Annotated in this window: 55 protein-coding genes (1 of these 55 cut by a window edge); 29 read left to right on the top strand and 26 right to left on the bottom strand. The window is 73.8% G+C overall.

The window, feature by feature from the left end; all coding sequences use genetic code 11:
* Positions 1-347: 347 nt before the first annotated feature.
* Together PYR91_RS32380 and PYR91_RS32385 are read left to right on the top strand one after the other, a co-directional pair.
* Positions 348-1,202 (top strand): PAC2 family protein, encoded by an 855-nt coding sequence (locus PYR91_RS32380; RefSeq protein ID WP_279786068.1) that lies wholly within the window; start codon positions 348-350, stop codon positions 1,200-1,202.
* Positions 1,203-1,437: 235 nt separating this feature from the next.
* Positions 1,438-2,049 carry a hypothetical protein gene (locus PYR91_RS32385; protein WP_279786070.1) on the top strand — a complete coding sequence of 204 codons (612 nt, stop codon included), beginning with the start codon at positions 1,438-1,440 and terminating at the stop codon, positions 2,047-2,049.
* On the opposite strand, the gene PYR91_RS32390 is transcribed toward PYR91_RS32385, so the two are convergent.
* From PYR91_RS32390 to PYR91_RS32420, 7 genes are all read right to left on the bottom strand, one after another.
* The gene (locus PYR91_RS32390) at positions 2,021-2,779 is read right to left on the bottom strand and encodes a CbiX/SirB N-terminal domain-containing protein (RefSeq protein ID WP_279786071.1); all 759 of its coding nucleotides are present in this window, start codon (positions 2,777-2,779) and stop codon (positions 2,021-2,023) included. The two genes, PYR91_RS32385 and PYR91_RS32390, sit on opposite strands and share 29 nt — an antisense overlap.
* A complete protein-coding gene (locus PYR91_RS32395; protein ID WP_279786073.1) occupies positions 2,776-3,945 on the bottom strand; it encodes a uroporphyrinogen-III synthase in 1,170 nt (389 codons plus the stop codon). The genes PYR91_RS32390 and PYR91_RS32395 overlap by 4 nt, the downstream gene beginning before the upstream one ends.
* Complete coding sequence (nirD, locus tag PYR91_RS32400) at positions 3,942-4,298, bottom strand: nitrite reductase small subunit NirD (RefSeq protein WP_279786075.1); 357 nt, start codon at positions 4,296-4,298, stop codon at positions 3,942-3,944. Before nirD ends, PYR91_RS32395 begins: the two co-directional genes overlap by 4 nt.
* Positions 4,295-6,709, bottom strand: coding sequence for a nitrite reductase large subunit NirB (nirB, locus tag PYR91_RS32405; RefSeq protein ID WP_279786077.1), 2,415 nt, complete (start codon positions 6,707-6,709; stop codon positions 4,295-4,297). Before nirB ends, nirD begins: the two co-directional genes overlap by 4 nt.
* Entirely contained in the window at positions 6,706-8,112 is a 1,407-nt protein-coding gene (locus tag PYR91_RS32410; protein ID WP_279786079.1) for an FAD-dependent oxidoreductase, read from the bottom strand. The genes nirB and PYR91_RS32410 overlap by 4 nt, the downstream gene beginning before the upstream one ends.
* The gene (locus PYR91_RS32415; RefSeq protein ID WP_279786081.1) at positions 8,109-10,244 is read right to left on the bottom strand and encodes a molybdopterin oxidoreductase family protein; all 2,136 of its coding nucleotides are present in this window, start codon (positions 10,242-10,244) and stop codon (positions 8,109-8,111) included. The genes PYR91_RS32410 and PYR91_RS32415 overlap by 4 nt, the downstream gene beginning before the upstream one ends.
* Positions 10,245-10,516: 272 nt before the next feature.
* Positions 10,517-11,881, bottom strand: coding sequence for an MFS transporter (locus PYR91_RS32420; RefSeq protein WP_279786083.1), 1,365 nt, complete (start codon positions 11,879-11,881; stop codon positions 10,517-10,519).
* Between the two features lie 225 nt (positions 11,882-12,106).
* Between PYR91_RS32420 and PYR91_RS32425 the strand changes: the two genes are divergently transcribed.
* The 11 genes from PYR91_RS32425 (at position 12,107) to PYR91_RS32475 (ending at position 19,212) form a co-directional block, all read left to right on the top strand.
* On the top strand, positions 12,107-12,586 hold the full coding sequence (locus PYR91_RS32425) for a peptide deformylase (RefSeq protein WP_279786085.1): 480 nt from the start codon (positions 12,107-12,109) through the stop codon (positions 12,584-12,586).
* Positions 12,587-12,859: 273 nt separating this feature from the next.
* The gene (locus PYR91_RS32430; RefSeq protein WP_279786087.1) at positions 12,860-13,567 is read left to right on the top strand and encodes a hypothetical protein; all 708 of its coding nucleotides are present in this window, start codon (positions 12,860-12,862) and stop codon (positions 13,565-13,567) included.
* 4 nt (positions 13,568-13,571) lie between these two features.
* Entirely contained in the window at positions 13,572-14,921 is a 1,350-nt protein-coding gene (locus PYR91_RS32435) for an SRPBCC family protein (RefSeq protein ID WP_279786089.1), read from the top strand.
* Positions 14,922-14,981: 60 nt separating this feature from the next.
* Positions 14,982-15,395, top strand: a complete 414-nt coding sequence (gene gvpJ, locus PYR91_RS32440; protein ID WP_279786091.1) for a gas vesicle protein GvpJ — start codon at positions 14,982-14,984, stop codon at positions 15,393-15,395.
* 1 nt (position 15,396) lies between these two features.
* The gene (locus PYR91_RS32445) at positions 15,397-16,383 is read left to right on the top strand and encodes a GvpL/GvpF family gas vesicle protein (protein ID WP_279786093.1); all 987 of its coding nucleotides are present in this window, start codon (positions 15,397-15,399) and stop codon (positions 16,381-16,383) included.
* 15 nt (positions 16,384-16,398) lie between these two features.
* Entirely contained in the window at positions 16,399-16,620 is a 222-nt protein-coding gene (locus PYR91_RS32450) for a gas vesicle protein GvpG (protein WP_279786095.1), read from the top strand.
* 49 nt (positions 16,621-16,669) lie between these two features.
* Positions 16,670-17,164, top strand: coding sequence for a gas vesicle protein GvpO (gene gvpO, locus PYR91_RS32455; protein WP_279786097.1), 495 nt, complete (start codon positions 16,670-16,672; stop codon positions 17,162-17,164).
* Entirely contained in the window at positions 17,164-17,613 is a 450-nt protein-coding gene (gene gvpJ / locus PYR91_RS32460) for a gas vesicle protein GvpJ (RefSeq protein ID WP_279786098.1), read from the top strand. Before gvpO ends, gvpJ (PYR91_RS32460) begins: the two co-directional genes overlap by 1 nt.
* Positions 17,606-18,547, top strand: coding sequence for a GvpL/GvpF family gas vesicle protein (locus PYR91_RS32465; RefSeq protein ID WP_279786100.1), 942 nt, complete (start codon positions 17,606-17,608; stop codon positions 18,545-18,547). The genes gvpJ (PYR91_RS32460) and PYR91_RS32465 overlap by 8 nt, the downstream gene beginning before the upstream one ends.
* Positions 18,537-18,782, top strand: coding sequence for a gas vesicle protein (locus PYR91_RS32470; protein ID WP_279786102.1), 246 nt, complete (start codon positions 18,537-18,539; stop codon positions 18,780-18,782). Before PYR91_RS32465 ends, PYR91_RS32470 begins: the two co-directional genes overlap by 11 nt.
* On the top strand, positions 18,763-19,212 hold the full coding sequence (locus tag PYR91_RS32475) for a gas vesicle protein K (RefSeq protein ID WP_279786104.1): 450 nt from the start codon (positions 18,763-18,765) through the stop codon (positions 19,210-19,212). The genes PYR91_RS32470 and PYR91_RS32475 overlap by 20 nt, the downstream gene beginning before the upstream one ends.
* A 140-nt stretch (positions 19,213-19,352) precedes the next feature.
* Here PYR91_RS32475 and mshC read toward each other — a convergent pair whose 3' ends face one another.
* A complete protein-coding gene (gene mshC, locus PYR91_RS32480; protein WP_279786106.1) occupies positions 19,353-20,576 on the bottom strand; it encodes a cysteine--1-D-myo-inosityl 2-amino-2-deoxy-alpha-D-glucopyranoside ligase in 1,224 nt (407 codons plus the stop codon).
* Positions 20,577-20,816: 240 nt separating this feature from the next.
* On the opposite strand from mshC, the gene PYR91_RS32485 reads away from it, so the two are divergent.
* Entirely contained in the window at positions 20,817-22,592 is a 1,776-nt protein-coding gene (locus PYR91_RS32485; RefSeq protein WP_279786107.1) for a serine/threonine-protein kinase, read from the top strand.
* Positions 22,593-22,595: 3 nt separating this feature from the next.
* On the opposite strand, the gene PYR91_RS32490 is transcribed toward PYR91_RS32485, so the two are convergent.
* The 5 genes from PYR91_RS32490 to PYR91_RS32510 form a co-directional block, all read right to left on the bottom strand.
* Entirely contained in the window at positions 22,596-23,333 is a 738-nt protein-coding gene (locus PYR91_RS32490; RefSeq protein WP_279786109.1) for an NRDE family protein, read from the bottom strand.
* Positions 23,334-23,534: 201 nt separating this feature from the next.
* The gene (locus PYR91_RS32495; RefSeq protein ID WP_279786110.1) at positions 23,535-24,299 is read right to left on the bottom strand and encodes an SCO1664 family protein; all 765 of its coding nucleotides are present in this window, start codon (positions 24,297-24,299) and stop codon (positions 23,535-23,537) included.
* Positions 24,296-24,862, bottom strand: a complete 567-nt coding sequence (locus PYR91_RS32500; protein WP_279786112.1) for a DUF3090 domain-containing protein — start codon at positions 24,860-24,862, stop codon at positions 24,296-24,298. The genes PYR91_RS32495 and PYR91_RS32500 overlap by 4 nt, the downstream gene beginning before the upstream one ends.
* A 9-nt stretch (positions 24,863-24,871) precedes the next feature.
* Positions 24,872-25,585, bottom strand: coding sequence for an MSMEG_4193 family putative phosphomutase (locus PYR91_RS32505; RefSeq protein ID WP_279786113.1), 714 nt, complete (start codon positions 25,583-25,585; stop codon positions 24,872-24,874).
* Between the two features lie 9 nt (positions 25,586-25,594).
* Positions 25,595-26,416 carry an undecaprenyl-diphosphate phosphatase gene (locus PYR91_RS32510; RefSeq protein ID WP_279786115.1) on the bottom strand — a complete coding sequence of 274 codons (822 nt, stop codon included), beginning with the start codon at positions 26,414-26,416 and terminating at the stop codon, positions 25,595-25,597.
* Between the two features lie 216 nt (positions 26,417-26,632).
* Between PYR91_RS32510 and PYR91_RS32515 the strand changes: the two genes are divergently transcribed.
* Together PYR91_RS32515 and PYR91_RS32520 are read left to right on the top strand one after the other, a co-directional pair.
* Positions 26,633-27,580 carry an aldo/keto reductase gene (locus PYR91_RS32515; protein WP_279786117.1) on the top strand — a complete coding sequence of 316 codons (948 nt, stop codon included), beginning with the start codon at positions 26,633-26,635 and terminating at the stop codon, positions 27,578-27,580.
* A gap of 248 nt (positions 27,581-27,828) precedes the next feature.
* Positions 27,829-28,977: a hypothetical protein gene (locus tag PYR91_RS32520; protein ID WP_279786119.1), complete on the top strand. Its 1,149-nt coding sequence runs from the start codon at positions 27,829-27,831 to the stop codon at positions 28,975-28,977.
* Between the two features lie 51 nt (positions 28,978-29,028).
* Here the strand turns inward: PYR91_RS32520 and fabI are convergent, their stop codons facing one another.
* On the bottom strand, positions 29,029-29,793 hold the full coding sequence (gene fabI / locus PYR91_RS32525) for an enoyl-ACP reductase FabI (RefSeq protein WP_279786121.1): 765 nt from the start codon (positions 29,791-29,793) through the stop codon (positions 29,029-29,031).
* A 1-nt stretch (position 29,794) separates the two neighbouring features.
* Entirely contained in the window at positions 29,795-30,499 is a 705-nt protein-coding gene (gene fabG / locus PYR91_RS32530) for a 3-oxoacyl-ACP reductase FabG (RefSeq protein ID WP_279786123.1), read from the bottom strand.
* 75 nt (positions 30,500-30,574) lie between these two features.
* Between fabG and PYR91_RS32535 the strand changes: the two genes are divergently transcribed.
* Positions 30,575-32,074 carry a TldD/PmbA family protein gene (locus tag PYR91_RS32535; RefSeq protein ID WP_279786125.1) on the top strand — a complete coding sequence of 500 codons (1,500 nt, stop codon included), beginning with the start codon at positions 30,575-30,577 and terminating at the stop codon, positions 32,072-32,074.
* Complete coding sequence (locus PYR91_RS32540) at positions 32,071-33,438, top strand: metallopeptidase TldD-related protein (RefSeq protein ID WP_279786127.1); 1,368 nt, start codon at positions 32,071-32,073, stop codon at positions 33,436-33,438. Before PYR91_RS32535 ends, PYR91_RS32540 begins: the two co-directional genes overlap by 4 nt.
* A 106-nt stretch (positions 33,439-33,544) precedes the next feature.
* Here the strand turns inward: PYR91_RS32540 and PYR91_RS32545 are convergent, their stop codons facing one another.
* On the bottom strand, positions 33,545-33,757 hold the full coding sequence (locus PYR91_RS32545) for a dodecin (protein ID WP_279786129.1): 213 nt from the start codon (positions 33,755-33,757) through the stop codon (positions 33,545-33,547).
* A gap of 92 nt (positions 33,758-33,849) precedes the next feature.
* On the opposite strand from PYR91_RS32545, the gene PYR91_RS32550 reads away from it, so the two are divergent.
* Entirely contained in the window at positions 33,850-34,161 is a 312-nt protein-coding gene (locus PYR91_RS32550) for a DUF3099 domain-containing protein (RefSeq protein WP_279786131.1), read from the top strand.
* A gap of 194 nt (positions 34,162-34,355) precedes the next feature.
* Here PYR91_RS32550 and PYR91_RS32555 read toward each other — a convergent pair whose 3' ends face one another.
* The 3 genes from PYR91_RS32555 to moaA are packed head-to-tail and all read right to left on the bottom strand — an operon-like array spanning position 34,356 to position 36,302.
* Positions 34,356-34,613, bottom strand: coding sequence for a DUF6457 domain-containing protein (locus PYR91_RS32555; protein ID WP_279786132.1), 258 nt, complete (start codon positions 34,611-34,613; stop codon positions 34,356-34,358).
* Between the two features lie 53 nt (positions 34,614-34,666).
* Entirely contained in the window at positions 34,667-35,311 is a 645-nt protein-coding gene (locus PYR91_RS32560) for an NTP transferase domain-containing protein (RefSeq protein WP_279786134.1), read from the bottom strand.
* A 1-nt stretch (position 35,312) separates the two neighbouring features.
* Entirely contained in the window at positions 35,313-36,302 is a 990-nt protein-coding gene (gene moaA / locus PYR91_RS32565) for a GTP 3',8-cyclase MoaA (protein ID WP_279786136.1), read from the bottom strand.
* A 615-nt stretch (positions 36,303-36,917) separates the two neighbouring features.
* Here moaA and PYR91_RS32570 point away from each other — a divergent pair.
* Positions 36,918-37,949, top strand: a complete 1,032-nt coding sequence (locus PYR91_RS32570; RefSeq protein ID WP_279786138.1) for a GNAT family N-acetyltransferase — start codon at positions 36,918-36,920, stop codon at positions 37,947-37,949.
* A gap of 50 nt (positions 37,950-37,999) precedes the next feature.
* On the opposite strand, the gene PYR91_RS32575 is transcribed toward PYR91_RS32570, so the two are convergent.
* Complete coding sequence (locus PYR91_RS32575) at positions 38,000-39,187, bottom strand: RtcB family protein (RefSeq protein WP_279786140.1); 1,188 nt, start codon at positions 39,185-39,187, stop codon at positions 38,000-38,002.
* Between the two features lie 340 nt (positions 39,188-39,527).
* On the opposite strand from PYR91_RS32575, the gene PYR91_RS32580 reads away from it, so the two are divergent.
* Positions 39,528-40,913, top strand: coding sequence for a hypothetical protein (locus tag PYR91_RS32580; protein ID WP_279786142.1), 1,386 nt, complete (start codon positions 39,528-39,530; stop codon positions 40,911-40,913).
* A gap of 254 nt (positions 40,914-41,167) precedes the next feature.
* Positions 41,168-42,307, top strand: a complete 1,140-nt coding sequence (locus PYR91_RS32585; RefSeq protein WP_347943852.1) for a glycosyltransferase family 4 protein — start codon at positions 41,168-41,170, stop codon at positions 42,305-42,307.
* Here the strand turns inward: PYR91_RS32585 and PYR91_RS32590 are convergent.
* A complete protein-coding gene (locus tag PYR91_RS32590) occupies positions 42,249-43,013 on the bottom strand; it encodes a TetR/AcrR family transcriptional regulator (protein ID WP_279786146.1) in 765 nt (254 codons plus the stop codon). The genes PYR91_RS32585 and PYR91_RS32590 overlap by 59 nt on opposite strands.
* 60 nt (positions 43,014-43,073) lie before the next feature.
* On the opposite strand from PYR91_RS32590, the gene PYR91_RS32595 reads away from it, so the two are divergent.
* The 5 genes from PYR91_RS32595 to PYR91_RS32615 all read left to right on the top strand — a co-directional run bounded on the left by PYR91_RS32595 (position 43,074) and on the right by PYR91_RS32615 (position 48,618).
* Positions 43,074-43,898 (top strand): thioesterase family protein, encoded by an 825-nt coding sequence (locus tag PYR91_RS32595; protein WP_279786148.1) that lies wholly within the window; start codon positions 43,074-43,076, stop codon positions 43,896-43,898.
* A 201-nt stretch (positions 43,899-44,099) separates the two neighbouring features.
* Positions 44,100-45,671: an alpha/beta hydrolase gene (locus PYR91_RS32600; RefSeq protein WP_279786150.1), complete on the top strand. Its 1,572-nt coding sequence runs from the start codon at positions 44,100-44,102 to the stop codon at positions 45,669-45,671.
* A 168-nt stretch (positions 45,672-45,839) separates the two neighbouring features.
* A complete protein-coding gene (locus tag PYR91_RS32605; protein WP_279786152.1) occupies positions 45,840-46,898 on the top strand; it encodes a 3-oxoacyl-[acyl-carrier-protein] synthase III C-terminal domain-containing protein in 1,059 nt (352 codons plus the stop codon).
* A 62-nt stretch (positions 46,899-46,960) separates the two neighbouring features.
* Complete coding sequence (locus PYR91_RS32610) at positions 46,961-47,608, top strand: isoprenylcysteine carboxyl methyltransferase family protein (RefSeq protein WP_279786153.1); 648 nt, start codon at positions 46,961-46,963, stop codon at positions 47,606-47,608.
* A complete protein-coding gene (locus PYR91_RS32615; protein WP_279786155.1) occupies positions 47,605-48,618 on the top strand; it encodes an NAD(P)/FAD-dependent oxidoreductase in 1,014 nt (337 codons plus the stop codon). Before PYR91_RS32610 ends, PYR91_RS32615 begins: the two co-directional genes overlap by 4 nt.
* Positions 48,619-48,861: 243 nt before the next feature.
* Here PYR91_RS32615 and PYR91_RS32620 read toward each other — a convergent pair whose 3' ends face one another.
* The 3 genes from PYR91_RS32620 to PYR91_RS32630 all read right to left on the bottom strand — a co-directional run bounded on the left by PYR91_RS32620 (position 48,862) and on the right by PYR91_RS32630 (position 53,398).
* Positions 48,862-50,547 (bottom strand): DEAD/DEAH box helicase, encoded by a 1,686-nt coding sequence (locus PYR91_RS32620; protein ID WP_279786156.1) that lies wholly within the window; start codon positions 50,545-50,547, stop codon positions 48,862-48,864.
* Positions 50,548-50,826: 279 nt separating this feature from the next.
* Positions 50,827-51,816, bottom strand: coding sequence for an aldo/keto reductase (locus PYR91_RS32625; protein ID WP_279786158.1), 990 nt, complete (start codon positions 51,814-51,816; stop codon positions 50,827-50,829).
* A gap of 307 nt (positions 51,817-52,123) precedes the next feature.
* Positions 52,124-53,398, bottom strand: coding sequence for a M14 family metallopeptidase (locus PYR91_RS32630; protein ID WP_279786160.1), 1,275 nt, complete (start codon positions 53,396-53,398; stop codon positions 52,124-52,126).
* 250 nt (positions 53,399-53,648) lie between these two features.
* Between PYR91_RS32630 and mihF the strand changes: the two genes are divergently transcribed.
* Entirely contained in the window at positions 53,649-53,954 is a 306-nt protein-coding gene (mihF, locus tag PYR91_RS32635; RefSeq protein WP_279786162.1) for an integration host factor, actinobacterial type, read from the top strand.
* A gap of 113 nt (positions 53,955-54,067) precedes the next feature.
* On the top strand, positions 54,068-54,358 hold the full coding sequence (locus PYR91_RS32640; protein ID WP_279786164.1) for a hypothetical protein: 291 nt from the start codon (positions 54,068-54,070) through the stop codon (positions 54,356-54,358).
* Between the two features lie 127 nt (positions 54,359-54,485).
* On the opposite strand, the gene PYR91_RS32645 is transcribed toward PYR91_RS32640, so the two are convergent.
* On the bottom strand, positions 54,486-55,331 hold the full coding sequence (locus PYR91_RS32645) for a hypothetical protein (RefSeq protein WP_279786165.1): 846 nt from the start codon (positions 55,329-55,331) through the stop codon (positions 54,486-54,488).
* Positions 55,332-55,470: 139 nt separating this feature from the next.
* Positions 55,471-55,972: the 3' portion of a hypothetical protein gene (locus PYR91_RS32650; RefSeq protein ID WP_279786167.1), read on the bottom strand. The gene runs 389 nt beyond the window's last position; only the last 502 of its 891 coding nucleotides appear in the window; its start codon lies beyond the right edge, outside the window; the stop codon is at positions 55,471-55,473.

A 55,972-nucleotide genomic window follows, 5' to 3' on the forward strand; every position in this document is an offset into this window, starting at 1 on the left:
TGACCCTCAAAGTCATCCAACGACGGGTCATACGCCTGCAACATCGTGCCCATGGCCCCATCCGCGACCAGGACACGCTGGGCCATAGCTGTTCTGAAGGAGGGCGCGCTGTTCATGGGCTTAAGACTAGCGGGGCCCCCTCCGTCGTCGCCCTCGCCCGCGGGCGTGGACCACCCGCGCCGGGGCCGGTACGGGGCCCGGCCGGTCGGCCGCATCCGGCTCCCCCCGTCCGTGACACTGAACGCCTGTCAACGAATAGTCTTAGTTGGGCACAAGGGCCGCCGCCGGCGGCCGAGAGGACGTTCCGGTCACCGGGCGCCCTCAGCCGGGCAAGGAGGAGGCGGCGCGTGATCGAGCTCGAAGGACTTCCCGAGCTCGTCGACCCGGTGTTGATCGCCGCGTTCGAAGGCTGGAACGACGCGGGTGAGGCATCGAGCGGCGCGCTCGCGCACCTGGAGACGGAGTGGAAGGCCACCCCGCTGGTCGAGCTCGACCCCGAGGACTACTACGACTTCCAGGTGACCCGCCCGATGGTCGAGCTGGGCGACGGGCTGACCCGGTCCATCGTGTGGCCGACGACCCGCCTGCTGGTCGCGCGTCCCCCGGGCAGCGAGCGCGACGTCGTGCTGCTGCGCGGCATCGAGCCCAACATGCGCTGGCGCACCTTCTGCTCCGAGATCGTCGGCATCTGCCTGGAGCTGGGCGTGGAGACCGCCGTGCTGCTGGGGGCGCTGCTCAACGACTCCCCCCACACGCGGCCGGTGCCCATCGTCGGCACCGTCAGCGACCCCGGCCTGGCGCGCTCGCTCAACCTGGAGATGACCCGTTACGAGGGTCCCACCGGCATCGTCGGGGTGCTCGGCCATTCTCTGGGGGCCGCGGGCACCAAGACGGTGTCGCTGTGGGCCTCGGTGCCGCACTACGTCGCCCAGCCGCCCAACCCCAAGGCCACGCTGGCGCTGCTGCGCCGCATGGAGGATCTGCTCGACATCCCGATGCCGCTGGGCGAGCTGCCCGACGAGGCCCGGGCGTGGGAGCACGGGGTCGACGAGCTCGCCGCCCAGGACTCCGAGGTGGCCGAGTACGTGCGCGAGCTGGAGGAGCGCAAGGACGCCGCCGACCTCCCCGAGGCCAGCGGAGACGCCATCGCCGCGGAGTTCGAGCGCTACCTGCGCCGCCGCGACCACGACACCGACGGCTGAGCGGAACGTTCCGCGGCTTACCGTCGCGTTTCGCATAGTTGGTGATATGGGCGGCGCGACCGCCGTCCCCCGGGTAATAATTGGCCGCTGCGCCGATCCGTAATCCTCACGCCTGGGCGCCATCGTCACGCGGGGCAACGATCCGATAACGGAGCGGAAGACGCTCACGAACATCGTAAACCAACGCCCCCCGTGCGCCGACTCTGTACATGTGACCGCGCACCTTGGGACTCCCATGGCGACTGCATATTCCGATCCGCACAAGAGAGCACAGGAGACGCGGCGACGCGTCCTGGAGATGGCCGACCTCATCAGGCACGACGGCGGCGACGCGGCCGTCTACCCGCAGATGCGCGGCACGACGCCGGCGCAGGCGATCGAGATGTTCCTGGCCCTGCTCCAAGACCGCCTGCCGGTCTGGCTGCGCACCCTGGACCACCTCGTCTACTCGGCCGGGAAGGGCCGGGTCAACGACAACCTGCTGCCGGTGGCACGCGCCGGCATCGACTACTACGCCGAGGTGCAGGCCGTGGCGATGCCCGCGTTCATCTCGCCGTCGATCACCGTGCGCTACCGCGAGGCGTTGCGCGCGACCAAGCTCGGGCCCGCCTCCGAGATCGGCCCGCTGGCCGAGTACCTCGCCCTGGAGTTGCGGCTCGGGCGCGTGTCCCCCGACGTGACGCCGGAGGCCAGCGCCCGGCTGCTGCTGGCGGGGTGCTTCCGGCACGCCTACTACGAGATGTTCATCGGCCCCGGCATGGGCCTGTCCCGCGACGACGGCGCCCGCGAGATCGTCCGGGAGCTGCGACTGGAGGTGGTCACGCCCCGCGCGCCGGCACTGTCGTGAGGGCTCCCCCGGCGCGCCGCCAGGCGGCGGGAGCGGCGGCCGCGGCCTCGTCGGCGCGGTGCCAGACCAGCGCGGCCAGGTCGTCGTCGACGCCCAGCGGCGGGCTGACCAGGTCGGCGCCGCACCTCTCCAGCCGGTCGTGGAAGAAGCCGGGGGCGAGCAGGTAGGAGGCGATCGCCACCCGGGGCGCCGGGCCCGATCGCACCCGCTCCATGACCTGCGCGACGGACGGGCTGCCCGCCGAGGCGAAGGCCGCCCTGGCCGGGCGGGCCAGCCGCACCGACAGCAGACGGGCGGCGGCGCGCACGTCGGCGAGGGCCGCGGGGTCGGAGGATCCGGCGGCGCCGAGCACGACGGTGTCGGTGGCCCGCAGCCCGCTGGACGCCAGCCTGCGGGCCAGCACCGAGGTGAGCAGCGGGTGCGGCCCGAGCGGGCCGGCGAGCACGGCGTCGGGCCGCGCCGCCGCCACGATGGTCGGCAGGTCGATGTGCACGTGGTAGCCGCCCGCCAGCAGCAGCGGGACCACGACGACCGGGCCCGGCACGCGGGCCAGCACCTCTGCCAGCGGCGGCGAGCTGATCTCCAGGAACCCGAGCTCCACCCGGCGGCCCGGCCGCGTCCTGCGGACCCGGGCGGCGAGTGCGGCCAGCGTGGCCTCGCCCGGGGCGCTGCGCGTGCCGTGGGCGGCCAGGACGACGGTCCCGGCCCACGCCGGGCGGGGAGCGGTCAACGAACCTCTCCCCGCTGGCAGGCCAGCCGGTAACCGCGTTTGACGACGGTCTCGACGATGCCGGCCGGGCCCAGGGCGCGGCGGAGCCGGGTGATCGCCATCTCGACCGCGTGCTCGGCTGAGTCCCTGGTAGGCCCGCCGGGCAGCACCACGCGCAGCTCGGAGCGGGCGACGACGTGGCCGGGCCGCTCGGCGAGCCGCTTGAGCACGGCCATGGGCGCGGGCGGCAGCGGCTTGAGCTCGCCGTCGACGGCGACGGCGTGCCCGCGGATCTCCAGCTCGTGGGCGCCGGCCGTCACCCGGGTGACGCTGTGCTCGGGCAGGTGCCGGGCGAGGGCGCGGGCCAGCGCGCCGAGGCGGGCACGCTCCGGCTGGATCACCTGGATGCCCTTGGCCAGCAGCGGGGAGGCGGTCACCGGGCCCACGCAGGCGGCGACCAGCGGGCCCTTGAACGCCTCGACCAGCGTGTCCTCCAGGCCCTCGGCGCGGGCGGCGTTCAGCATCGCGTGCACGGCGGGCGCGCTGGTGAAGGCCACGGCGTCCACCGACCCGGAGATCGACTGGGTGATGAGGCGGCGCAGCGGCGAGGTGTCGCGGTAGGGCAGCCAGCGGTAGACCGGCACCTCGATCACGGTCGCGCCGGCGCCGCGCAGCGCGGCCACGAAGCCGGTGAGCGGCTCGCCGTGCAGCTGGACCACGATGCGCCGCCCGCGCAGGTCCTGGTCGAGCAGGTACTTCTTGATCTCGTCGCAGGACTCGGTGAGCGGCGTCCAGTGGTCGGTGAGCCCGGCCGCGCGCACCGCCCCGCGCGCCTTGGGGCCGCGCGTCAGCAGCCGCGCCCCCGCCAGGTGCCCGGCCAGGTCTGCGGACAGCCCCCACCCTTCGGCGGCGGCCATCCACCCCCGGAAGCCGACGCCGGTGGTGACGACGACGTCGTCGACCCGCACCTCCAGGCTCTCGCGGGTGGCCGCCAGCAGGTCGGCGTCCTCGGCGAGCGGCACGAGCCGGATGGCCGGGGCGCGCACGACCCGGGCGCCCCGCCGCTCCAGCAGGGCGGCGAACTCCTCGCGCCGGCGGGTCGCGGTCACTCCGATCGTGAAGCCCGCCAGCGCGTCGGGCGCCGTTTCGAGGGACGTCAGGGGATTGTCCATAAGCGCGGCTGTCATTCCACGCTCACCTCCACGGTGCCGTTGGTGACGCGGGTTGGATATGTCGGCAATGCTGTCGTGGGGTCGTCCAGGCAGACCCCGGTGATCAGGGAGAACGTCTGCTTGTGCATCGGGGCGGCCACCACGGGCTCCTCGCCGCGGGTGCCGGCGATCCCGCGGGACATCACGTGCGCCCCGCTGAACGGGTCGCGGTTGCCGACGGCGAACAGGCGGTCGTCGTGGGTGCGGAACACCGCCACCTGCCGCCCGCGCACCAGCGCGGCGGCCCCGCGCTCGGGGATGAGGTCGGTGTAGGGGCAGATCGGGATCCAGGTGCGCGTCCCGGCGGCGATTCCCTGTACGGCGGTCATGACCTTCCCACCTCCACGAGCACCGGCTTGATCTGGCCGCGCTCGGTCTCGAAGACGATCGACGGATCGGGGATCCCCGGGGCGTTGACGAAGCTGACGAACCGGCGCAGCTTCTCGGGGTCGTCCAGGGTGGCGCGCCACTCGTCGAAGTAGGTGGCCACGTGCCGCGCCATGGCGGCGTCGAGGTCGGCGCAGATGCCGAGCGAGTCCCGCAGGATCACCTCGCGCAGGTAGTCGAGCCCGATGGACTCCACCCAGGCGGAGGTGCGCTGCAGCCGGTCGGCGGTGCGGATGTAGAACATGAGGAAACGGTCGATCGCGCGCACCAGCTCCTCGTCGGACAGGTCGTTGGCCAGCAGGTCGGCGTGGCGCGGGGTGAAGCCGCCGTTGCCGCCGACGTAAAGGTTCCAGCCGGTCTCGGTGGCGATGATCCCGAAGTCCTTGCTCCGGGCCTCGGCGCACTCGCGCGCGCAGCCGGAGACCGCGGACTTGAGCTTGTGCGGCGAGCGCAGCCCCCGGTAGCGCATCTCCAGGGCGATGGCCATGCCGACCGAGTCCTGCACACCGTAGCGGCACCAGGCCGACCCGACGCACGACTTCACGGTGCGCAGCGCCTTGCCGTAGGCGTGGCCGGACTCGAACCCGGCCTCGACCAGCCGCTTCCAGATGTCGGGGAGCTGCTCGACGCGGGCGCCGAACAGGTCGATCCGCTGACCACCGGTGATCTTGGTGTAGAGGCCGAAGTCGCGGGCGACCTCGCCGATCACGATGAGCTTCTCGGGGGTGATCTCGCCGCCGGGGATGCGCGGCACCACCGAGTAGGTGCCGTTCTTCTGGATGTTGGCCAGGAAGTGGTCGTTGGTGTCCTGCAGCGCCGCCCGCTCCCCCTCCAGCACGTGCCCGTTGTTGAGCGACGCCAGGATGGAGGCGACGACCGGCTTGCAGATGTCGCAGCCGCGCCCCCTGCCGTGCTCGGCGATGAGCCGGGAGAAGGTGCTGATGCCGCGCACGCGGGCGATGTCGAACAGCTCCGGCCTGCTGTGGTCGAAGTGCTCGCACAGCGCCTTGCTCTGGACCACGCCCTCCGAGGCGAGGATGGACGCCAGCGCCGGCACGCAGCTGCCGCAGGTGGTGCCCGCGCGGGTGCACTTCTTGACGGCGGCGACGTCGGTGCAGCCGTGCTCGGCGACCGCGGCGCGCACCTGCCCCCGGGTGACGTTGTTGCAGGTGCACACGGGCGCGTCGTCGGGCAGCTCCACCGTCACGGAGGTGCCGGCGAACAGCAGGTCGCCGGGCGCGGCCGGCAGCTCGCGGCCGACCAGGGGGCGCAGCGTGGCGTAGGGGGTGGCGTCGCCGACGCAGATGCCGCCGAGCAGCGTGCGGGCGTCGTCGCTGACGAACAGCTTCTTGTAGACGCCGCTCACCGGGTCCATGTAGGTGACGTCCAGCGCGCCGGACAGCTCGCCGAAGCTGGCGACGTCGACGCCGAGCAGCTTCAGCTTGGCCGACTGGTCGGCGCCGGCGAACACCGCCCGGCCCCCGAGGATGCGGTCGGCGGCCACCTCGGCCATCGCGTTGCACGGCGCCACCAGCCCGTAGACCACGCCGCCGGCCAGGGCGCACTCCCCCACGGCGTAGATCGACGGGTCGCTGGTGCGCATGCCCTCGTCGACGGCGACGCCGCCGCGTGCCCCCACCTCCAGGCCGGCCTGCCGGGCCAGCTCGTCGCGGGGCCGGACGCCGGCGGAGAACACCACGACTCCGGCCTCGATCGCCGTGCCGTCGGCGAGCAGCACCCGGCCGTCCTCCAGCCGGTCGAGCCCGACGCCGGTGTGCACGGTGATGCCGAGCCCCTCGACGTGCTTGCGCAGCACCGCGCCGCCGCCCTCGTCGACCTGGCGCGGCATGAGCCGGCCGGCCATCTCGACGACGTGGGTGGCCAGGCCGAGGCCGCGCAGGGCGTCCGCGGCCTCCAGGCCGAGCAGCCCGCCGCCGACGACCACGCCGGCTTCGGCCTCCCGGGAGGCGTCGCGGATGGCGTCAAGGTCCTCGATGGTGCGGTAGACGAACGCGCCCTCGGCGCCGGGGACGGGTGGCACGAAGGGGGCCGACCCGGTGGCCAGCACCAGGACGTCGTACGGCTGGACGTGGCCGGACCGGGTGGTCACCGTGCGGCCCTCGCGGTCGACCGCGGTCACGCGGTCGGCGAGCCGGGTGGCGATCCCGCCGGGGACGGGGTAGGTGAGGGCCTCGGCGCCGGTGCCCGACAGATAGGACGTCAGGGCGACCCGGTCGTAGGCCGGCCTCGGCTCCTCGCCGATGACCGTGATCGACCCGGTGAAGCCCTTGGCGGCCAGTGTCTCGACAAGACGATGGGCCGTGGGCCCGTACCCTACGACGACGACGTTCACGCGCGCACCTCCTCTTGCTGGGACAGCCATTCCACGAGCCCCTCGACGGCGTCGCGGCAGGTGCCGCACCCCGTCGTGGCCCTGGTGGCCGCCACCACGGCGGCCGCGTCGCGGGCTCCCTTCTCCCAGCAGGCGCGGATGCGCCCCTTGGTCACGTTGTTGCACTCGCACACGCGCGCGGAGTCGGGCATGCGCAGCGGGCTGTCGGCCGGCGTGGCGGCGTCCAGGCCGTTGAACAGCAGGCCCGCCGGGTCGCCGGGAAGGTGGGCGCCGCGGTCGTAGAGCTGGGTGAGCGTGCCGACGGTGGGCGCCTCGCCGAGCAGGATCGCGCCGACCAGGCGGTCGTTCCTGATCACGAGCTTGCGGTAGATGCCCCGGGCGCGGTGGCTGAAGCAGACGACCTCCACGGCGCCGCCGGCGTCCCCGGGGTCGTCGGTCAGGTGGGTCTCGCCCATCGCGGCGAGCTCGATGCTCCTGGCCTTCAGGCGGGTGACCAGGCGTGACCCGCGGTAGCGGGCCTCCGGGACGGCCCCGGTGACCAGGTCGGCCACCACGGCGGCCTGCTCCCAGGCGGGGGCCACCAGGCCGTACACCGTGCCGTCGTGCTGCGCGCACTCGCCGATCGCGTAGATCGCCGGGTCGGCGGTGCGCATGTGGTCGTCCACGATGATGCCCCGGTCGACCGGCAGGCCGGCGTCCCTGGCCAGCCCGACCACCGGCCGCACGCCGCAGGCCAGCACCACCAGGCCGGACTCCAGCAGCTCCCCGGTAGAGAGCTCGGCCCCGTGGGGGTGGATCGCGCTGACGCGGACTCCGGTGCGCACGGTCACGCCGAGGGCGGTCAGCGCCTCTTCGAGCACCAGGCCCGCCTCGGCGTCGAGCTGGCGTTCCATCAGGTGCGCGCCGTGGTGCAGCAGGGTGACGTGCAGCCCTCGCCCGGCCAGGCCGCGGGCGGCCTCGACGCCGAGCAGGCCGCCGCCGACGACCACCGCGCCGGGCGTGTTCGCCGCGGCGGCGATGATGCGGTCGCAGTCGTCCATGGTGCGGAACGCGATGGCCCGCGCGGCGCCGGGGATCGGCGGCACGACGGGCTCGCTTCCGGTGGCCAGCACCAGGACGTCGTACGGTTCGACGTCGCCGGCGGAGGTGCGGACCGTGCGGGAGGCGCGGTCGACGGCGGTGACCGTGACGCCGAGACGGGCGGTCACCCCGCCGCCGGGCGCGGGCAGGCACACCTGGTCGGCGCTGGCGGTGCCGGCCAGGACGTTGGACAGCAGGACCCGGTTGTAGGGCCTGCGGGTCTCGGTGCCGAACACCGTGACGGCGACGTCGGCGTCCCTCTGGCGGATCTCGGCGGCCAGGCGCGTGCCCGCCATGCCGCCCCCCGCGATGACGACCCTCACGCTTCCCGCCCCCGTCCGGCGCGGGCGCCCGGCGCCGGCGCGACGCGCGGCTCTCCCGGCGGCGCCCCGGGTGGCCCGCCGGCGCGCTCCAGGCGGACGGCGCAGACCTTGAACTCCGGCATCCGCGACACCGGGTCGAGTGCCGGGTTGGTGAGGCGGTTGGCGCCCTCCCAGTGGAAGGGCATGAAGACGGTGTCGGCGCGGATCGCGCGGCTGAGCCGGGCGGCGACCTCTGCGTGGCCGCGCCTGCTGGTGACCCTGACCAGGTCGCCCTGGGCGACGCGCAGGCGCTCGGCGAGGTCGGGGTGCACCTCGACGAACGGCTCGGGGGCGGCGTCGTTGAGCGCGGCGACCCGCCGGGTCTGCGCGCCGCTCTGGTACTGGGCGAGCACGCGGCCGGTGGTCAGGTAGTAGGGGTACTCCTCGTCGACGTCCTCGGCGGGCGGCCGGTGGTCGACCGGGAGGAACCGGGCGCGCCCGTCGGGTGTGGCGAACCGGTCGAGGAACGGCCGCGGGGTGCCCGGGTGGTCCTCGGCGGGGACGGGCCAGTACATGGCGCCGGCGGCGACGCGCTCGTAGGTGATGCCGGAGTAGTCGGCGACGCCTCCGGCGCTGGCCCGGCGCAGCTCGTCGAAGACCTCGCGCGCCTCGCCGGGGAAGCCCTCGCCCCGGCCGAGCAGCGCGGCCAGGGCGGAGATGATCGCCAGGTCGCTCCGCACCCCCGAGGGCGGAGCGACGGCCTGGCGGCGCAGGAGCACCCTGCCTTCCAGGTTGGTCATCGTGCCGTGCTCCTCGGCCCACTGGGTGGTGGGCAGCACGATGTCGGCCATCGCGGCGGTCTCCGACAGGACGATGTCGGAGACGACCAGCAGGTCGAGCGCGGCCAGCCGTTCGGCGACCCGCCCGGTGCGCGGCGCCGACACCACCGGGTTGGAGCCGAACACCAGAAGCGCCCGGGGGCCGCCGTCGGTGCCCAGCGCGTCCAGCAGCTCGTACGCCGAGCGGCCGGGGCCGGGGAGGTCGCGGGGGTCGACGCCCCACACCGCGGCGACGTGCGCGCGGGCGGCGGGGTCGTCGATCCTGCGGTTGCCGGGGAGCTGGTCGGCCTTCTGCCCGTGCTCGCGCCCGCCCTGGCCGTTGCCCTGGCCGGTCAGGCAGCCGTAGCCGGAGCCGGCGCGCCCGGGCAGGCCGAGCGCCAGGGCCAGGTTGATGAACGCGGTCACGGTGTCGGTGCCCTTGGCGTGCTGCTCGGCGCCCCGCCCGGTGATGATCATGGCGCGGCCGGCCGTGCCGAGCAGGCGCACGGCCTCGCGCATCTGGGCCACCGGTACCCCGGTGACGCGTTCGGCGCGTTCGGGCCACCAGGACGCCACCGACGCCCGCACCTCCTGGAAGCCGGTGGTCCGGGCCTCGATGTAGGCGGGGTCGGCGTAGCCCTCGGTGATGGCGATGTGCAGCAGGCCGAGTGCGAGGGCGAGGTCGGTGCCGGGGGTGACCCGCAGGTGCAGGCGGGCCCGGGCGGCGGTGCGGGTCTCGCGGGGGTCGGCGACGATGAGGCCGGCGGGCAGGTGCCGCATGAAGGGCGGCATCGTCTCGGCGACGTTGCAGCCGGCCAGCAGGACGACGTCGGCCTCGGCGATGTCGGTCACCGGGAACGGCAGGCCGCGGTCCATGCCGAAGGCGCGGGTGGAGGCCGCGGCGGCCGAGGACATGCAGAACCGGCCGTTGTAGTCGATCTGGCTGGTGGCCAGCGCGACCCGGGCGAACTTGCCGAGCAGGTAGGCCTTCTCGTTGGTCAGCCCGCCGCCGCCGAACACCGCGACGCCGTCCGGGCCGTGCGCGGCCTGGACGGCGCGGACGGCGCCGGCGACGCGTGCCAGCGCCTCCTCCCAGCTCACCGGTTCGAGCGGGCTCGCGCGGTCGGCGCGGGCGAGCGGCGAGGTGAGGCGCGCGCCGTTGGTCAGCAGCTCACCCGCCGTCCAGCCCTTCTGGCAGAGCGCTCCGGCGTTGGCCGGGATGTCGTGCCGCGGGGTGACGACCGGGCCGCCTTCGTGCGCCGGCGTCACGTACATGCCGCACTGCAGCGCGCAGTACGGGCAGTGCGTGGCCGCTCCCAGATGGACCTGTGACATCACAGGCGCCGGTAGGGAAAGTGAGAGCGGCATGGGTTCGATAGTGCTTTCGGGCCGTTTCACCGGGGGGTCCCTCCTGTTACCTCTGTGCTACAAGCCACTAACGGCGTTCACTTCGGCGCCCGGTCCGCTGTGCGCACTTCGTGCCCGCCCCGGCGGTGCGGGGGACGGGCGCGCGCCGCCCCGGGCCGGGCCGGCGCGGGCCGGAGCGCGCCCGTCGTGGCGGCCCGTGGTCGCCGGGCCGCCACGACGGGCGTGGTGGGGTCGGTCGGCTAGATGCGCACCGCCGCGAGGCTGGGCGCGCGTCCGACGCCGGCCGTGCGCAGGTAGCAGAACCAGGTCAGCGCGGCGCACGCGACGTAGAAGGCGGCGAAGGCGGTCAGCGCGGCGCCCGCGCCGCCGGTGGCGCCGATCGAGGTGCCGAACCCGCGGTTGATGAAGAAGCCGCCGAAGGCGCCGACCGCCGAGATGAGCCCGACGGCGGCCGCGCTGTCGCGCCTGCCCCTCGCCACGGCCTCGGCGTGCGCCACGTCGTCTCCCGGAGCCACGCCCTGGACGGCCTTCGCCTTGAAGATCGCCGGGATCATGCGGTACGTCGAGCCGTTGCCCACGCCGGTCAGGCCGACGAGCAGCAGGTAGGCGCAGAAGAACAGGACGAACGAGCGGGTGGCCAGCCCGGCGCCGACCAGCGCGACGGCCCCTCCCATGACCGCGAAGTTCCACAGCGTCACCCGGGCCCCGCCCAGGCGGTCCGACAGGCGCCCGCCGAGCGGCCGGGTCGCCGAGCCGATCAGGGCGCCGAGGAAGGCCCAGGTGACCATCGCGGTCTGGTCGGGGAACTGGCTCTTGATGAGCAGGGGGAACGCGGTGGTGTATCCGATGAAGGAGCCGAAGGTGCCGATGTAGAGGAAGGACATGATCCAGGTCTGGGCCCTGCCCGCGATCTTGAGCTGCTGGCGGGGGCTGGCCTTGGCGGTGGCCAGGTTGTCCATGAAGAAGTACGCGCAGGCCGCGGCGGCGACGATGAGCGGCACCCAGAACAGGCCCGCCGCCGCCAGCCCGAAGGCGCCGATCACCAGGGGCATGAGGAGCTGCACCGAGCTGACGCCGATGTTGCCGCCCGCGGCGTTGAGGCCGAGCGCCCAGCCCTGCTTCCGCTCGGGGTAGAAGTAGGTGATGTTGGCCATGCTGGAGGCGAAGTTGCCGCCGCCCAGCCCCGCGGTGGCGGCGATCAGGAGGAAGATCCAGTAGGGCGTGCCGGGGTCGCTGACCGCCACGGCCAGCAGCCCCGCCGGGATCAGCAGCAGCAGCGCGCTGACCACGGTCCAGTTCCTGCCGCCGAACCGCGCGGGCGCGAAGGTGTAGGGCAGCCGCAGGGCCGATCCGACGAGGTTCGGCAGCGACACCAGCCAGAAGAGCTGGTCGGTGGAGAAGCGGTAGGCGCCGAGCTTGACGGCGACGATGCTCCAGACCGTCCACAGGGTGAAACCGAGGTGCTCGGCGAGGATCGAGAAGACCAGGTTCCGTCGGGCGACGCCCTTGCCCCCGCCTTCCCAGAATGCGGAGTCGTCCGGGTTCCAGTGGGTTATCCAGCGGCCTTTCCGTGGCGCGGCCTGTGGGGCTTCGGTCACCGTCACGGTTCCTCCTGCTCTGCGGTCGATCAAGAGGTTCCGACGCTACGTGGGCCCATCACACATTCCGGAGACAGTTGTTAGATATGCCCGTTACGAGGCCCGCACCTGGGAAACGCGTCATCTATAGGCCTCACGAAAGCAACATGGATTTAACAACGGTTGCCTTCGCGGGCGGCTGGGAACCTCATTCCAGGAACCGCCCGCCGAGCCGTCACCCTGGGAGCGCGCATGACCAGCGTCCAGCCGATCAGGCTGTACTCCGATCCCGTGCTCCGCGCCGTCGCCGCCCCGGTGACGGAGTTCGACCGCTCTTTGCGCGACCTGGTCAAGGCCCTGCAGGCCACCACACGCGCCGGGGCCGGGCGCGCCGGGCTGGCCGCGCCGCAGATCGGCGTGCCGCTGCGCGTGATCGTCTTCGACGTGGAGGGCAGGTCGGGGCACCTGGTCAACCCGCGCGTCGAGCCGTCCGGGCGCAGGCTCGTCGCCGACGAGGCGTGCCTTTCGGCACCCGGGCTGTGGTGGCCCCTGGAGCGTTCCTACGCGGCCCTGGCCCGCGGGCGCGACGTGTCGGGAAAGCCCGTCACCATCAGGGCGCTGGGCACGCTGGCCCGCGTCCTGCAGCACGAGGCCGACCACCTGGACGGGGTCCTGTTCAGCGACCGGCTCCCCGCCGACGAGCAGGAGCGGTTCCTGGCCGCCCTCGGCTGACCTCGGCCGGCACCCGGCGGCCGTCGCGCCGGCCGGTCACACGTTCGACGACGTGGTGAATTTCGCCGCCCGGGCAAACGAATAGCCCACTGCTCCCTCTGTCGCTTTTTTCCTGTAGTGGGCGTTGTGTAGCCCGATGGGCGGGTAAGGCAACCGTGGGTAGAAAACCATGATTTTCGGCACATGCCTGAGCCTCGGCTCCCGACCCTCTCCGCTTCCCGGCAGAGCCGGCGGACGCGGCGGTCGCGAGCGACGCCGGACAAGGAGGCATCCGTGAAAGGTGGACTGCAGGTAGCCCTGGCCATGGCCGTCGGCTACCTTCTCGGCCGCCACCGCAAGTTCAAGCTGCTGATCGGTCTGGCGGTGGCCGGCGCGACCGGCAAGCTGGGCGGGGCGCGGGGCAACATCCTGGAACAGGGGTTCAAGCTGCTCGGCTCCTCCCCCGACCTGGAGAAGATCGTCGACAGCGTGCGCGGCGACCTGTTCCAGGCCGGCAAGGCGGCCGCCAAGGCGACCGCGAGCCGGCAGGTCAGCTCGCTGAGCGGCCGGTTGCAGGAGCGGGCGGAGGCGCTCCAGCACGCGGCCAACGTCGCCGCCGGGCTGGAGGAGGCCACCACGGACGCCGCCGCCGGCGCCGCGGGTGCGGCGAAGGGCGGCGCCTCCGGACTGCGGGACACCGCGACCGGGCGGCTGCGCGCGGCCCGCGGGCGGATGCGCCGGCGGCCCGCGGCCGAAGAGGAAGAGGAGCCCTACGAGGCCGGCGAGTACGACGAGTTCGAGGACGACGACGAGGAGTACGAGGAGGAGCCGCGGCCTTCGCGCAGGCCCGCCGCCCAGGAGGGCCGGGCGCGCGCCGCGCGCGAGCCGCTGGACGAGCCTGACGACGACGAGGACGAGGACGAGGAGTCCGCGCCCCGTGGCCGCGTCCAGCGCGAGGAGCCTTCGCGGCGCTCGCGCCCGATCCGCCGGAACCGGGGGTGAGTCCATGGCCGACGACGGAAAGCAGGCGGGGAACCCGCTGAAGCACCAGATAGCGGGGCTCGCGAAGATGGCGGGCAAGCTGGCGCTCTCCGCGCTGCGGCACCGGGTGGAGGGCGTGACCAAGCAGCTCACCGGCGTCGCCGAGGGCGGCGGCCTGAAGACGATGGGCCAGCTCGCGGGCGCCGAGGGCGGCACCGGCCGGATCAAGGGCCTGGCCAAGATGGCGTGGGGCGGGATCAAGAAGAAGCTGGGGTTCGGCGGCGGCAAGGGCAAGAAGTTCAAGTTCCTCAACATCATCGAGTCCCTGGACATCGGCGCCCCCAGGCGCCTGGTCTACGACCAGTGGACCCAGTTCCAGGACTTCCCGAGCTTCATGAAGAAGGTCGAGAAGGTCGTCCAGGAGAGCGACGAGAAGCTGACCTGGCAGGCGAAGATCTTCTGGTCGCGCCGCACCTGGCAGTCCACGATCAGCGAGCAGGAGCCGGACGAGAAGATCATCTGGCGCTCGCAGGGCGCCAAGGGCTACGTCGACGGCGCCGTGACCTTCCACGAGCAGACACCGGACATGACCCGGGTGCTGATGTCGCTGGAGTACTACCCCAAGGGCCTGATGGAGCACATCGGCATCATCTGGCGGGCACAGGGCCGCCGGGCGCGGCTGGAGTTCAAGCACTTCCGGCGCCACGTCATGACCGTGTGCCTGCTCAACCCCGACGAGGTCGAGGGCTGGCGCGGCGTCATCCACGAGGGCGAGGTGGTCAAGGACCACGAGACCGCCGTGCGTGAGGAGGAGGAGCGCGAGGAGCAGGAGGAGCGGGAGCGCCGCGAACGTGAGGGCGAGCCCGAGGACGCCGAGCGCGATGAGGAAGAGGACCTGGAAGAGGGCGAGGAGCCCGAGGAAGGCGAGGAGCCCGAGGAGGGTGAGGAGGCCGCGTCCGAGGCCGAGGACCAGGAGGCCGAGGAGGGCGCCGAGCCTGAGGACGAGGAGGACGGCGAGCAGGCCGCCGACGAGCCGCGCCGCCGCCGCCGTCCCTGGCCCGTCGGGCGCCGTGGCCGGTCGCGCGAGGCCGGGGTGTCCGAGCGGATCGACGCCGACGGCGAGGAGCCCGAACAGGACGAGGAGCCGGAGGAGGAACGGCCCGCGCGCCGGCGGTCCAGCCCGGAGGAGCGGCGGGCACGGCGCGGAGCGGCGGGCGAGGAGGGCCGCCGCCCGGCGCGGAGCCGGTCGGCGGACGAGGAGTCCGAGGAGCCGCGGCCGCGACGGCGCCGGGAGCCGGGCGAGCGCCCGGAGCCACCGCCCCGGAGACGTGCGCGCGGCGGCGAGCCGGAGGAGTCCCGCGGACCGCGCCGCTGAGCCCGCCTTCACGGGACGGCCGAGGGGGCGTCCCCTGGATCGACACCAAGGAGTGAGCGAATGACCATCGTGCAGCCCTCAGGGGGCGGAGCGGCGGGCGGCGGTCCGTCGTCGTCGGGCGGCGGGCTCGCCGACGTCATCGACACGATCCTCGACAAGGGCCTCGTCATCGACGCCTACGTCAGCGTCGCGCTGGTGGGCATCGAGCTGCTGACCATCAACGCCCGCATCGTCGTGGCCAGCGTCGACACCTATCTCCGTTTCGCCCAGGCGGTCAACAGGCTCGACCTGAGCGAGAAGCAGAAGGGGCTGCCCGAGGTCATGCAGGACATGACCCAGGGCGTGGCCAAGTCCAAGTCCAAGGGCGTCGCCCAGGGCGCCCTGGAGGCGGCGGGCGACAAGCTCCGCGACTTCATCGGCGAGCCGGCCGAGCAGCCCGCGCCGCGCCGCCGCCGCGGGCGAGAGGAGTACTGAGATGGCACGTCCGACCACGACTTCCGCCAAGACGGGCTCCGAGCGCCAGGCGGAGGAGGCGAAGGCCCACGGCGGCGCCGCCGAGGCCCCGCCGCGCGCGGGCGAGGCGAAGGCGCCGGGCCGCGCGAGCCCTGCCGAGGCCCCGCGCGGCCCCGGCCGGGCCAAGGTCCCCGACGGCGCCGGGCAGGCCGAGGCCTCCGGTGACGCGGAGCGGGGGAAGGCCCCGCCGCCGGCCGCGCGGGCCGTCGGGATCTACGTCTACGGCGTCGTGCCCGCCGACGTGGAGCTCACGCCCGAGCCCCGCGGCGTCGGGGAGCCGCCGGGCGAGATCGGCCTGGTCCGGCACGGGGACGTCGCGGCGCTGGTCAGCCCCCTGCACGTGACTCGCCCGATCGGCAAGCCCCAGGACCTGGTCGCCCACCAGCAGCTCCTGGACGACGTCGCCACCGAGGTGCCGGTGCTGCCGTTCCGCTTCGGCGCGGTCCTGGAGAGCCCCGAGGCGATCGTCGGCGAGCTGCTGACGCCGCACCACGACCAGTTCGCCTCCGCACTGGCGGAGCTGGAGGGCCGGGTGCAGTTCGTCGTCAAGGCTCGCTACGACGAGCACACGGTGCTCAGGGAGGTGCTCGTCGAGCGCCCGGAGGCCGCCCGGATGCGCGACCAGATCCGCGACCTGCCCGAGGACGCGAGCTGGGACGCGCGCATCAGGCTCGGCGAGCTCGTCAACGAGGCGATCGAGGCCAAGCGGGACGCCGACACGCGGACGCTCGCCGAAGGGCTGGCGCCGCACGCGGTCGCGATCGCCATCCGGCCGCCCACCCACGAGGAGGACGCCGCGCACCTGGCCGTCCTGGTGGAGACCGAGCGGCAGGCGGAGTTCGAGGAGGCGCTGGACGGGTTCGGCGTCCGGTGGGACGGCCGGATCACGCTGCGCCTGCTCGGGCCGCAGGCGCCCTACGACTTCGTGCAGACGCGGCAGGAGATGTGAGAGGCGGGCTGACGGATGGGACTGTTCACGGCGCTCGTCGGCTGGCCGCTGGCTCCCGTACGACTGCTGATCAAGGTCGGTGAGCTGATCGAGCAGCAGGTGGACGCGCAGCTGCACGATCCGGCGATGGTGAGGCGCCGGCTGGAGGAGGTCGAGGAGGCGCGGGCGGCCGGCCTGATCTCCGAGGAGGAGGAGGCTCGGGCCGTCGAGGACATCCTCGGACAGATGATCACCTGACCAGGCCCTCGGCGGCCCGCCGAGGGCGGTGCCGGAAGGAAGTGATGTCGTGCCCGCGAGTCGGAGACCGCGTGACCCGGACGCCCCCCGCGTGTACGGCGCGGGCCGCCGGGCGAGGGCCGGCGCGCCGCTCGACGCGGACGTCGAGGCGTACGACTCCGGCGAGGAGGTCCTGGACGAGGCGGGCGACCTCGCCGAGGAGGAGTACGAGGACGACGACCTCGCCGGCGAGGAGCCGGAGCGGCGGCCGGGACGGCGGGACGGCGGCGGGGCGGGGCGCCTGACGGCCGCCACCGCCGGGCGGGCCGGGCTCGGGTACATGACCGAGCTGACCGGCAAGGACGTCGAGGGCGTCACGCTGGTGAAGCCGTCGGGCGACGGCTGGGCCGTGGAGGTCGAGGTCGTCGAGGACCACCGCGTCCCGTCCTCGGGCGACACCCTGGCCGTCTACGCCGTCGACCTCGACTCGCGCGGCGACCTGGTCTCCTACCGGCGGGTGCGCAGCTACAAACGCGCCAAGGGCGACACGGGCGGGGCGTACTGATGTCGGACCCGACGTGGGCCGGTCGCGGCGCCTCCCAGCCGTACGGCACCGCCAGGGCGCCGGCGCCGTCGCGCGACTCGGGCGGCAACCTCGGCGACATCCTGGAGCGGGTGCTCGACCGGGGCGTGGTGATCGTGGGCGACATCCGCGTGAACCTCCTGGACATCGAGCTGCTGACGATCAAGCTGCGGCTGCTGATCGCCTCGGTCGACACCGCGCGCGAGCTGGGGATCGACTGGTGGGAGCACGACCCGTGGCTCAGCTCCAAGGACCGCGACGTCGTCGAGGAGAACCGCCGCCTGCGCCGCAGGCTGGCCGCCATCGAGGACGCCGAGTCCGAGCCCCGGTCCCTTGACCGCGACGCCTCCGCCGCGCCGGCCGGCGACGCCTACGTGCCCCGCGAGGAGCCCCGCCGCGCCCGCCGCGCCCGGGAGGACCGCGATGGCTGAGACCGGCACGTACCTGTACGCGGTGTCCGGCGAGTCCGGCCGCCCGGAGCCCGCCGTGCTCGACGCGCTGACCGGTGTGGCGGGGACGCCGGTGCGGGCCGTGGCGCACGGCGGGCTGGTCGCCTACGTCAGCACCGTGCCGCTGGAGGAGTTCGGCGAGGAGCCGCTGCGGCGGTCCCTGGAGGACCTCGACTGGGTCGGCGCGACCGCCCGCGCCCACCACCACGTCGTGGAGACGGTGGCCGCGACGGCCGCCACCGCGCCGGTGCGCCTGGTCACGGTGTACAGCGGCGAGGACAAGATCCGCGAGATGCTCGACCGGCGGCACGACGACCTCGTGGCCGTGCTGTCCCGGGTGGCCGGGCGGCGCGAGTGGGGCGTCAAGGCGTACACGCCGCGCGTCGCCGAACCGGCCGCCGCAGGGGCGGCCGGACGGGACGAGGGGGAGGCGGGCCGCGGCGCCTCCGGAGGCGGGCGCGGCGCGCCGTCCGGGGAGCCCGGGGCCCGGGAGGGCGGCGGCGCGTCCGGCGGGGCGGCGTCCGGCGTGCGCGCGGAAGACGGCGCGAGCGGGCGCGGAGGGGTGGGGCCCGGCACGGCCTACCTCCAGCGCCGCAAGAACAGCCTGCGCGACCGCGACTCCGCGTGGCGGATCTCGGCCGAGCGCGCCGAGCAGCTGCACGCCGCGCTCGCGGCCGTCGCGGTGGACAGCAGGCGCCACCGCCCCCAGGACCCGCAGCTCTCCGGCCGCGACGACCTGATGCTGCTCAACGGCGCCTACCTCGTCGACGACGACCGCCGCGAGGAGTTCGCCGCCACGCTGGAGGCGCTGAGCGAGCCGGGCATCGTGATCGAGCTCACCGGCCCCTGGGCGCCGTACTCCTTCGCCGCCCCCGACGCGCCCGCGCACGAACGGGGAGACCGCGATGGCGGCTGAGACCGCCTCGCGCGGCGCCGCGCTGGCCGCCGAGGGGCGACTGCCGGCCGAGCGGGTGGCCCTGGTCGACCTGCTCGACCGCCTGCTGGCGGGCGGCGTCGTGATCACCGGCGACATCGTGCTGTCCATCGCCGACATCGACCTGGTGCGCGTGTCGCTGCGCGCGCTGCTGATGTCGGTCCGCGAGTCCCAGCCGCTCGACACGGGGGTCCGCCATGAACCGTCCCGGCTCTGAGGCCGCCGGCCGCCACGCCGTCAGGCTGAACGGCGCCGCGTCGCGTCCCGAGACCCGCCAGAGGCGCCGGGACCCCGGCGAGGAGCCGGAGGCCGGCTCCGGAACCCGCGGGCACGCCGGCACGCCGGAGGCCCGTCCGGACACCGCGCGCGCCGACCGCTTCCGGATCAGGGCCGATCCCGAGACGGTCGAGCGCGACCTGACCCGCCTGGTGCTGACGCTGGTCGAGCTCCTGCGGCAGCTCGTGGAGCGGCAGGCCGTGCGGCGGATGGACCAGGACGACCTGTCGGACGACCAGATCGAGACGCTGGGGCTCACCCTGATGCGCCTGGAAGAGGCGATGACGGAGCTGTGCGAGCGCTTCGGTCTGTCGCCGTCGGACCTGAACCTGGACCTCGGCCCGCTCGGCACCCTCCTGCCGACCGACTGACCCGCCGGCACGCGGGCCGCGCGGACGGCCGGGCGACACGGACGGCCGGGCGACACAGGACGCGGACACGGGCCGGCCGGGGCCGCCGTCACAGGCCGCGCGCCACCGCCCGCGGCCCCCGCGACGGCGGGCCGTCGAGGCTACAGGGCGACGCCGAGCAGGGTGTCGACGGTGGCGCGCACCAGCGCGGGGGCGCCGCGGTCGTCGCCCTCGCCGGCGAGGGCCCGCTCGGCCCAGGCGTCGACGGCGGCGACCGCGCCCGGCGTGTCCAGGTCGTCGCTCATGTGCCGCCTGACCCGCCGGAGCAGCTCGGCCCCGTCGGGCCCCGACGCGACCTCGACGGCCGCGCGCCAGCGCGCCAGCCGCGCCTCCGCCGTGACGATCTGGTCGGCGGTCCACTCCCAGTCGGCGCGGTAGTGGTGCGCCAGCAGCGCCAGGCGCACGGCCATCGGCTCGTGCTCGGCGCGGAGCCGGGAGACGAACACCAGGTTGCCTCGCGACTTGGACATCTTCTCGCCGTCGAGCGCCACCATGCCCACGTGCACGTACGCCTTGGCGAACGGCCACTCCCCCGTGGCCACGTGGCCCTCGCTGGCGCCCATCTCGTGGTGGGGGAAGATCAGGTCGGATCCGCCGCCGGACACGTCGAAGCCGCTGCCCAGGCGGTTCAGCGCGATCGCGGTGCACTCGACGTGCCAGCCGGGCCGGCCGGGCCCGAACGGCGACGGCCACGACGGCTCGCCGGGCCGCTCGGCGCGCCACAGCAGCCAGTCGAGCGGGTGCCTCTTGCCGGGCCGGCCCGGGTCGCCGCCCCGCTCGGCGAAGAGCTCCAGCATGCGCTCGTCGGAGTAGCCGGAGACGGCGCCGAACTTCGGCGAGGTGGCGACCGAGAAGTACACGTCGCCGTCCACCTGGTAGGTGGCGCCCTTGTCGCGCAGCACCTCGACGAGCGCGGCCACCTGGTCGACGACCTCGGTGACGCCGACGTACTCGTCGGGGGGCAGGATGCGCAGCGCCTCCATGTCGGAGCGGAACAGCTCGATCTGGTCGTCGGCGAGGTCGCGCCAGTCGACGCCGGTCTGCGCGGCGCGCTCCAGCAGGGGGTCGTCGACGTCGGTGGCGTTCTGGGTGAAGTGGACGTGGTGGCCGGCGTCCCGCCAGACGCGGTTCACGAGGTCGAACGCCAGGTAGGTGTTGGCGTGCCCGAGGTGGGTGGCGTCGTACGGCGTGATGCCGCAGACGTACATCCGCGCCGTGGGGTCCGGCGCGGTGTCCCGGACCTCCCCCGCCGCGGTGTCGTACAACCGGAGGGCGGGGCCCGCACCGGGCAGTGGGGACGTCTTCGGGGCGGGCCACGATCGCATGTCCCTGAGCCTATCCATGGCCCGGGGTGGTCCGATCACACCGGGGTGTCCGTTTTGCTGACGACACGGCACGGCGTGGCCAATGCCGCAAATGCGAGTTTCAACGGCCCTCGTCGTGAAAGAATCCTGCCTTCACGGGTCGGGGGCTCGGCACCGCGGAACGCGCCAATTTGAGAGGGCATTTTGCCGGCTTTCAGGTCCCTAGAACCCACTGACCCCCAGCAGATCGCCTCCTACCGGGTGACCGGGCGGATCGGTGAGGGCGGGCAGGGCGTCGTCTACGCCGGCGAGACCGGCTCCGGCGCCACGGTGGCCGTGAAGCTGCTGCATCCCCGGTTCTACGAGGACGCGCACGCCCGGCGCACGTTCGGGGTCGAACTGAGGCGCGCTCAGCGGGTGACCGACCGTCACGTCGCGCGGATCCTGGCCTACGGCGTGCACGACCGGCACCTGTACTACGTGGGCGAGTACGTCGACGGCCCCTCGCTGGGCGAGGTGGTGGAGCGGCGCGGCCCGCTGCCCGCCCAGGAGATGGCCGGGCTGGCCGTCGCCACGCTGACGGCGCTGGCGGCCGTCCACGGGTCGGGGGCGGTGCACGGCGACTTCCGGCCCGGGTGCGTGCTGCTCGGACCGGACGGCCCGCGCGTGATCGACTTCGGCGTCGTGCGCGCCCTCGACGGCCGTCCCGCCGCCGGGCGGGTGATCGGCACCTCCCCGTTCACCGCGCCCGAGCACCTGGCCGGGACCGCTCCGGGCCCGGAGAGCGACATGTTCGCGTGGGCGGGCACCATGGTCTACGCGGCCACCGGGCGCCCCCCGTTCGGCCAGGACTCGGTGCCGGCGGTGATCAACCGGATCCTCAACGGGCTGCCCGACGTGTCGGCGCTCTCCGGGACGCTGCTGCGGGCCGTCACCGCGTGCCTGGACAAGACCCCCGCCGGGCGGCCGTCCGCCCGGGACGCGCTGGCCATCCTCCAGGGCGGCGCGACCGGCGGCCCGGCCGCCGTCCCGGCGCCGGGGCCGGACGCCGCGCCGCCCCCGGCCTCCATCGCCGCCTGGCAGGCCGCGCCCCCGGCGCGACCGGCGGCCGGCCCGCCGCCGTACGAAGGCCCGGTGCCGCCCGCGCCCCGGCCGCGCTCGCCCGCGTCGCCGCAGGCCGGCCCGCTCGTCGCCCCCTCGCTCACCGCGACGGCCGCGACCCCGGCGTCGCGCATGGAGGCCGCGCCCGCCGCCGGGGCCGCCTCATGGGAACGATCCCAGGCGACCGGCCCGGCGTCCGGGCCCGCGAACCCGCGGCCGGACACCCCGGTCGCCGGGCGGCCGGGCGGAGCCGCGGGCCCCGGGCGGCCCGAGGAACGGCGCGGGGAGCCGGGGCGGCGGGAACCGCTCTCCCCCGGGCCCGCCGCCTTCGCCGGCGCCGAGCCGCCCAGGCACCGCCACCGGGGCCGTCACACCCGTGCCGTCGTCATCGCGGGGGCGGCCATCGTGCTCGCCGCCGTGGTCGCGGTCGCCCTGGTGGTGATCCCGGGCGACCCGGCGGGCACACCGGATCCGGGAGCGGCGCCGCTCCCCGTGCCGGTCCCGCCCGTGACGTCCGCGGCCCCGTCCCCCACGCCCACCCCGGGCGTCGGCGCGGACCCGACCACCGAGCCGACCCCGGTGCCCTCCCCCAGCCCGGAGAAGACCGAGCCCACCCGGACGCCGCCGGCCTCCCGGCCGCCCAGCACCCCGCCGCCACGGCCGGTGCTGCTGGTCAGCCCGAATAGCGTGCGCGTGAAGTCCGACTACATCTTCCACGTCAACATCAAGCTCAGGGCCCCCGGCGGCGCCGTACGCTGGCGTGCGTCGATCACCGAGGGCGGCGTGCTCAGCTCGACCCATGGCCGCATCCGCGCGGGCAGCTCGGCCACGATCACGGCGTACGGCACCCCGTACTGCAGCACCTCTCGCGTCCGGTTCACCTCCAACGGGGGCGGCAAGACGGTGACGATCGCCTGGGGCGGCGTCCTGTGCTGAGGCTCAGCGGGCCGGCGGGCGGGGCACGGTGTACCAGGACGCCTGGTCTTGCGGGCGCGGGCAGAAGTCGTGACGCATGGCGCCGGCGCCCAGGGCCACCAGCGTGATCGAGGACGTGCCCCACACGCGGCCGTCCTCCAGCTCGCGGAGCGCCACCAGCGCCTCCGGGTGGGTGACCGGCAACCCGTCTCCCCCCGCGAGCGCGCGCCACGCCCGCCACGCCCCGTCGTCGCCCGCGACGTGCGCGGAGGGCCGGGGGGCGGCGGCGAAGCGCGGCCGGAAGCGGGCGGCGCGGGGATCGCCGTCGCCGGGCTCCCAGCCGGAGTTGACCACGACGTGCACGCCGTCGGGCAGCTTGTTCTCGGTGACCCGCCGGCCGTCCCAGCTCCACAGCCGCACGCCGCCGGGCTCGGCGACCAGCAGGTGGAACGGGTCGTAACACTCCAGGGACCCCTCGGGCAGCCCGCCCGCGCGCACCGCGCGCAACGGGAGGTCGCCGCGGGACCTGCGGATCGGCGCGGGCGCCTCCGGGCCGATCCCGTTCAGCAGCGCGGCCACGCGGGGCAGGCCGGGATCGGCCGCCAGCCAGGTGCCGCCCGCCTGCGCGTCGCGCCCGCCGACCACGCCGGGAAGGCCGGGCCAGTGCGCCGCGGGCGGCTGCCAGGGCCGCGCGGCGAACTCGTCACGCACCCCCGCCAGCACGACCGGCGTCTCGGCCCCGGCCTCGAAAGCGACAATCACCGTACACAACCCCGTTCCCTCCAGATCGGTAGAGATGGCACATCGTGTGCAGGGTACGCCTCAGCCGCCGGTGGCCGGGGACGGGCGCGGCACGCCGGGAGGGGGCCGGGGCACGACGGCGAGGACCCGGCGTGGTGGACGGCTCTCGGCCGGAGGGGGCGAAGCGGGTCGGACGGGCGGAGCGGTCGGACGAGCCGGTGGTCAGATGGGCGGCCAGGGGATGGCGGGCCAGTCTTCGGAGGGGAACGGATGCACGCCGGTGCTCAGCAGGCGCCGCACGCGATCCCATGTGGCCTCGACCTCCGAGAGGGTGAGCAGCTCGCGCAGCCGGCGGCCCAGCCTGCCGCGTTCGATCTCGCGCTCCAGCCGGGCCAGGACGTTGACCGCCTCGCGGGGAAGCGGCTTGCCCCGCCACTGCCACAGCACCGTGCGCAGCTTGTCCTCGGCGGAGAAGCAGACGCCGTGGTCGACGCCGTAGATGTGGCCGTCGGGCAGCGGCAGCAGGTGGCCGCCCTTGCGGTCGGCGTTGTTGACCACCGCGTCGAAGATGGCCATGCGGCGCAGCGCCGGGTCGCGGCTGCGCATCAGGGCCAGCAGGTCGACCTCGGGGTCGGTGTCGATCCACAGCTGGCACATGCCCGGGCCGAAGGGGCCGTCGCGGTACACGCTCGGCGGCACGATGCGCCAGCCCGTGGCGGCCGATACCTCGAAGGCGGCCACCTCGCGGGCGGCCAGCGTGCCGTCGGGGAAGTCCCACAGCGGGCGCTCGCCCCGCACCGGCTTGTACACGCACTCGGCCACCACGCCGTCGAGGCGGACCGAGCAGTACAGGGTCATGTTCGTGGCCTCGACGAGACGGCCCGCGACCTCCAGGGTGCCCTCGCGCAGCAGGCGCAGAGCGGTGGCGTCGTCGAGCCCGGAGGCGCCGGGGATGCTGCTGAGCCGGGGGTCGCTCTCTGCACTCACGTAGGGTCCCCCCGGTGGCCGTTCAGGCGGACGCAGATGTGGCCCTCGGCGTCGAGCGGCTGCCCGCACAGCGGGCACGGCGGGCGGCCCGCGGAGACGACCTCCAGGGCGCGCTTGGTGAACGCGCGGGCCTCCGCGGCGCTGATGTGCACCCGCAGGACGGCGGAGTCGGGCCTGTCGACCAGGACCTCCGGCTCGTCCTCCTCGCCCTCCTCGCCGGTGATCTCCTGCGCCTCGATGACGACCTGCGCGGTCTCGGGGTCCCAGGCGAGCGCCATGGTGCCCACGCGGAAGTCCTCGTCGATGGGCTGGTCGAGGGGAGCCTTGTCGGACAGCTCGACGGGGGCCATCGCGGGCACGGGGGCGGTTCCGCCGCTGCGGCGCAGCACTTCGTCCAGCAGCTCGTCGAGCCGGTCGGCCAGCACCGCGACCTGGAACTTCTCCAGGCCGACGGTCGTCATGCGTCCATGACCCCGCGCCTGGAGAAAGAAGGCGCGGGAACCCGGCTGCCCGACGGCACCGGCCACGAACCTCTCTGGCGGATCGTAATCGAACACCGGCATAGCCCGACCTTACGTGGTCCCGGCTCCGCCGCCGACAGCGGCGTCGCTCCCGGTGAGGTTTTCTCCCCCGTCCTGCTCCTCCGTACTCTCAGGTGGAGGGGGCGGGGGTAGCAAATTATCCACCCCGCCGCCCACGTCGTTCACTCGTATGACGAACGGGCGCAGCTCGGTGTAGCGGATGACTGTCAAGGACGCGGGGTCCGCCGTGACGCGCTGGAAGTGGTCCAGATGGGCGCCGAGCGCGTCGGCCACGATGGCCTTGATCACGTCGCCGTGGCTGCACACCAGGTAGACGGCGTCCTCGCCCAGCTTGGCGTTCCAGTGACGCACACCGGCCACCGCCCGGCGCTGGACGCCCGCGAGCGACTCGCCGCCGGGGAAGACCGCCGCGCTCGGGTGGTACTGCACCACCCGCCACATGGGCTCCTCGGCCAGCTCCTTCAGCGGCCGGCCGGTCCACTCGCCGTAGCCGCACTCGCCGAACCGCTCGTCGGACTGGACCGAGAGGCCCTCGCGCCCCGCCAGCACCGCCTGAGCGGTCTCCTGGCAGCGTTCCAGCGGGCTGGAGACGATCGCGTCCAGACGCAGGGGCGCCAGCCGCGCCGCCAGGGCGCCGGCCTGCTCCCTGCCGCGCTCGCTGAGATGGACCCCGGGGGTCCAGCCGGCGAGCACCGGCCCTGTCATGTCGGTCAGCCCGTGCCGCACCAGAAGCAAAGTGGTCACAAACACAGCCTATTGCGCGGTGATCACTCCGAGCGACAGCAGGGTCAGCAGGAAGGCGCCGGCGAAGACCCGGTAGGCGACGAAGACCATCATGGAATGCCTGGTGATGTATCTCAGGAGCCAGGCGATCGAGGCGTATCCCACGGCGAACGAGACGACGGTCGCGATCACGGTGGGTACGGTGCCGGGCCCGCCGCCCGCCCCCAGGTGGCGCAGCTCGAACACGCCCGAGAGCACCACCGCGGGGATCGACAGCAGGAAGGAGTAGCGGGCCGCCGCCTCCCGGGTGAACCCGAGGAACAGGCCGCCGGTGATCGTCGAGCCGGAGCGGGACGCGCCGGGCACCAGGGCGAGCGCCTGGAAGCCGCCGATGATCAGGCCGTCCCTGAGGGTGAGCTCGGTGATCGGGGTGCGCTGCCGGCCCACCTGCTCCGCCAGCAGCAGGAGCAGGCCGAAGACGATCAGCACGGTCGCGTTCAGCCACAGGTTGCGCGCCGGCCCCCCGATGGCGTCCTGGAACAGCAGGCCGAGCACGGCGAGCGGGATCGTGCCCAGGCCGATGTACCAGCCCATGCGGGCGTCCATGTCGCCGCGTAGCGCCGGGGTCCACAGACTGCGCAGCCACGTCCACAGGATGCGCGTGATGTCGCGCCGGAAGTAGATGACCACGGCCAGCATGGTGCCGAGCTGGATCACCGCGGTGAAGGCGGCTCCGGGGTCCGACCAGCCGAACATTCTGGGGATGATGAGCAGGTGGGCGGAGCTGGAGATCGGCAGGAACTCGGTCAGGCCCTGCACGACGCCGAGCACGATGGCTTGCAGTGCGTCCATAGTGCGCGCCAGCCTAGGGCAGCCTCCCGCTCTCGACCGGCCGTGTCCGGTGTCTGTGGGGACGTGCCGGGCCGGCACCCGGGAGGAAGCCCCGCAATCCACGCGCGGCGGGCGGGAGCCGCCGCGCCCGGGCCGCCCGCCACGGGGGCGAGGGGACAGGCCGGTCCCGCGCCGTCGCGAGGGTAACGCGTTCCAAGGCGGTAACCTGGCCGGATCATGGATCAGCGATTGGTGGGCCGTAGCGGTCTCTCGGTGTCGCGGCTGGGGCTGGGCACCATGACCTGGGGCAGGGACACCGGGGCCGACGAGGCCGCCGCCCAGCTCGCCGCCTTCGCCGACGCCGGCGGAACCCTCGTCGACACCGCCGACGTCTACGCCGGCGGCGACGCCGAGCGGCTGCTCGGGCGCCTGCTCAGGGACACCGTGTCGCGCCCGGAGATGGTCGTCGCCACCAAGGCCGTGCTCACGCCGCACGGCCCCCGGTCAAGGAACGCCTCCCGGCGCAGCCTCATCTCGGCGCTGGACGCCTCGCTGCACCGCCTCGGGCTCGACGAGGTCGACCTGTGGCAGTTGCACGCGTTCGACTTCGACGTGCCCCTGGAGGAGACCCTCGCGGCGGTCGACACCGCCGTCTGCTCGGGTCGCGCCGTCTACGCGGGCGTCTGCAACTACGCGGCGTGGCAGCTCGCGGCGGCGGGCGTCTGGCAGCGGTCGGCTCCCGGGCGGGTGCCCATCGTGTCGGCGCAGGTGGAGTACTCCCTGCTCGCCCGCGACGCCGAGCGCGAGGTCCTGGCCGCCGCCGAGCACGTCGGCGCCGGCGTGCTGGCGTGGTCCCCCCTGGGGCGCGGCGTCCTCACCGGCAAGTACCGCACCGGCATCCCCGCCGACTCCCGCGCCGCCAGCCCGCACTTCTCCGACTTCGTCGCCCCCTACCTCGACGAGCGTTCCCGCCGCGTGGTCGAGTCGGTCACCACGGCTGCCGAGGGGCTGGGGGCCTCCCCGCTGGCCGTCGCCCTGGCCTGGGTGCGCGACCAGCCCGGCGTCTCGGCCGCCGTCGTCGGCGCCCGCACCCACGTCCAGCTCAAAGGCGCCCTGCAGGCCGAAGAGCTGACGTTGCCGGTGGAGATACGCGAGGCCCTCGACGACGTGTCGGCCCCCGACTAGCCTCGGCGGGCACCCGGCCGACGCCGCCCGCCCCGCCCCGCCGCCCGCCGGTCGCGAAGCCCGCGCATTTCGCCGGAAACGGCCCGCCGTGTCCTCCATGGCCGCCGAACAGGAGTCTTGTTCACGTATCACTAGTCGATACCGAATCGCTACTTGTCGGGGAATGACCGGCTGGGTGGCACACGATTGTCCGTGGAGACCGTGGAGGGGAGCCCGGTCTCCGACCTGCACGACGATGGAGGGGAACCATGCGCAAGGGCACTACCGCCCTTTCGGCAGGGGCGCTGGCGCTCGCCCTGAGCGGGGGGGCGACGCTGCTGGTCAGCGTGCCGGCCTCCGCGTCGGCCCAGCGTCCGAGCGCCTGCGACCCGGCGGGGCCGCTGTCCGTGCTCACCGGCCCGTGCACCCCGGCCGCCCGGGACGACGCCCCAGCCGGCCCGCCAGCCCCTCTCATCGGCACGCTGGACGACCTCGCCGGCGGCCGCCCGGAGCCCGCGACCGAGACCGTGGAGGACCGTGCGGAAGGCCGTCCCGACCACGTGACCGAGACCGTGGACGACCTCACCGGCGCTCGCCCCGGGCCCGTGGGCGAGACCGTGGACGACCTCACCGGCGGCCACCTCGCCCCGGTGACCGAGGCGGTGGACGACCTCGCCGGGGGCGTGGGCGCGCCCGCCGCCGAGACGGTGACGCGGCACGCCGGCGACGAGATCGACCGGATCATCACCACCCTCGACGAGACCGCCGACCGCCTCCTCGGCGGGGGCGGCGACCCGCCGCCCGTCGCGGAGCCCACCGCCCCCGGGCCGCTCTCGAGCCCGACTCCCACGCCCCCGGCCGAGCCGGACGCCGGCGCCGGCCTTCTCGACCCGCCCGTGCCGCTGGACGCCCGCTGCCTGCCCGTCGTCGCCCCGTGCGAGGAGGACACGGCCACCCCCGCGCCTTCCAGCCCCCAGGATCGTTCCACCCTCGCCCCGGCGCCCGGCGCGCCCCGCCGCCCCGGCGACGCCGACGGGCCGTCCGCGCCCGGCCCGACCCCGGGCCATCCCGCCGTCACCGGCGGGGACCGCCCGCGGGGCGCGGCAGGCGGGCACGGCATGGAGCGTTCCCGGCCGTCCTCCCCCGCCTCGCCCGTGGCCGACGCGGAGGCGCCGCCGCTGACGCCGCTGTGGCCGGGCCACCCGCTGCCCGCGCTCGCCGACGACCGCCTGCGGGCCCGGCAGGTCGTGCCCGGCAGGCACAACGACGCCGTGGGAACCGTGCTGACCGCGGTGCTGCTCGCCTCGGCGATCCTGGCGGCACGCCTCGTGCACGCCCGCAGGAGGACCGAGGGCCAGGGCTCGATGCCGTTCGAGGGGCTGCGCCGCTCCGACCCGCGCCGCGAACGCCTGGCCTGACCTGTGAGAACGCCCCCGGCCGGGCGGCCGGGGGCGTGCGGGCTCTCGTGCTCAGGCGCCCATCGCGTGGACGCCGCCGTCCACGTGGACGATCTCGCCGGTGGTGGCGGGGAACCAGTCGGACATCAGCGCCACGCACGCCTTGGCGGCGGGCAGCGGGTCGCCGAGATCCCACCCGATGGGCGCCTTGGCCGGCCAGCTCTCCTCGAACTCCTGGAAGCCGGGGATGTTCCGGGCCGCCATGGTGCGCAGCGGGCCCGCCGCGACGAGGTTCACCCGGATGCCGTGCTTGCCGAGATCACGGGCCAGGTAACGCGAGCAGGACTCCAGGCCGGCCTTGGCGACGCCCATCCAGTCGTAGACGGGCCAGGCCTTGGAGGCGTCGAAGTCGAGGCCGACGACCGCGCCGCCCTCCTTCATCAGCGGCAGGCAGGCGACCGCCAGCGACTTGAAGGAGAACGTGGAGATGTGCACGGCCGTGGCGACGTCCTCCCAGGCGGTGTTGAGGAAGTTGCCGCCGAGGGCCGTCTGGGGCGCGAAGCCGATGGAGTGCACGACGCCGTCGAGGCCGTCGAGGTGCTCGCCGACGCGGTCGGCGAGGGTGTCGAGGTGATCGGTGTTCTGCACGTCGAGCTCGATCACCGGGGGCGTCTCGGGGAGACGCTTGGCGATGCGCTCGACCAGGCTGACCCGGCCGAAGCCGGTGAGGACGACCTGGGCGCCCTCCTGCTGGGCGAGCCGGGCCACCGAGAACGCGATCGAGGACTCGGTGAGCACCCCGCTGACCAGAATGCGCTTGCCGTCGAGGATTCCCATGTCAGTGCCCCATCCCCAGGCCGCCGTCGACCGGGAGGACCGCCCCGGTGATGTAGGCGGCGTCTTCTCCGGCCAGGAACCGCACCGCGCGCGCGACGTCGGCCGGAGCCGCGATGCGTCCGAGCGGGATGTTCTTGAGGATCATCGCCTGCTGCTCGGGCTCGAGCACGCCGGTCATCTCGGTGTCGACGAAGCCCGGCGCGACGACGTTGACGGTGATGCCGCGCGACCCCAGCTCGCGCGCCAGCGACCGGGCGAAGCCGATCATGCCGGCCTTGGAGGCGGCGTAGTTGGTCTGGCCCGCCGAGCCGAGCATGGCCACGACGGAGGAGATCAGGATGATGCGGCCGCGCCGCATCCTCAGCATGCCGCGGCTCGCCCGCCGGGCGACCCGGTAGGCGCCGGTGAGGTTGACGTCGATGACGTCGGTGAAGGTCTCCTCCTTCATCAGCGGCAGCAGCGTGTCCTTGGTGATGCCGGCGTTGGCGACCACGACCTCGACCGGGCCGTGCTCCGCCTCGGCCTTGGAGAAGGCGGTGTCGACGTCGTCCACGCTGGTGACGTCGCACTTGACGCCGAAGAGCCCCTCTGGGGGCTCGCCCGTGCGGTAGGTGACCGCGACGGCGTCGCCGGCCGCGGCCAGCTCGCGGGCGATCGAGAGACCGATTCCGCGGTTGCCACCGGTTACGAGTACTGATCGAGCCATGGCTCGACGGTATCGCTTACTCGCAGGTAAACCCTCATCCGCTCCGTACAAGATCACAGGGCTAGGATCGTGGACATGCGACAGATCGATCCCGACTTCCTCGCCCTGCCGCTGCGGCGACTGGCGGACGCCGCGCTCCAGCGCGCGCGCGAGCTGGGCGCCGAGCACGCCGACTTCAGGCTCGAACGGGCGCGCGGCGAGACCTTGCGCCTCTTCGACACCCGGCTTGAGGGCTCCATGGACGCCGACGACCTCGGCTACGCCGTCCGCGTCATCCTCGACGGCACGTGGGGCTTCGCCGCGGGCATCGATCTGACGCCCGACGCAGCGGCGGCGGTCGCCGAGCAGGCCGTCGAGGTGGCGAGGGTGGCCCGGCCGGTGAACCGCGAGCCGGTGGAGCTGGCCGCCGAGCCGGTCCACGCGGGCGTCACCTGGGTGTCCTCCTACGACGTCGACCCTTTCGAGGTGGCGCTGAAGGACAAGGTGGGGCTGCTGGCCGAGTGGTCGGGCGGGCTGATGGCCCACCCGGCGGTCGACCACGTCTCCGCCTCGCTGATGCAGGTCAAGGAGCAGAAGTTCTACGCCGACACGGCGGGCACCGAGACCACCCAGCAGCGGGTCCGCGTCCACCCCTCGCTCACGGTGATGCGGGCGGCCGGCGGCCTGTTCGACGACATGCGCACGCTGGCCCCGCCCGTGGGCCGCGGCTACGAGTACCTGTCGGGCACCGGGTGGGACTTCCCCGCCGAGCTGGCCGCCCTGCCGGTGCTGCTGGAGGAGAAGCTCAAGGCGCCCTCGGTGGAGGCCGGCGTCTACGACCTGGTGGTGCACCCCTCCAACCTGTGGCTGACCATCCACGAGTCGATCGGGCACGCCACCGAGCTCGACCGGGCGCTCGGCTACGAGGCCGCGTACGCCGGCACGAGCTTCGCCACGTTCGACAAGCTGGGCACCCTCGAGTACGGCTCGCCGATCATGAACGTCACCGGCGACCGCACGGCCGAGTACGGCCTCGCCTCGATCGGTTACGACGACGAGGGCGTGGCCACCCGGCAGTTCGACATCGTGCGCAAGGGCAGGCTGGTGGGCTACCAGCTCGACCGGCGCATGGCGCTGATGAAGGGCCTCGGCACCTCCAACGGCTGCGCCTACGCCGACTCCTCCGGGCACGTCCCCCTGCAGCGCATGGCCAACGTCTCCCTGCTGCCGGCCCTCGACGGCCCCTCCACCGACGAGCTGATCGCCGGCGTCGAGCGCGGCATCTACGTCATGGGCGACAAGAGCTGGTCCATCGACATGCAGCGGTACAACTTCCAGTTCACCGGCCAGCGGTTCTACCTCATCGAGAACGGCCGGCTCACCGGCCAGCTGCGCGACGTCGCCTACCAGGCCACCACGACCGACTTCTGGCGGTCCATGGAGGCGGTCGGCGGCCCGAACACCTACGTGCTGGGCGGCGCGTTCAACTGCGGCAAGGGCCAGCCCGGGCAGGTGGCGCCGGTGAGCCACGGCTGCCCGTCCGCGCTGTTCCGCGGTGTCAAGATCCTCAACACCGTTCAGGAGGGTGGAAAGTGACTCCTCAGGAGACCGTCGAGCGTGCCCTTGCGCTCAGCAAGGCCGACGACTGCGTCGTCATCGTCGACGAGGGGTCCTCCGCGAACCTCCGCTTCGCCGGCAACACCCTGACCACCAACGGCGTGGCCCGCTCGTCCCGGCTGACGGTGATCTCGGTGACCGGCCAGGGCGTGGGCGTGGTGTCACGCTCGGCCGTGCGCCCCGACGAACTGCCCGACGTCGTGACCGCCGCCGACCTCGCCTCGCACGAGGCGCCGCCCGCCGAGGACGCCCGCCCGCTGCTGCCCGCGGCCGAGTCGCCCGGCTGGGACCTTCCGGCCGAGCCGACCTCCATCGGAGTGTTCGGCTCCTTCGCCCCGGCGCTCGGCGAGGCGTTCGCGCTGGCCGAGTCGGCCGGCCGCAAGCTGTACGGCTTCGCCGAGCACGTCCTCACCTCGACCTTCCTCGGCTCCTCCACGGGGCTGCGGCTGCGGCACGACCAGCCGACCGGGCGCCTGGAGCTCAACGCCAAGTCGCCCGACATGGCCCGCTCGGCCTGGACGGGCGTGGCGACCCGCGACTTCACCGACGTCGACGTCGCCGCGCTGGACGCCGCGCTCGCCCACCGCCTCGACTGGGGCAGGCGCCGCGTCGACCTGCCCGCGGGCCGGTACGAGACGCTGATCCCGCCCTCGGCGGTCGGCGACCTCATGATCTACCTGTACTGGTCGATGGGCGCCCGCGACGCCGCCGACGGGCGCACGGTCTTCTCCAAGCCCGGCGGCGGCACCCGGCTGGGCGAGTCGCTGAGCACGTCCCCTGTCACGCTGTCGAGCGACCCCGGCGTCACGGGCATCGCGTCCCCGCCGTTCGTCATCGCCCACGCGGGCAGCCGCGAGAGCTCGGTCTTCGACAACGGCCTGCCGCTGTCGCGGACCGACTGGATCCGCGACGGCACGCTGGAGGCGCTGCTGCACACCCGGCACTCCGCCGAGCTGCTCGGCGGGCCGGTCACCCCGGCGATCGACAACCTCGTGATGTCGGGCCCGGAGGGCGGGCGCTCCCTGGAGGAGATGGTCGCCGCGACCGACCGCGGCCTGCTGCTCACCTGCCTGTGGTACATCCGCGAGGTCGACCCGCAGTCGCTGCTGCTCACCGGCCTGACCCGCGACGGCGTCTACCTGGTCGAGAAGGGGGAGATCGTCGGTGAGGTCAACAACTTCCGGTTCAACGAGAGCCCGGTCGACCTGCTGGGCCGGCTGACCGAGATCGGCGCGGCGCGGCAGACCCTCCCCCGCGAGTGGAGCGACTACTTCACCCGCGCGATCATGCCGGCCATCCGGGTGCCCGACTTCAACATGTCCACGGTGAGCCAGGCGAGCTGACCCCGCGGCCCCCTACCGGCGGGCCGCCGCCCCCCGCCCGCCACCCGCCCCGGGCCCCTGTCTCGCGCCCGGGGCACGGCCGCCGGGACGGCGCCGCGCGCCGTGGTCAGGAGTCCTCCAGGCGGAAGCCCACCTTCATGCCCACCTGGAAGTGGCCGACCTCCCCGCCCTCGATGTGCCCTCGAACCTCGGTGACCTCGAACCAGTCGAGGTGCCGCAGGGTCTCCGACGCGCGGCGGATCCCGTTGCGGATCGCCTGGTCGACGCTCTCGGTGGACGTGCCGACGATCTCGGTCACGCGGTAGGTACGGTCCGACATCCCATTCTCCTTCGCTCGATCTTGATCGTATGCCGGGCGGCCCGCGGCGGCCGCCGTCCACCCCGGCCACCGGTGGGTCTACCGTGGAAGGTGTGAAGGTCTGGCACGGCCGAACGGTCGTACATCAGGTCACCGACGCCCAGCCATCCCTGTCATCCGACATCGGGAAGCGCGAGAAGCGGTACTTCATCCAGATGGGCATCCGCACCATGTGCCTCATCCTGGCCGTCGTGCTCACCGTGCCGTGGCCGGTCAGGGCGCTCCTCGTCGCCGGCGCGATCTTTTTGCCGTACTTCGCGGTGATCGGGGCCAACCAGCCGAACCGTGGCATGAGCTCGGGCTTTGACTATGAGAAACCTAACCAAACCGAGATACCAAGGCACCGACGCGAGATCGGGTCGTGACTAACTCTTGACGCACCCCATGGGTTGTAGGTGTACGCTTTAGACAAGCGCTCTGGTCCCCCGTCGGAGCGCTCGTGCCGGCGTTCCGGGCCCCCGTCGGAACGCCGATGAAGCGACGCCGGGTGGTTTGCCCCCGTAACCACCCGGCGTCGCCCATTCCCGGAACTTTTTGGCGCCTGTCGCTTTCGAACGGTTCAGCGGTCGCCCAAAGTCTCCGCCGTCGCCTGTCCCCAGTTCTTCGCCATCGCCGACAGCCGCTCCAGCGCGTCCGGCGAGGCCGTTCCCCCGCCCTGGGCGAGGCCGAGGAGGTAGGCGGTCAGCGGCGCCGCGGGCCGGGCCACCCCGTGGGCGACGTCCCTGGTCAGGTCGAGAACGGCGTCGCGGTCGACTTGCTCCTGGTCGATGCCCAGCTCCTTGCACACCAGCGCGGTCCACTCGGCCAGCACGTTCATCGCGGTCCCTTTCACCTGGTGAGAGCGGCACGGGCCGCTTTCTCGATTGCGCCCTAGTTTTCGTATTCATCGGTTACCACGGAGAGTTTCTCCCTCGCGACCGTCACGTCGTCGACGGTGTCGCAATCGAACCACGGAACCCGCCCGTCGTCCTCCACCGCGAGGCTGAGCCGCACCGGGTCGAGCGGCCCCAGCAGCCCGTAGAGGGACCTGCCCTCGTAGGCGGCCAGAGCGGGCGTCAGGGCGTCCGCGCGCCACACCCCGGTGAGCCACTGCTCCCGCCCGCGTTCGTCCACCAGGACGGCCCCCGCGGGCCCGGGGGAGCCGGCGGCGGCCGCGAGGAGCGCGGCGATGTGCGCCGGCAGCAGGAACGGAAGATCGGCGGCCAGCAGCGCCACCCACGGCGCCGAGGTGGCCGCCAGCCCGGCCCGCAGCGCGGGCACCGGGCCGCCGCCCGGCGGCCGTTCCTGGACGAACCTGGCGCGCGGCAGCCCCGCCCGGCGGGGGGCGACCACGACGAGGCGGGCGGCGTCCGGCACCGCCGCCACCACCCGCTCGATCAGCGTCAGCCCGCCGACGTCCACCCCCGGCTTGTCGGCGCCGCCGAGCCGCCGCGCCCCTCCCCCGGCCAGCACCACCGCGTCGTACGGCGCCGCCGGGCCGGGACCGGCCCGGCCGGACGGCCCGTCGTGCGGCACCTCAGCCGCCGATGGCCGACATCGGTCGCACCGGCTGCAGGAAGCTGGGGTCGTCGATGCCGTGGCCGGCCCGCTTGCGCCGGACGGCCGCGAGCCAGCGCTCGGCCAGCTCTGAGTCGGAGGCGCCGGCGCGCATGGCCGCGCGCAGGTCGGACTCCTCGGTGGCGAACAGGCAGTTGCGGATCTGGCCGTCGGCGGTGAGCCGCACGCGGTCGCAGGACCCGCAGAACGGGCGGGTGACCGAGCCGATGACGCCGACCCGTGCCGGGCCGCCGTCCACCTCGAAGACCTCGGCGGGGGCGCTGCCCCGCTCGGCGGGGTCGTCGGGCGTGAGCGTGAACTCCGGCTCCAGGATGCGCAGGATCTCGTCAGCGGTGATCATGTCCTCGCGCCGCCAGCCGTGCTGGGCGTCCAGCGGCATCTGCTCGATGAACCGCAGCTCGTAGCCGTGCTCCAGGCAGAACCTGAGCAGGCCGGGCGCCTCGTGGTCGTTGACGCCGCGCATGAGGACGGCGTTCACCTTGACCGGGCGCAGGCCCGCCGCCGCCGCGGCGGCGAGGCCGGCCAGGACGTCCGCCAGCCGGTCGCGGTGGGCCAGCTTGACGAAGACGTCGCGGTCGAGGGTGTCCAGGGAGATGTTGACGCGGTCGAGGCCCGCGGCCGCCAGCGGCTCGGCGAGCCGGGCCAGCCCGATGCCGTTGGAGGTGATCGACACCTGCGGCCGGGGGGTGAGCGCCGTCGTGCGCGCCACGATGTCGACGACCTCGCGCCGCAGCAGCGGCTCGCCGCCGGTGTAGCGCACCTCGGTGACGCCGAGCCGCTCGACGGCGACGGCGACGAGGCGTGCGATCTCGTCGGCGGTGAGCAGGTCGGGCTTGGGAAGCCAGTCGAGCCCTTCCGGCGGCATGCAGTATGAGCAGCGCAGGTTGCACCGGTCTGTCAACGAGACCCGCAGGTCCGTCGCCACGCGCCCGAAGGTGTCGACTAGCACCGAGTTCCTCCTGTCGCCCCGGAAGGCGTTGTCGCTCGACTGTCAGCCTACGGTCCGCACCGAACCGCCGATCACGGCGTTCCCCGGCGGCACGGCCCGCGATCGGGGACGGTGCCGGTGCCCGCCACCGTTCTCGCAGGTGGGAACCCTTCCACGCGCCCTCCGCACCTCACAGGCACCCGTCGACGGAATAGTGAATACAGTAGACCCTTATACCGACAACTCCCGCCGACACCACCTGATTCCGCTCAACCCCCGCCCACAGGCCACTTCTCCCCTTCGCCCCGCCACCCCCCCGGTTGATCACCCCCCGCCCCCGGACGGCCCCCACCCACCCCCCAGCGAGGGGCCCGCGCCCGCGGCGCGACGGCCGGCCATCACGGCATGACAGGTCCGCGCCGAGGACCCCGCCCGCCCGCGGCGCGAGGGCCGGCCATCACGGCATGACAGGGCCGTGCCGAGGGCCCCGCCCGCCCGCGGCGCGATGCCGCGCGCGATTCCAGGCCCACGGCCGTCCCGCGGGCCCGCGCGGGGACCGGCGGGCCCGTCGACGGACCGCGCGGCGGCGACGAAATGACGTGCGGGCGGCGACGTCCCTCGGGCAGGATGCGCGCCGTGACGTTCTCTCCCGGCCGCATCACCGTGTCCCCGTACACCGGCCCGCACGACCTGCGCGCGATGCAGGACCTCGCGACCCGCCTCTGGTCGCCGTCGGCGCGGTGGCACCCCGGCGACCTGGCGTGGGGCCGCTTCCAGCACGCGGGCCGGGAGCGGGAGTGGCCCACCGCGCGCTGGCACGCCGGCGGCCGCACGCTCGCCTGGGGCTGGATCGAGCTCCCCGGCCACCTCGACCTGATGGTCGACCCCGCCCACCCGCACCTGGCCGACGAGGTGCTCACCTGGTTCGCCGAGACCACCAAGCCCGCCACCACCACGATCGGCGCCACCACGACCACCGCCACCACCGGCGGCGGCACGACCGGTGCTCCCACGACCGGCGCCACCACCACCCCGACCGGCCTCACCGCCGAAGACACCACCGCCGGCACCGACGGCGACGGCGACGGCGACGGCGAGCGGACGGTCGTCGTGTCGGAGGCCGACGTCCATCTGCTGCCCGCGCTGGCGCGTCACGGCTACGCGGCCCGCGACGACGGCCCGTTCTTCGTCACCATGACGCGCGACCTCGACCGCCTCCCGGCCGCCTCGCCGCCCGCCGGTTTCCGGCTCCGCGCCGTCGCCGGCGCGGACGTCCCCCGGCGGGTCGCCGTCCACCGCGCGGCCTACCATCCCTCGCGGGTGACCGAGGAGAGCTACCGAGCCGTGCGCGCCGCCCGGCCGTACCGCCCGGGGCTCGACTGGATCGCCGAGGCCCCGGACGGCACCGCCGCCGCGTTCTGCCTGGTGTGGCTGGACGAGGCCACGGGCGCCGCCCTGATCGAGCCCACGGGCACCGCCCCCGCCCACCGCCGCCTGGGCCTGGCCCGGGCGGTCTGCCTGGCCGCCCTCACCGCGGCCCGCGCCCAGGGCGCCACCCGAGCCACCGTCTCCCCCCGCGGCGACGCCGCCCACCCCACCCCGTCCCACCTCTACCGCACCCTGGGCTTCCGCCCCCGCGCCAGGACCCTGCACTTCCGCGCCCCCTGACCCGCCGGGCGGCGGGTCAGGGGGCGCGGGCCCCCGCCGGAGCGCGGCCGTCAGCCCTTGACGCAGATGACCTGGCGGAGCCGGGCCACCACCCGCACCAGATCGGTCTGGGCGGCCATGACCGACTCCAGGTCCTTGTAGGCGCCCGGGATCTCGTCCAGCACCCCGGCGTCCTTGCGGCACTCGACCCCGCTGGTCTGCGCCTTCAGGTCGCCGACGGTGAAGGTCTTCTTGGCCTTCGTCCGGCTCATCCTCCGGCCGGCCCCGTGGGAGGCCGAGTTGAACGCGGAGGCGTTGCCGAGGCCCTCGACGATGTAGGTGCCGGTCGCCATGGAGCCGGGGATGATCCCCAGGTCGCCCGCGCCGGCCCGGATCGCCCCCTTGCGGGTGACGAGCAGGCCCACCCCGTCGTAGGTCTCCTCCGACACGTAGTTGTGGTGGCAGGAGATCGGCTCGTGGAAGGTGACGCCGGCGAAGTGCTTGCGCAGGACGTCGCAGACCAGGGCCGTCATGACGGCGCGGTTGCGGCGGGCGTAGTCCTGGGCCCAGAACAGGTCGCGCCGGTAGGCCGCCATCTCCGGCGTCCCGGACACGAAGACCGCGAGGTCGCGGTCGGGCAGGTCCTGGTTGTGCGGCAGGTCGCGGGCCTGTGAGATGTGGTGCTCGGCCAGCTCCTTGCCGATGTTGCGCGACCCGGAGTGCAGCACCACCCAGACGGCGCTCGCGTCGTCGGCGCACAGCTCCAGGAAGTGGTTGCCGCCGCCGAGCGTGCCCATCTGGACCTCGGCCTTGTCGCGCCTGGACCGAACCGCCGGCGCCAGGTTCTCGAACGCCTTCCAGAAGCCGGCCCAGCCGGCGCCGGCGACGCCGTGCAGCCTGGCGGGGTCCACCGGGCGCTTGTGCGCGCTGAAGCCCACCGGGATCGCCTGCTCCAGCCGCGACCGCAGGTAGGGCAGGTTGTCGGGAAGGTCGCCGGTCGTCAGGGAGGTCTTGACCGCGGTCATCCCGCAGCCGATGTCGACGCCCACCGCCGCCGGCGACACGGCGTCGCGCATGGCGATCACCGACCCGACGGTGGCGCCCTTGCCGTAGTGCACGTCGGGCATCACGGCGACGCCGTGGGTCCAGGGAAGGTTCGCCACGTTCCGCAGCTGCTGCATGGCCTGCGGCTCGACCTCCCCCGGGGCCGCCCACATGCGGACGGGCGCCCGTCCACCGGTCACCTCGTTGTACGCCATCACGTATCGCCTCCTCCCGCCGTGCTCTGCTCCGGCCTCAATGACGCCAGACGGCGGGACGCGCCGCAACCGGATTACGATCACCTGGGCACGCCCGGCGCGGCCTTTCGCCACCCGTCACGGGCATCGTGCGCGGCGCCCCCGTACGCGTGGGACGGGGGCCGGCGGGCCGCCGCGAGTGGCCACGGCGACGGCGCGCCGTGGGTGGGGCGGGCGGGGTTCGCCGGGCCCGCAATGGCGCCGATTCGTGACGCGTCCGGGCTGGCCGGTGAACCTTTCTCGTGAGAGAAGACTCTTATGGGTGGGGGCCCATACGCCTACGAAACGGGGAAGATCTGACATGCCGGTCAATCTGTCCAACACCAAACCGCTGGCCTGGGATTCGGCGAACCTGAACGCCGACACCAAGGCGATGCTCGACAACCTGCAGCCGAACATCCTGCAGGGGCACGTCCGCGAGCACCTTTCGGTGCTGTTCCTGCACTTCGGGAACGCGGCGGACGGCAAGCGGCTCCTGCGGGGGCTGGTGCCGCTGATGAAGTCGGCCAGGCGGCACCTGGAGGAGGTGCGCGAGTTCAACACCTCGAAGGCGCCGGGCACGCCTTACGTCGGGGTCGGCATCAGCAAGCTCGGCTACCTCAAGCTGGGGCACTCCACGACGAGCTTCACCGACGACGCCTTCAAGTCGGGGCTCAAGCGGCGCAAGGACACGCTCAACGACCCCTTCGTGAGCGCGTGGGAGAAGCCGTACCAGGAGGAGATCCACGCCGTCGTGCTCGTCGGCGACGCCACCGCCGAGCCGGTCGCCGCCACCCGTGAGCGCGTGCTGGCGCTGCTGCCGGCGACCGTCAAGGTCGTGGGCGAGGAGACCGGGCTCGGGCAGCGCAACCCCGCCGGCAACGGCATCGAGCACTTCGGCTACATCGACGGCCGCAGCCAGCCGCTCTTCCTGGCCGACCAGGTGGCCGCCGAGCGCGGCGTGAACTGGGAGCCGTTCTTCCCGCTCAGCCACGTGCTGGTGGCCGACCCGCTCGCGCCCAGGCCCGAGCGGCACTTCGGCAGCTACCTCGTCTTCCGCAAGCTGGAGCAGAACGTCCGGGCCTTCCGCGAGGCCGAGGAGCAGCTCGCCGACGGGCTCGGCCTGACGGGCAAGGACCGGGCGCTCGCCGGCGCCATGCTGGTCGGCCGGTTCCGCAACGGGACGCCGCTGCGGCTGCACGGCAAGCCCAGCTCGGACGGGCATCCGGTGCAGAACGACTTCAGCTACCGCGACGACCCCGGCTCCAAGTGCCCGGTCGGCGCGCACATCCGCAAGGCCAACCCCCGCGACTCCCGCGACGGCGGACTGGAGCGCGTGCTCGGCGTGATGATGGCCCGGCGCGGCCAGACCTACGGCACGCGCACCGACGCCCCGTGGGACGACGCGCCGCCGGAGACCCGCCCGACCGGCGGCGTCGGGCTGCTGTTCATGGCGTTCAACTCCAGCATCCAGTCGCAGTTCGAGTTCACCCAGCAGTCCTGGGCCGACAACTCCGGCTTCCCGCGGGAGGGCACCGGCAACGACCCGATCACCGGGCAGGGGTCGCGGGACACCAAGATCAGGCTGCCGAAGGCCTGGGGCAGCGACAAGCTGAGCGCGCCGCAGTCCGAGGTGCCCCAGACGGTGACGATGAAGGGCGGGGAGTACTTCTTCACGCCGTCCCTCGCCTACCTCAAGAGCCTGTGAGCGCGCGGGCCTGAGCGCGGGCGTCACGGCCCGTTTCCGGCGGCGGAGCCGGCGAGCCGGCGCCCGGGGCCGGCCGCCGGCTCCGCCCTCCCGGAGCCGGCCCGGGCGGCTCCGGGCGCCCGCCGTTAACCGGATGCGGTTAATAGAAAGACGATTTCCGTTTACGGCGAAGTGGCCATTCACTAATTCCACGCGAAATAACTCGCCATAGTGATTTCCGGCGCCTTCCCCTAGCATGTGGGAATGTGGCCTTGATGAGGGAAAGAATTCGGCGCAGCCGTGAACGCGGCGGGCCGCCGCACGGAATCGCCCCGCCGGCGCGCGCCGGCGCGGCCGCGCATCCGAACAGTTCTGATGAACATACTCCGCACGCGCCGCTGCAGGTCAGCGTGGTTTCGGAGTCGAGTTTCACCGTACGCGGCCACGGGGTGCACAGCGTTTACGAGGAAAGCGTCCGCGCGATAAAGCGGATGCCCGATCTCGAAATCGCCTCCGGATGCCGCGCGTACGGCGCGGACGTGATCCTGCACGTCCACACGATGGGTCCTTTCGCGGCGATCCGGATGCTGGCGCACCGCGGCCCCATCCTGGTGAGCGCGCACGTCACGCCCGGCACGCTGGCCGGCAGCATCCGGGGCGCCCATGTGGTGCGCGGGCTCGTCCGCCGGTACATGAGGGCCGTCTTCGACATGGCGACCCTGGTGCTGTCGGTGAGCAAGGCCACGACCGCCGAGCTGGAGGAGCTGGGCGTGCGCGGCCCGATCCTCCCGATGAGCAACGCGATCGACGAGCGTCGCATCCGCCCGCTCGCCGAGCGGCGCGAGGAGCTGCGCCGGGGGTTCGGATGGGACGACCGCATGGTCGTGCTCGGCGTCGGGCAGATCCAGCCGAGGAAGGGCGTCGAGGAGTTCGTCGCCTGCGCCAGGAGCATGCCGCACGTGCGGTTCGTCTGGGTGGGCGGCATGCAGTTCGGGATGCTGTCGGACTCCCGCGACGCCCTGACCCGGCTGCGCGCCGAGGCGCCCGGCAACGTGACCTTCACCGGGCTCGTCCCGCGCGAGGAGGTCTTCGCGTACTGCGCGGCGGCCGACGTGTTCTTCCTGCCGTCCCGGCACGAGACGTTCGGCCTGGCCACGCTGGAGGCGGCGACGGCCGGGATGCCGCTCGTCCTCACCGACCTGCCCTGTTACCGCGAGTGGCTCAAGGACTCCTACCTGCACGGCCGGACCGTCGAGGAGCACGTCGCGCTGCTGCGGGAGCTGGAGGACGCCGGCGCGCGCGCCGAGTGGGGCGAGCGCGCCTCGCGGGCCGCGGCGGGCTACGACTCCCGGATGCTCATGGACGGCCTGCGCGAGGCGTACCTCCTGGCCGCGGCGCGGGGCCGGCGGGGCTGACCGGCGCGCCGCGGTCGTCGTCCATGAGGGGGGCCAGCCGGGCCGCGGCGGCGTCCAGGCCGTCGACCAGCGCGGGGATCGGCGGCAGGCCGTGGCGGGGCAGGCGGGACGCCAGGGCGGCGCCGAGGCCCGAGGCGCGCACCGTGTGGTCGACCAGGGCCTCCAGGTCGTCCGGCCAGGGGAACGCCGGCTGGGCGATGAGCAGCGACACCAGGCCGTGGACGCCCGCCCACAGCCCGAGGGCGAGATGGCGGGGGTCGCCGCGCATCACCCCGGCCTCGACGCAGGCGGCCGTCGCGCCGGCGAGGACGTCGAAGCACCGCCGGCCGGCCCGCGCGACGGGTTCGGCGGTGCACGGCCGCATCATCACCAGCCGGTACTGCACCGGGTGGTCCAGGGCGAACCAGACATAGGCGCGGGCGCAGCGCCCGAGCGCGGCGAACGGCTCCGGCGCGCCGGAGACGTCGCCCACCCGCCGGGCGAGCTCGTCCCACACGCGCAGGCAGACCGCCTCGACGAGGGCCTCCTTGTCGGCGAAGTGCAGGTACACCGACGGTGTGGAGACGCCCGTGCGCGCGGCGACGGCGCGCAGCGTGAGCGCCTCCTCGCTCCCCGCCTCGGCCAGCAGCGCCTCGGCGGCCCGCAGGATCTCCTCCCGGAGCAGGGCGCCCTCTCCGGGCCTGGCGCGTACCCGTCTGTCAGCCATGCGTCTTAGTTGACGCCGTCAGCTTGACGCTGTCAACATGAGTCGAGCCAAGGGGGGCACATGGGGACGTTCAGCGAGGCGACACGGCTGGTGGCGCGCGAGGGGACGACGGACCGGCGCGAATTCGGCGCGACGCTCGACCCGCAGTGGGCCATCGGCGACAAACCGCACGGCGGATACCTGCTCTCGGTGCTCAGCCGGGCCGCGTCCGAGGCCGCCGGTGAGCGCCATCCGCACCTGACGGCGATCGGCGGGTCCTTCCTGGAGGCTCCCGCCGCCGGCCCCGCCGATGTGCGGGTGGAGATCCTGCGCGAGGGGCGCGGCGCCACCCAGGTGAGGGCCCGGCTCTCGCAGGACGGGCGCCCGTGCGTCGAGGCGCTGATCACGCTGGGACGGCTGGAGACGGCCGGCTCCTGGTGGTCCAGCGGGCCGCCGGTGGAGCTCCCCGCCGAGCGGGACTGCCTCCGCGCGCCTCCCGAGGCGCCCGGCGCGGACTTCCGGGTGCCGCTGATGGAGGTGGTCGAGCTGCGCCTCGACCCCGCGCAGCTCGGCTTCGCGTTCGGCGCCCCCGCCCGCGAGGGGCGGCTCTCCGGCTGGTGGCGGCTGGCCGACGGCAGCGACTGGGACCCGGCGTCCCTGCTGGTGGCCCTGGACCCCGCTCCCCCGGTCTCCTTCGAGCTCGGCCTGGGCGGGTGGGTCCCGACCATCCAGTTCAGCGCGTCCATCCGCAGGCTTCCCGCGCCGGGCCCGGTGCGGGCCGCCTGGCGCACCATGGACGTGAGCAACGACCGCATGGACCAGACGACGCACGTCTGGGACGAGGCGGGCCTGCTCGTCGGCCAGTCCTCCCAGATCCACGGCGTCCGCATCCCGGCCGCCCTCTGACCCCTTACCGCCCTCCAGCCGCCCGGCCGGGCTCCACCACGCGCACGGCGGGAGCGGCGAACGCGTGGAGCGCGGAACGGCGTCGGTTTGGCAACGGTCGCCGGAAAACGCTACTTATCGGGTGATTTAGCAGAAAAATCAGCCCCTGGTGTGCCGTAAGTCGGTTCCCACGGACGGGCCGCCGGCACCGAAGGGGCTGATATGAGAAGGACCGTCGCCACGCTGGCCATTGCCGGCGTCGGTCTGAGCGTCCTGACGGGCGCTCTTCCCGCCAACGCCGCCCAGGCCCGGGTCGCGGCCAAGCCGGCGGTGACCGCCGCGCCCTCCACCGTCACCTGGGCGCCGTGCACCGGCGGCCTCGAGGGTCTGGAGTGCGCGAAGATCCCCGTGCCGCTGGACTACTCCAAGCCGACGGGCCAGAAGATCAGCATCGCGGTCAGCCGTAAGAAGCACACCGTCAGCGAGGCCGACTACCAGGGCATCCTGCTGATGAACCCGGGCGGCCCCGGCGGCAGCGGGCTGTCGGCGCCGGGCTGGTTCGAGGGCAGCGTCGCGCAGGAGGCCTCCGGCGCCTACGACCTGATCGGCTTCGACCCGCGCGGCGTCGGCCAGAGCGAGCCCCGCCTGGTCTGCGGCTCCTCCTACGGCCAGCCGGTCCGCCCGGACTACGTGCCGGCGAACGCCGCCGAGGAGCGGGCCTGGCTGGCCCGCGCCAAGGACTTCTCCGCCAAGTGCGGCGCGGCCTTCGGCCGGCTGCTGAAGCACATGAAGACCGTCGACTCCGCCCGCGACCTGGACACGATCCGCCAGGCGCTCGGCCAGCGGAAGATCAACTACTTCGGTTACTCGTGGGGCACCTACCTCGGCGCCACCTACGCCACGCTGTTCCCGAACAAGGTGCGGCGCTTCGTGCTGGACAGCGTAGTGCGGCCCAGCGGCGTGTGGTACGAGGCCAACCTCGACCAGGACCGCGCCTTCGAGGTGCGGGCCAAGGACTTCTTCGCCTGGACGGCCAAGTACGACTCGGTCTACCACCTGGGGACCACCGGCGCCGCCGTCGAGAAGAAGTACTACGAGCTCCGCGCCAAGCTGAAGGCGTCCCCGGCGCAGGACAGGGTCGGCCCGTCCGAGCTGGACGACACCTACCTGGTCGGCGGCTACACCAACTCGGTGTGGATCCCGCTCGCCACCGGCCTGTCGCAGGCCGCGCAGGGCAGCGACGACTTCCTCGTCACGCTGTACGACGCCTTCGCCGCCAGCGACGACGACAGCGGCCACGCGCTGTACCTGGCGACGTCGTGCACCGACGCCAGGTGGCCGAAGAACTGGGACAGGTGGCGCCGCGACAACTGGGCCACCTACCGCACCGCGCCGTTCCTGACGTGGGGCAACGCCTGGTTCAACGCGCCGTGCATCACCTGGCCCGCCAAGGCGGGCACCCCGCTGCCGATCTCCGGCAAGGGCCTGCCGCCCGTCCTGCTCTTCCAGGCCACCAAGGACGCCGCCACGCCGTACCCCGGCGCGGTGGAGATGCACAAGCTGCTGCCCTCGTCGCGTCTCATCGTCGAGAACGGCGGCGGCAACCACGGCATCAGCCTCAGCGGCAACGAGTGCCTGGACGCCCACCTCTCGGCGTACCTGACCGACGGAACGGTGCCCGCCCAGAGGCGCGGCGTGGACGCCACGTGCGCCCCGCTGCCCGACCCGGTGCCGTCCGACGGCGTCACCACCCGCTCGGCGCCGGCCCTGCCCGACATCAGGGTCCGCCGCTAGCCGGATCCGCGGCATGAGGGAGGGGCGCCCGGCTCGCCGGGCGCCCCTTTCACGTCGGCGGAGCCGGCGCGGGCGTGTCGCGGCCACGCCGACGGGGCGAGCGGGGTACGCTGCCCGGCCTGTGGGCAAGACAGAGGTGTCCCCCACTGTCAGCGAAGCGGGAATCCTATGACCCGAATTGCCGCTGTCCGCGGTGCCGTTCCCCCGAACCGTCACCCCCAGAGTGAGATCACCGACGCGTTCGCCCAGATATGTCTCCCCGAGGGTGCCGACCAGCGGCTCCTGCGCCGCCTGCACTCCTCGGTGCGGGTGGACCACCGCAACCTCGCGCTCCCGCTCGACCAGTACGCCAAGCTCGACGGCTTCGGCGCGTCCAACCGCGCTTTCGTCGAGACCGCCGTCGAGCTGGGCGCCGAAGCGGTCGGCGCCGCGCTGGCCGCGGCGGGGCTCGCCCCCGAGGACGTCGACATGATCATGTTCACGTCCGTGACCGGCATCGCCGCGCCGTCGATCGACGCCAGGCTGGTCGGCCGCCTGGGCATGCGCCCGGACGTCAAGCGGGTGCCGATATTCGGCCTCGGCTGCGTCGCGGGGGCGGCGGGCATCGCCCGTCTGCACGACTACCTGCGGGGATGGCCCGACCACGTGGCCGTCCTGCTGTCGGTGGAGCTGTGCTCGCTGACCCTGCAGCGCGACGACTCCTCGACGGTCAACCTCGTCGCCAGCGGCCTGTTCGGCGACGGCGCCGCCGCCGTGGTCGCCTGCGGCGCCGACCGCACGGACGTGCCGGCCGGGCCGGCCGTGGTCGCCTCGCGCAGCCACCTGTACCCCGACTCCGAGGGCGTGATGGGCTGGGACGTGACCGACAACGGCTTCCGGGTGGTGCTGGACACCAGCGTGCCGCAGGTGGTGCAGACCTACCTGGCCGACGACGTGCACGACTTCCTGCGCGACCACGGCCTGACCACCCGCGACGTGACGGCCTGGGTCTGCCACCCGGGCGGCCCCAAGGTGCTCCAGGCGGTCGCCGAGACGCTCGACCTCCCCGACGGCGCGCTCGACCTCACCTGGAGCTCGCTGGCCGACAACGGCAACCTGTCGTCGTCGTCGGTGCTGTACGTGCTGCGCGACACCCTCGCCCTGCGCCCGCCGCCGCCCGGCACGCCCGGGGTGCTCATCGCCATGGGGCCGGGCTTCTGCTCCGAACTCGTGCTGCTGCGCTGGTAGGGCCGGTGTCGCCGCCGCGGTCCCTCGATCTCCTGCTCGCCGAGCCCGTATCGTCTCAGGGCATGTCGTACTGGTACTTGGTACTCGTCCTGCTCGTCGGCGCGGAACGCCTGGCCGAGCTCGTGGTCGCACGCCGCAACGCGCGCTGGAGCCTCGCGCGGGGCGGCCGGGTGTTCGGCCGGGGCCACTACCCCTTCATGGTCGCGCTGCACACGGGCCTGCTCGCCGGCTGCCTCCTGGAGGTGGGCCTCGCCGACCGGCCGTTCACGCCGGCGCTGGGCTGGCCGATGGTGGCGCTGGTCGTCGCGGCGCAGGGCCTGCGCTGGTGGTGCATCACCGCCCTGGGGCCGCAGTGGAACACCGAGGTCATCGTGGTCCCGGGTCTGTCCCTGGTGCGGCGCGGGCCCTACCGGCTGCGCTGGCTGCGGCATCCCAACTACGTCGCGGTGGCCGTGGAGGGCGCGGCCCTGCCGCTCGTGCACGGGGCGTGGGTGACCGCCCTGGTGTTCACCGTGCTGAACGCCGCGCTGATGGTCGTGCGCATCCGGTGCGAGAACGACGCCCTGGCGTCCCTGTCCGGCCCGGCCGGCGCGCCGGCCCCGGACGCGACGGCGGACGGCGGCCGGGCGCGCACCGCACCGGCACCGGCGGGGCCGGGGCGCGCGGAGCCGGCCCCTGAGACGGCGGCGCCGGGCGAGGGCGCTGGATGATCGACGTCCTGGTCGCGGGGGGCGGGCCCGCGGGGCTGGCCACCGCCATCCACGCCGCGCTGGCCGGGATGGAGGCGGTGGTGGTGGAGCCGAGACCCACCCCGGTCGACAAGGCGTGCGGCGAGGGGCTGATGCCGACCGGCGTGGCCGCCCTGGGCGCGCTCGGCGTCGAGGTGGAGGGGTGGCCGCTGCGCGGGATCCGCTACCTCGACGGGCGCCGCTCGGCGCAGGCCGCGTTCCGCAGGGGCACGGGCCTGGGGGTGCGCCGCACGACCCTGCACGCCGCCCTGGCGGCCCGCGCGGCCGCGCTCGGGGTCAAGACCGTGTCCGGCAGGGTGGAGGACGTGCGGCAGGCTCCGGACGCCGTCGAGGCGGCGGGGATGCGGGCCCGCTGGCTGGTCGCCGCCGACGGCCTGCGCTCCCCGCTGCGCCGCCGCCTGGGCCTGGAGGTCCCGGGCGCCGTGCCGCGCAGGTACGGCCTTCGCCGGCACTACCGGGTGGCCCCGTGGACCGGTTTCGTGGAGGTGCACTGGGCGGGCCGGGGCGAGGCGTACGTGACGCCGGTCGCGCCCGACCTGGTGGGCGTCGCGGTGCTGAGCTCGGAGCGGCGCGGCTACGACGAGCACCTGGCGGCGTTCCCCGCCCTGCTCGCCCGCCTGGACGGCCCGCCCGCGACCTCGGTGCGGGGGGCGGGCCCGCTGCGCCAGCGCGTCCGCGGCAGGGTCGCCGGGCGGGTGCTCCTGGTGGGGGACGCCGCCGGGTACATGGACGCGCTGACCGGCGAGGGGGTCTCGCTGGCGCTGTTGTCGGCCCGCGCGCTGGTCGACTGCCTGCGGGCCGGACGCCCGGAGGCCTACGAGCGCGCTTGGGGCCGCCTGTCCCTGCGCCACCGCGTGCTGACCGGGGCCCTGCTGGCCGCGCGCCGCCACCCCGCCACCGCGACCATGATCGTCCCAGCCGCCCGCCGGCTGCCGCCGGCCTTCACCGCCGCCGTCAACGCCCTGGCGTGACGGCCCTCGCCGGCGAAGGCCTCCGGCCGGCCCCGGCGCCGTCCTGGCGTGACGGCGCTCCCGGGACGACGGGCGGCGGCCGGTGCGCGTTCGACGCGCCTGAAGCGCACGCGGGACGAGCGGCCGTCCCGTGACCGGTCAACGCGCCGGGAAACGCTCTCGGGACGACGTGCGACCGGCCGGTGCGCTTTCGCAGCGACCGACCCCCTCGCGGGAGGAGCGCCGCGACCGGCCGGTGCGCCGTCAGCGCGCCTGGAAGCGCTCGCGGCGGACGGTGGGCTTCCTGCCCTTGATGGTGCTCTGGCGCAGGGCCGCGATGACGTCCTCGGCGGCGGGGTCGGGCACCTCCACCAGGGAGAAGCGGTCGGCTATCTCGATGGCCCCGATGTCGCGGCCGCTGAGGCTGGACTCGTTGGCGATGGCGCCCACCAGGTCCTGCGGGCGGATGCCCGCGCTGCGGCCTGCGCCGATGAAGATGCGGGTCATGCCGCGGGTGGGCGTGCGGGGCGGGCGGCGCTCGTCGCGGCCGGCGCCCTCGCGGCGGGTGCGCCCGTCGCGTTCGGTGCGCAGGGGGGCCTCGGGGATCTCCTCCTCGTCGGCGGCGGCGCCGCTGGCCTCGTGGGCCAGCTTGACGGCCGCCATGGCGATCTCCATGACGTCGAACTCGTCGGCGAGGGTGTCCACCACGACCCGGAAGTGCTCCAGGTCGTCCTCCAGGATGCTCTCCTCCAGGGCCGAGCGGGTCAGCTCCAGGCGGCGGGCGCGGAGGTCGGCGACGGTGGGAACCTTCTCGACCGTGATGCGGCTCTTGGTGACCCGCTCGATGGTCTTGAGCATGCGGTGCTCGCGCGGCTCGGCGAGCGTGATGGCGACGCCCTCGCGACCGGCGCGGCCGACCCTGCCGATGCGGTGCACGTACGACTCGGGGGCCGAGGGGACGTTGTAGTTGACCACATGGGTCAGGTGCTCGATGTCCAGGCCGCGGGCCGCGACGTCGGTGGCCACGAGGAGGTCGGCGGTGCCGCTGCGCAGGCGCGCCATCACGCGGTCACGCTGCTCCTGGCCCATGCCGCCGTGCAGGGCCTCGGCACGGTAGCCGCGGCCGTTCATGGTCTCGGTGAGCGTGTCGACCTCCTCGCGCGTGCGGCAGAACACGATGGTGGCCTCGGGCGCCTCGACGTCGAGCACCCGGCCGAGGGCGGCGGGCTTGTGGGCACGCGGCACGACGTAGGCGCTCTGCCGCACCAGCGGCCCCTCGCCGGGGACGGTGGGCTCGCGGCCGATCTCGATGCGCACCGGCTCGCGCAGGTGCTGGCGGGCGATCGAGTTGATGCGCGGCGGCATGGTGGCGGAGAACAGCACCGTCTGGCGGCCCTCGGGCGTCTCCTGGAGGATCGACTCGATGTCGTCGGCGAAGCCCATGTCGAGCATCTCGTCGGCCTCGTCCAGGACGACCATGGCGAGGTCGTCGAGCAGGAGCGTCTTGCGGCCGATGTGGTCGAGCGCGCGGCCCGGAGTGGCCACCACGACGTCGATGCCGCGCTGGAGCTCCCTGAGCTGGCGGCCGATCGGCTGCCCGCCGTAGATCGGCAGCACCCGCGCGCCGAGGTCGCGGCCGTAGCGGTGGACGGCCTCCGACACCTGGACGGCGAGCTCACGCGTGGGGACGAGCACGAGGGCCTTCGGCCGCTCGCCGCCGGCGCCGATCTCGGCCATGCGCTGGAGGATGGGCAGGGCGAACGCGGCGGTCTTGCCGGTGCCCGTGGCGGCCTGGCCGAGCAGATCGCGGCCCTCGAGCAGGGGCGGGATCGCCTCGCGCTGGATGGGCGTGGGCTCCTCGTAGCCGAGGCCGGCGAGCGCGCGGAGGAGCTCGGGCCTCAACCCCAGGTCGGCGAAGCCTGTCGCTTCTTCGATGTCGTCGGGGGTCATTGTCGGGCTCCTCGTTGACGGTGCGCGTGAGTCGCTGTCGACTCCATGTTCCACTGCCCCGGCGTGCTCGCCGACCGCCGGGGCTCCGCACCGGCGCCTTGAGGCGCCCGGGCACGGTTCCCTCGGGGTGCGAAGGCCGCCCGTTGGACGGGAGATCCTTCACGCTCGCGGGACAGGAAAGCTTACCCAACCCCGCGGACCGCGGCGCCCGCGCCGGGGCGTCCCGAGCCCGGCGACGGCCGCCCGGCCGGCGTGGGCGTGCCCCGCGGGCGGTGCCGCTCAGCGGTGCAGGGCGTGCATCTGGGCGGCCGGGTAGCGGTCGCCCGAGGCGACGCCGCGCGGGGCGACGGCGTCCACGGCCGCGAGGTCGTCGGGGGTGAGGGTGATCTCGACGGCGGCCGCGTTGGCCTCCAGGTAGGCGCGGCGCTTGGTGCCGGGGATGGCGACGACGTCGTGCCCCTGCGCCAGCACCCAGGCCAGGGCGAGCTGCGAGGAGGTGACGCCCTTGGCCTCGGCCAGCACCCGGATCCGGTCGACCACCGCGAGGTTCCTGGCGAAGTTGCCGCCCTGGAAGCGAGGGGTGACGCGGCGCCGGTCGTCGTCGGCCAGGTCGTCGACGCTGCGGATGGTGCCGGTGAGGAAGCCCCGGCCCAGCGGGCTGTAGGCGACGAAGCCGATGCCCAGCTCACGGACGGCGTCCAGGACGCCGTTCTCCTCGACGTCCCGGGTGAACAGGGAGTACTCGGTCTGCACGGCGGTCAGCGGGTGGACCGCGTGGGCCCGGCGGATGGTGGCCGGTGCGGCCTCGGAGATGCCGAGGTGGCGCACCTTGCCGGCGGCGACCAGGTCGGCCAGCGCGCCGAAGGTCTCCTCCACGGGGACGTCGGGATCGACCCGGTGCTGGTAGTACAGGTCGACGTGGTCGACGCCCAGGCGCCGCAGCGACCCGTCGAGGGCCTGGCGCAGGTAGCCGGGGCGGCCGTTGACGCGGCCGGTCAGGCGGCCGTCGTCGACCTCGTTGCCGAACTTGGTGGCCAGCACGACCTCGTCGCGGCGCCCGGCGACGGCCCGGCCGACCAGGCTCTCGTTGGCCCATGGCCCGTACATGTCGGCGGTGTCGAGGAAGGTGATGCCGAGGTCGAGGGCGCGGTGGACGGTCGCGACGGCCTCGCGCTCGTCGGCGGGGCCGTAGGCGGTGCTCATGCCCATGCAGCCGAGCCCCTCGGCGGAGACGAGAAGGCCTTGGCCGCCGAGCTTTCGCTGCCGCATCGCTGTACTCCCCATGTCGATATATCGACGGTCCGTCCCTGTGCGGAGGGTGACGGCCGCTTGTTCCCCCCTATGCACGATCTTCGCGCCTCGCCCGCGTCCGCGCCACCACCTCTGGTGCTGCCCGGCAAAACGCCCGCCAAAGCGCATGTCAAACCTTTCACCGGTTCCACCGGCGTCCGGCGGAGGCGACACGCCGGCGGACGGGGTCCGCCGGCCGGGAAGGGCGGCCCGGCCGGCGGACGTCAGGGTCGGGCCGCGGCGGCGGGCGTGAACCGGCCGCCGCGGTGCCCGAGGGCTCGGGCCGCTAGCAGTACTGGGCGGCCTTGCCGATGATGCGGTACACGCAGTCGGAGTACTCCAGGAAGCGCAGCACGGCCTCCCTGTTGCGGGTGGTCTGGGTCACGATCTGCTCGTCGGGCGGGTAGAAGCCCGGCGAGGACCCTCGGGGGTACATCTCGAAGGTGTAGGTGAAGATCTTGTAGGTGCCCCACAGCCAGTCGTCGATGCTGCCGTCGGTGATGTAGAGGTCGCTGGCCTGCTGCGGGGTGTATCCGTTGGTGGAGGCCATGTTCCGGCCGAGCGTCTCCAGCGCGTCGTGGTCGTCCTGGGTGAGACCGGCCGCGGTGTCGGCGTAGGTGTAGCCGTACGGCCACAGGATCAGCTCGCTGTAGGTGTGCCAGTCGATGTGGCTCTTGATCTGCTGGACGCCGCCGACGACCCTGCCGCGGACGAAGTTGGCGACCGCGCGCACCTCGGGGGCGGACTCGGCGGAGGGGCCGCGGTAGGTGTCGCTGCCGGTGGAGCCGGAGGAGCCGCCGCAGCAGCCCCAGCGGTAGGCCCAGTTGCGGTTCAGGTCGGTGCCGACCGAGGAGGAGCCGGAGTTCGGCTGCCGGTTCTTGCGCCAGGACCGGTAGGCGCCGGTGGCGATGTCGTACTCGCCGCCGTCGGGGTTGAGGTCGGGCAGGATCCAGATCTCCCTGGAGTTCACCAGGCCGGTGATCCTGCTGTCGGAGCCGTAGCCGGTCGTGAACAGCCTCAGCAGGTAGATCGCCATCTCGACGGTGAGGTGCTCGCGGGCGTGCTGGTGGTGGGTGAACAGCACCTCCGGCTCGCCCTCGTCGGTCGCGGCGTTGTCGCTGATCTTCACGGCGATCAGGTCGCGGCCGCCGTAGGAGGTGCCGTAGCTGTACTTCCTGGCGATCGACGGGTAGCTGCCGACGAGCTGGTTGATCACCGCTGTCATCTCGGCGTAGTTGTGGTAGCCGGAGTCGGCGGACGGGAAGTCCTGCGGAGTGGGAAGCGACGGGGCCATCGGCCGGGGGATGCGGGTGACGGTGAACCCGAGCTTCTTGATCTCGGCGATCTCGGCGTCCGACGCGGTGACCACCACCGATCCGTCCGCCACCTCGTCGATCGCGGCGCCGGTGGCCGCGACGGCGGTGCGCTGTTGTGCGGTGTTCGGTCCCTGGACCCGGTACTGGTAGCCGGGCGGCGGTTCCGCCGAGGCCCCCACCCCGGTGATCCCGCTGACGCAGAGCAGCGCCAGGATCGCGAGCCCGACGATCAGTCGACGTCTCACTGTTCCTCCTTGGGCGCGCGCTCTGGGTTGTCACGCGCCTCCACTGAGAGTCAGGTCAACGGTCCGAACTTTGAAGGCCCAAATTTCACGACTTGTGCGACAGGCTCCGGGGAGAGCGGCCGTGCGACGGGTAGCCATCATCGCGGCGAAACCATGATTAACGCCCGTAGTAGGGGTAACACACTTGCGGACCACGCCAGCGGCCGACATGCGGCCCATGACCACTTTCGATCCGCCAAGGAGAAACCCCATGGCACTCCCCGTCCTCACCCCCGAGCAGCGTCAGGCGGCCCTCGTCAAGGCCACCGAGGCACGGCAGGCGCGCGCCGCACTCCTCGCCCAGCTCAAGAAGGGCGACCTCACCCTCGCCGAGCTCCTCAAGCGTGACGACGAGACGGTGAAAAGGATCAAGGTCTCCCAGGCGCTGCGCGCGCTGTCGGGAATCGGGCCCACCAAGGCGGCGGCTCTCATGCAGCGCGCCGGCGTGGACGACAAGCGGCGCATCGGCGGCCTCGGCGTGCAGCAGCGCCGCAAGCTGGTCGAGGCGCTCTCCTAGTCGCCCGTCGCCCGTCGAGGCGCGCCGGCGCCGCGGCCCCCGGAGGCGTTTCCCCGGCCGTCCCAAGCGCATAGTCTCCCGGGTGTGACCACACCGGCTCCCGGAGGCGACCTTTGAGCAAGCTCACGGACGACGAGCGAGGGGATCTGGCGGCCATCCTGGCCAGCCCGGAGCTCAACGATCCCCGAGTCCACGCCGACCGCGAGGTGGCACAGCAGCTCGCCGACTTCTTCCGCCGGGACATGCCCGACGTGGACGAGGTGATCATCGGCCGGGTCTTCCTGCGCACCGCCGTCACCATGACGCAGCTCGGCGACCGCGGGATGCCCCTGGAGCGCATCGCCAACATCCTCACGTTGAGCGCCGTCGACTTGACCGCCCTGGAGCTCGCGGAAGAGTCCTGAACCGCCGGGCGCGCCCGCCGCGCGCCCCGCGACGTACAGAACGCCCGGCCCCCGACGAGGGGGGCCAGGCGTTCCGCTCGCTCACCGGCGCGCACCGGCGAGGGCCTTCGGTGTCAGCCTCCGGCGGTCAGCGGACGACCTTCACGTAGTCGGCGTCCGACGATCCGCGCAGGCCGCGGGCGCCGGTGAACACCGCCTTCCACGTGCCCGACCCGTAGGCCCGGATCTTGGTGGCGAAGGACCCGTCGCGCTCGGTCTCGACCGTGCCGACGTACTTCCACTTGCCCCCGCTGCGGTGGAAGTACAGGTCGACGTCCTGCCGGCCGACGTACCGCCACTTGTGCCAGCCGCCGGCGTCACGGCAGCGGTCGCCGCCGATGACGTAGGCGTCGCCGTCCCACCACCAGTCGCTGTAGCAGCGGGCGGCCTCCAGCTTGCCCGCGAGCGTCAGCTTGCGGCCCTTCTTGACCGGTTCGGGGCTGGCGTCGAACCCGAGCCGCGTCGCGCGGGGGCCCTGGTGCGCGCGCACGTGCTTCACGTAGAAGCGCGAGGTGGCCTTGGCGACGACCCCGTTCGCACCGGTCGCCTCGACGTGCACCAGCCATCGGCCGTCGGGGTCGCCGCGGTCGAGCACGATGGTCCTCTTCCACACGCCCTTGCCCGCGTCGCCCGCCTTCGCGGGAGAGGGCCCGCGCTCGTCCAGCGGCTCGAAGGCGATCTTGACGTGCTCGGCGGCGACCGTCTCCACGGTGGCGGTGACGGCGACGCGGGCGCGGCCGCGGATGACCACGTGGCCGGGGCTGACCTTGACGGACGTGACGTCGACCTTCGGCGGGCTCGGCGTCGGGGTGGGGCTCGGCGAAGGGCTCGGCGTCGTGACGGGGGCCGGCTCGGCGAAAGCCGGCGCCGTCCCCACGAGCGTCGAGGCGCCCATGGCCGCCGCGGCCAAAGAGGCGGCGATGCGTTTCCTCATGCGAACTTCCTCTCCCCGTGAGAAGGCGACCCAGGGGGGCCGCCTTCCCTCCTAGACGCCACTTCGGGCAGAAAAGTTGCGCATATCCGGAAAACTCCGTTTTGTTGGCGGCAGAGAACGCGCGCCTGCGCGGAAAATCCTATTTCGTAGCCTTAATCCGTTTCGTAGCCACATGTCCAATGGGGCTGACCGTGGCGGCGTAGTGCGGCGTGCCGCGGTAGACGGCGCGCCAGGCCCCGCGCGCGGCCTTCCCGCGCCCGGCGAAGTAGCCGTTGCGGTCGCTCACGACCCGGGCGGCGTCGCGCCACGTGCTCGTGCCGTGCCTCCTGAACTGCAGCGTGACCGCCTGCCCGCGGTAGGGCCAGTACCCGGACCTGCCCCGTGGGTCCACGCGCATGAGCGTCCCGGTGATCCGCACCGCCCCCGACCGGCCGCCCGTACGGGCGGCCCGCAGGCCGGTCACCCTCGTGGCCTTCCTGAACAGGAAGGACGAGGACGCGCGCGCCGTCGCCCCCTCGGCGTTCCTGGCCGTCGCGACCGCCCGCCATCTGCCCGAGGGGTACCACCGGTTCAGGCGGATCGGCGGGGTGAACCGCCACAGCTCCCACCCCCCGCCGGCGTCCCCCTCGGGCGTCACCGCC

Origin of the sequence: Sphaerisporangium sp. TRM90804 (assembly GCF_029846175.1) — a bacterium.
Lineage (GTDB): Bacteria > Actinomycetota > Actinomycetes > Streptosporangiales > Streptosporangiaceae > Sphaerisporangium.

Bases quoted from the DNA above. Each gene is read 5' to 3' on its own strand.
- gvpJ (WP_279786091.1), top strand. From the start codon at position 14,982: ATGACCATCGTGCAGCCCTCAGGGGGCGGAGCGGCGGGCGGCGGTCCG.
- PYR91_RS32465 (WP_279786100.1), top strand. From the start codon at position 17,606: ATGGCTGAGACCGGCACGTACCTGTACGCGGTGTCCGGCGAGTCCGGC.
- PYR91_RS32575 (WP_279786140.1), bottom strand. From the start codon at position 39,187: ATGGCGTACAACGAGGTGACCGGTGGACGGGCGCCCGTCCGCATGTGG.
- PYR91_RS32580 (WP_279786142.1), top strand. From the start codon at position 39,528: ATGCCGGTCAATCTGTCCAACACCAAACCGCTGGCCTGGGATTCGGCG.
- PYR91_RS32585 (WP_347943852.1), top strand. From the start codon at position 41,168: ATGAGGGAAAGAATTCGGCGCAGCCGTGAACGCGGCGGGCCGCCGCAC.
- PYR91_RS32435 (WP_279786089.1), top strand. From the start codon at position 13,572: ATGGCCGACGACGGAAAGCAGGCGGGGAACCCGCTGAAGCACCAGATA.
- PYR91_RS32445 (WP_279786093.1), top strand. From the start codon at position 15,397: ATGGCACGTCCGACCACGACTTCCGCCAAGACGGGCTCCGAGCGCCAG.
- mihF (WP_279786162.1), top strand. From the start codon at position 53,649: ATGGCACTCCCCGTCCTCACCCCCGAGCAGCGTCAGGCGGCCCTCGTC.
- PYR91_RS32620 (WP_279786156.1), bottom strand. From the start codon at position 50,547: ATGACCCCCGACGACATCGAAGAAGCGACAGGCTTCGCCGACCTGGGG.
- PYR91_RS32515 (WP_279786117.1), top strand. From the start codon at position 26,633: ATGGATCAGCGATTGGTGGGCCGTAGCGGTCTCTCGGTGTCGCGGCTG.
- PYR91_RS32450 (WP_279786095.1), top strand. From the start codon at position 16,399: ATGGGACTGTTCACGGCGCTCGTCGGCTGGCCGCTGGCTCCCGTACGA.
- PYR91_RS32415 (WP_279786081.1), bottom strand. From the start codon at position 10,244: ATGTCACAGGTCCATCTGGGAGCGGCCACGCACTGCCCGTACTGCGCG.
- PYR91_RS32510 (WP_279786115.1), bottom strand. From the start codon at position 26,416: ATGGACGCACTGCAAGCCATCGTGCTCGGCGTCGTGCAGGGCCTGACC.
- mshC (WP_279786106.1), bottom strand. From the start codon at position 20,576: ATGCGATCGTGGCCCGCCCCGAAGACGTCCCCACTGCCCGGTGCGGGC.
- PYR91_RS32590 (WP_279786146.1), bottom strand. From the start codon at position 43,013: ATGGCTGACAGACGGGTACGCGCCAGGCCCGGAGAGGGCGCCCTGCTC.
- PYR91_RS32595 (WP_279786148.1), top strand. From the start codon at position 43,074: ATGGGGACGTTCAGCGAGGCGACACGGCTGGTGGCGCGCGAGGGGACG.
- PYR91_RS32605 (WP_279786152.1), top strand. From the start codon at position 45,840: ATGACCCGAATTGCCGCTGTCCGCGGTGCCGTTCCCCCGAACCGTCAC.
- PYR91_RS32500 (WP_279786112.1), bottom strand. From the start codon at position 24,862: ATGCCGGTGTTCGATTACGATCCGCCAGAGAGGTTCGTGGCCGGTGCC.
- PYR91_RS32555 (WP_279786132.1), bottom strand. From the start codon at position 34,613: ATGAACGTGCTGGCCGAGTGGACCGCGCTGGTGTGCAAGGAGCTGGGC.
- PYR91_RS32615 (WP_279786155.1), top strand. From the start codon at position 47,605: ATGATCGACGTCCTGGTCGCGGGGGGCGGGCCCGCGGGGCTGGCCACC.
- PYR91_RS32625 (WP_279786158.1), bottom strand. From the start codon at position 51,816: ATGCGGCAGCGAAAGCTCGGCGGCCAAGGCCTTCTCGTCTCCGCCGAG.
- PYR91_RS32535 (WP_279786125.1), top strand. From the start codon at position 30,575: ATGCGACAGATCGATCCCGACTTCCTCGCCCTGCCGCTGCGGCGACTG.
- PYR91_RS32645 (WP_279786165.1), bottom strand. From the start codon at position 55,331: ATGAGGAAACGCATCGCCGCCTCTTTGGCCGCGGCGGCCATGGGCGCC.
- PYR91_RS32610 (WP_279786153.1), top strand. From the start codon at position 46,961: ATGTCGTACTGGTACTTGGTACTCGTCCTGCTCGTCGGCGCGGAACGC.
- PYR91_RS32475 (WP_279786104.1), top strand. From the start codon at position 18,763: ATGAACCGTCCCGGCTCTGAGGCCGCCGGCCGCCACGCCGTCAGGCTG.
- PYR91_RS32425 (WP_279786085.1), top strand. From the start codon at position 12,107: ATGACCAGCGTCCAGCCGATCAGGCTGTACTCCGATCCCGTGCTCCGC.
- fabI (WP_279786121.1), bottom strand. From the start codon at position 29,793: ATGGGAATCCTCGACGGCAAGCGCATTCTGGTCAGCGGGGTGCTCACC.
- gvpJ (WP_279786098.1), top strand. From the start codon at position 17,164: ATGTCGGACCCGACGTGGGCCGGTCGCGGCGCCTCCCAGCCGTACGGC.
- PYR91_RS32545 (WP_279786129.1), bottom strand. From the start codon at position 33,757: ATGTCGGACCGTACCTACCGCGTGACCGAGATCGTCGGCACGTCCACC.
- PYR91_RS32600 (WP_279786150.1), top strand. From the start codon at position 44,100: ATGAGAAGGACCGTCGCCACGCTGGCCATTGCCGGCGTCGGTCTGAGC.
- fabG (WP_279786123.1), bottom strand. From the start codon at position 30,499: ATGGCTCGATCAGTACTCGTAACCGGTGGCAACCGCGGAATCGGTCTC.
- PYR91_RS32470 (WP_279786102.1), top strand. From the start codon at position 18,537: ATGGCGGCTGAGACCGCCTCGCGCGGCGCCGCGCTGGCCGCCGAGGGG.
- nirD (WP_279786075.1), bottom strand. From the start codon at position 4,298: ATGACCGCCGTACAGGGAATCGCCGCCGGGACGCGCACCTGGATCCCG.
- PYR91_RS32520 (WP_279786119.1), top strand. From the start codon at position 27,829: ATGCGCAAGGGCACTACCGCCCTTTCGGCAGGGGCGCTGGCGCTCGCC.
- PYR91_RS32395 (WP_279786073.1), bottom strand. From the start codon at position 3,945: ATGACAGCCGCGCTTATGGACAATCCCCTGACGTCCCTCGAAACGGCG.
- PYR91_RS32385 (WP_279786070.1), top strand. From the start codon at position 1,438: ATGGCGACTGCATATTCCGATCCGCACAAGAGAGCACAGGAGACGCGG.